Consider the following 55,249-nt stretch of genomic DNA (forward strand, 5'->3'; position numbering starts at 1 on the left):
GCCAGCAGCGCCCGTTCGTTGTCGACATGGGCCGACACCGCCTGATCAATCAATGCCAGGCCGGCGTCGGTGAGCTGCACCAGCGTGCTGCGCGCATCCTCGGGGTTGGGCACCCGCTGCACCCAACCAGACGATTCCAAGCCCTTGAGGCGGTGCGTCATGGTGCCCGAGCTGACCATCATGGCCGAGAACAGCGCCGTGGGCGCCAGGCAGTAAGGCGCACCAGACCGCCGCAAGGTGGCCAGCATGTCGAACTCCCAACCGGCCAGGCCGAACTCGGCAAATTTTTCGTCCAGCCTGCGCCGCAGCAGCACTTCGCAGCGCTTGAGCCGCCCGATCAGGCCCATGGGGCTGACGTCCAGATCGGGACGCTCCCGATGCCACTGGGCCAGGATGGCATCGACGGCATCGGGTGAGCGGCTTTCGAGGGGTGACATGCTGACTCCTGGGGGCATTTATCTTGACATCGAGATTATCTGATACGCTTATTTATCTTGAAATCGAGATAAATATGTCAACCAGCACCGCTCAACATCCGTGGCGCGACGCCCTCCTGACCGCCCTGGCCCCCATGATCTGGGGCACGACCTACCTGGTCACCACCGAAATGCTGCCCCCAGACCGCCCTTTCACCGCGGCGTTGTTGCGAGCCTTGCCGGCAGGCCTGTTGCTGACGGCGTTCTGTCGCCGATGGCCGCGGCCGGGTGACTGGGGCCGTCTTCTGCTGCTGTCGGCCTTGAACATCGGCTTCTTCCAGGCCCTGCTCTTCATCGCGGCCTACCACCTGCCTGGGGGATTGGCCGCGGTGGCCGGGGCCCTCCAGCCTTTGTTGGTGATGGCCCTGGCCTGGTTGCTGGACCGGCAGCGCCCTCTGCCGCTGGCCCTGGGCGCGGCCGGCGTCGGGGTGCTCGGCATGGCCGCCCTGCTGCTGTCGCCCACGGCCAGCTGGAACCCGGTGGGCCTGGCCGCCGCCCTGGCCGGCACCGCCTGCATGGCGGCCGGCACCCTGCTGGCCCGACGCTGGCGCACCGACCTGCCGGTGCTGGCCTTCACGGGTTGGCAATTGCTGCTGGGCGGTCTGATCCTGGCGCCGTTGGCCTGGGTGATCGACCCGCCCCTGCCCTCACTCGGCTGGACGGCCGGGCTCGGCTATGCCTACCTCTCCCTGGTCGGGGCGCTGCTGGCCTATTCGTTGTGGTTTCGCGGCATTGCCCGCCTGCCCTCGGTGGCGGTGTCTTCGCTGGGGCTGCTGAGCCCGCTCACGGCCGTGGTGCTGGGCTGGGTGTGGCTGGGGCAGGCGATGACAGGTTGGTCGCTGCTGGGCCTGGTGCTGGTGTTCGGCAGCATCCTGACGGTGCAATGGGCCAGCGCCCCCAAAAAGTGAGAGCCCTCCACCAGGCGCCTCGCATTGATGTCTGAAAATGATTGAATCCGGTCTTGACCCGAGCGGTCAAGCCGCATGAAACTGGGAAGAATCAAGGCTCCAAACCACCTTGATGGAGTCTGAAAATGAACACCGCCCTGATCGTGATCGATGTGCAGGAATCCTTCCGCCACCGCCCCTTCTTCACTGAAAAAGACCTGCCGGCCTATCTGGCGGCCCAGAACGCGCTGATCGAAGGCGCAGTGGCCCTGGGCCTGCCGGTGATCCGCGTGCTGCACAGCGACGGGCCCGAAGTGGTCGACAACCCTTTCGCACAGGCCTCCGGGCAGGTGCGGGCCCTGGAGGGTCTGACGCCCTTCGAGCCCGCTGCCACCTTCATCAAGCATCGGCACAGCGCGCTGGTCGGCACCGGCCTCGATGTCTGGCTGACCCGCCACGGCGTGGGGCGACTGATCATCAGCGGCATCCGCACCGAGCAATGCTGCGAAACCACCACCCGCCACGCCTCCGACCTGGGCTGGACGGTCGACTACGTGACCGAGGCCACGCTGACCTGGGACATGACCCAGCCCGACGGCAGCACCCTGAGCGCCGCCGACATCAAGCTGCGCACCGGCACGGTGCTGCAGGGCCGCTTCTGCACCCTGTGCAGCGTGGAGCAAGCCCTGCATCGGGCCAAGGAGGCCGTGTGAGCGAGACCGACTTGCAGATCGGCATCCTCGGTTTCGACGAGGTCGAGGTGCTGGACCTGGCCGGCCCCTACGAGGTGTTCACCACCGCGGCCCGCATGGCCGCCCGCATGAATGCCGAGGACAGCGGTGAAGACCTGCTGAGCGCCAGCCGTTGGCAGGTGCATTGCATCAGCCGTCAAGGCCAGGCCATACGGGCCCGTGCCGGCCTGGGGATCGAGGCCTCGCGCAGCTTCGCCACATGCCCCCATCCCGATGTGCTGGTGGTGCCGGGTGGTGTCGTCGAACAGGCAGCCCGCTGCCCGGCCACGCTGGCCTGGGTGGCCGAAGCCGCCCGCCATGCCCAGCTGACGGCCTCGGTGTGCACAGGGGTGTTCATCCTGGCCAGCGCCGGGGTGCTGCGTGACGAGCCGGTGACCACCCACTGGGAAGATCTGGACGATCTGCGCCGTCAGCACCCTGGCCTTCAGGTGCTCGAGGGACTGCGCTGGGTGGAGCACGGCCGCCTGATCACTTCGGCCGGCATCAGTGCCGGCATCGACATGAGCCTGCACCTGGTGGCCCGGCTGGCCGGGCAGGCACTTGCAGAACGCACGGCAAGACAGATGGACTACCGATGGCTGCAACAGGCGGATTGACGCCGAACACCCGACGGCCTGGTCGGGTGCTCGTGCATTTCGTGTTGCTGGACGACAGCCTGATCCTTGATTGGGCCGGGCCGGCCGAGGCCTTGCGCATCGCCAATCAGGTGCTGCAGGCCCAGGGGCAGGAGTCGGTGTTCGAGCTGCATTTCGTGGGCCCCAGCACGAGCACGCGCAGCTCGGTCGGCGCCTTCATCAGCCAGATCGAGCCGCTGCCCGCGCTGGGGACAGAACACAAGTCCAAGGCTGACACCTGCGATTGGGTGGTGCTGGTGGGGCAACCCGGGCGCCGCGTGGACCTGTCGCACCCCGGAGGCCGCGCCGTGCTGCACTGGCTGCGCGGCCTGCGCCTGCAAGCCGGCCGGCTTGAACTGCTGTGCGTCTGCGCCGGGGCGGTGATCGCGGCCCATGCCGGTTTGCTGGCCCGGCATCGGGCCACCACCCACCATCAACATCTGGACGAATTGCGCGAAGTCGAGCCCCTTTGTGAGGTGGTGCAGAACCGGGTCTTCGTGCTGGATCCCCCCTTGAGCAGCAGCGCCGGCGTGACCACGGGCATCGACCTGATGCTGCACCGCGTGGCCGGTGTCTGCGGTCCGGCCGTGACCGCCCAGGTGGCCCAGACCCTGGTGGTGGCGTTGCGCCGCGGCCCGCAAGACCCGGAGCTGTCGCCCTTTCTGAACCACCGCAACCACCTGCACCCGGCCCTGCACCGGGTGCAGGATGCCGTCAGCCAGGCGCCCCAATTGGATTGGACCGTGCCCCGCATGGCCGATGTGGCCCACACCTCGGCGCGCCACCTGGGCCGGCTGTTTGCCGAGCACGCGGGCATCGCGCCCCTGGCCTACCTGCGCCAGCTCAGGCTGGCCGTGGCCCAGGCCGCGCTGCAATCGGGCCACAACGTGACCCAGGCGGCGGCGATGGCGGGCTTCAGCTCGGACACCCAGCTGCGCCGCACCTGGCATGACCTGGGCATGGCCGGCCTGCCGTCGGAGCAGGCCGGCGCAGGCTGAATGCGGCGGCCTGGGTGGGTTCAGGCGCCCGAAGAGCGCAGGCTGGCCAGGCGATCCGCCACTTCGGCCACGTCGACCGCGTCCAGGGCATGGCGCAGGTAGGTCTGCAGGTCTTCGCGGGCCAGCGCGTCCTGGCCTTGCTCGGCCAGCGCCAGCCCGCGGTCGCGGTACTCGACCCAGGCATCGGGCAGCAGGATCACCAGGCGGTTCTGCACCGCCACCAGGCGCTCCCAGTCTTTCTGGGCCCGGTGGATCTCTTTCAGGTTGCGCAACATGCGCGCCACCACGTCGCGTGGCCGCGCGGCCTGCAGGTACAGGCCCAGCGGGGCCTCGAAATCGTCGCCCAGGCCGCTGCGGTGGCGGAAAGGCTCAAGCCGCTCGGACAGGGCTTCACGGCCAAGGGACTGGCCATTGAAGGGGTCGATCACCACCTGCCCCTCGGCCAGATTCACCTTGACCAGGAAATGCCCCGGAAAGCCCACCCCCTGCGCCTGCAGCCCCAGCCCCTGGGCCAACTCCAGCCACAGCACCGCCAGCGAGATGGGGATGCCCTGGCGCGTGCGCAGCACGGCGTGCAGGTAGCTGTTGTCGGGGTCGTAGTAGTTGTTGAGGTTGCCGCCAAAGCCCAGGTCGGCAAAAAAGAACTGGTTCAGCACCTGCAGCTTCTGCATGGCCGCGGCGTCGGTGGCGATGCGCCGCCGCAACCTGGCCTGCAACTGGTCCACATCGCCCAGCACCTGCTGTACATCCAGCTCGGGGTACTCGTCATGGCCCAGGCTGGCCACGGCTTCGAGCAGCGGGAATTGGTCGTCGCTCTGCACCAGCGTGCGGAAGTACGCCAAGGGGGTGGGAGCGGAAAAGCGCAGTTCCATGGTCAGGTTTTAAATGGGGTGAACACGACCGTCAAGCCCGTGATGCCTACCGGCCAGAGCGCCTGCCGCCAGCGCCAGGGGCCGGGTCAACGCCGCAGCAGATGGCGCAGTTTGAGGCCGGCGGCCCACAAGGCGCCGAAATAAATCAACATGGCCCCCAGCATCACCCCACCCAGCAGAGCCACCCGCACGAAAGGGGTGTCGCGAAGGGTCAGCCAGGCATAGTTGTTGGCGGCCCAGATCAGGAAGATGGCCAGCACCGCGCTGCCCGCCACCACCTGCAGCATGAACAGACCCCAGCCGGGCAGCGGGCGGTAAGAGCCGCGGCGCATCAGCCCCACCAGCAGCCAGCCCGCATTGACCAGGGCCCCCAGTCCGATCGACAGGGTGAGCGCCGCGTGCTGCAGATAAGGCACGAGCAGGTAGTTGAAGACCTGGGTCAGCACCAGCACCCCGATGGCGATGCGCACCGGGGTGCGCGTGTCCTGGTTGGCGAAGTAGCCCGGCGCCAGCACCTTGATCGCCACCACGCCCACCAGGCCCACACCCCAGCCCATCAGGGCGGTGGTGGTCTGCAGCACGTCGCGGTCGCTGAAGTGGCCGTAGTGGTACAGCGTGGCGACCAGGGGTTTGGCAAAGGTCAGCAAGGCCACGGCGCTGGGCACCGACATCAGCATGACCAGGCGCAGACCCCAATCGAGCAGGTCGGAATAGCCTGCGGTGTCCTTGCGCGAGCGCGCGGCCGCCAGCTGGGGCATCAGCACCACCCCCAGCGCCACGCCCAGCATGGCCGTGGGAAACTCCATCAGCCGGTCGGCATAGGTGATCCAGCTGACGCTGCCCGGGGCCAGGTGCGAGGCGATCTGGGTGTTGATCATCATCGAGATCTGGGCCACGCCCACCCCGAGCAGAGCCGGCAGCATCAGCCCCACCACCTGCTGCGTGGCCGGGTCTTGCCAGGCCTGGCGCAGCTGGCGCCAGCTCAGGCCGATGCGCGGCAAAAGCCCCAGGCGACGCAGCGCCGGCACCTGCACCAGCAGTTGCAGCACCCCGCCCAGCATCACGCCACCGACCATGGCAAAAATGGGTTCGATGTTCATGCGCGACAGCCACGGCGCGCCCTGCCAGGCGGCCAGGATCATCGACAGGTTCAGCAGCACCGGGGTGGCGGCAGGCACGGCAAAGCGCTTCCAGGTGTTGAGCACCCCGGCCGACAGGGCCACCATCGACATGAAACCGATGTAGGGGAACATCCAGCGGGTCATGAACACCGCCGCGTCATAACCGGCCGGGTCTTGCTGCAGGCCGCTGGCCATGCCCCAGACCATCAAGGGTGCGCCCAGCACGCCCAGCACGCAGGTGAGCACCAGGGCCCAGGCCAGCACCGTGGCCACCTGGCTGATCACGCGCCGGGTGGCCTCCTCGCCGTGCTGCTCCTTGCTGGCCGCCAGCGCCGGGATGAAGGCCTGGCTGAACGCGCCTTCGGCAAAGAAGCGGCGAAACAGGTTGGGAATGCGGAACGCCACGTTGAAGGCGTCGGTCATCGCGCTGGCACCAAAGGCCGAGGCCACCAGCAACTCCCGCACCAGACCGGTGATTCGGGACGCCAGCGTGAGCAGCGAGACGGTAGAGGCGGCTTTGAAAAGGGTCACGCACCGAGTGTATGCGCAGTCCAAGGCGCCAATATTGGACGCTTCATGACAGCTGGGCTACAATCGCGGGCTTTGCTGGCAACATCTCCAAACACACAAGGAATTTAAAAATGGCATCTACCAAGCCCAAGAAAAAGAACCCGCGTCTGGCCTCCGGCCGCAAGCGCGTTCGCCAAGACGTCAAGATCAACGCCGCCAACACCTCGCTGCGCTCCAAGTACCGCACCGCTGTGAAGAACGTCGAAAAGGCCGTCGCCGCCGGCGACAAGACCAAGGCTGCTGAAGCCTTTGCCAAGGCCCAGAGCGTGGTCGACACCGTGTCCGACAAGGGCATCTTCCACAAGAACAAGGCCGCGCGCGACAAGAGCCGCCTGGCCGCCAAGGTGAAGGCCCTGGCCCTCGCCGCCTGAACTTTCAGGTAAAACAGCCCGGACGGGCCGCTTTCCAAGCGTTCTGTCCGCCGTTTGCCACGGGTGCGCTGTCAGCAAAGCAAAAACCGCCTACGGGCGGTTTTTTGTTGCCTGTCGTTTTTGCACCATGCCCGACAGTGGCACAAGGTCATGGCGCCTCGCGCCGCACCATCACCGGCTGTGCCGGCTGCATCATGAAGTGCGGCGACATGATCTGGACCCCGGCCTCGTTGAAACAGTCCTGCAGGTTCTCGTGCAGGTGCGACAGCACCTGGAGCCGCTGCAACGGCCGGTCCAGATGGGCCAGCAGCTCGTATTCGACATAGAAATCGCCCAGCGCCCGTTGCAGCACATAGGGCTTGGGTTCGGAACGCAGACCCGGCGTGCGCGCGGCGGCCTGCAACATCAGGGCATGCACCTGCCGCCATTCGGCGTCGTAGCCGATGCTGATGCGGGTGCTGAACAGCGTGCCCGAACTGCCCGACAGCCTGGAGTAGTTCTTGATGGCATTGCTCATGAGCACCGCATTGGGAATGGTGATCTCCTCGTTGCGCACATTGACCAGCTTGGTGGCCAGGCCACCCACCTGCTGCACCACCCCCTCCACCGCATCGGCGCCCTGCCCGATCACCACGTGGTCGCCCACGCGCAGGGCCCGCGAGTACACCAGCACCAGACCGCTCATGAGCTGGTTCACCACGCCGCTGGAGCCCAGGGTCACCATCGCCCCCAGCAACACCGACAGCCCTTTGAAGGCATCGCTCTGCGAGCCCGGCAGGTAGGGGTAGGCCGCCACCACGGCAAAGGCCCAGATCGCCAGGGCCACCAGGCGCCGGGTGGCGCTGGCGGTTTCCGGGTGGATCACCGACAACTGCAGCTGGCGCCGCGACACGGCCCGGAACAGCGTGTTGGACGCCTGCACCGCCGCCTGGGCCAGGGCCACGATCACCACCACCACGATCAAACCGGGCAACTGCTTGAGCAGGCCCTGCCCCACCGTGCTCAGCGCATCGCCCAGAAAACCGCCCAGCCGATGCCCAACGCCTTCGGTCAGCGGGAACAGCAGCAGCACCGAGCTCAGCCAGGAGAAAAGCAGCGCGGCCGACAGGAAGATGGCCATCAACTCGACAACCCGGGCCAGCAGCGAACGCAAGTAGGGCATCCAGCCGGGCACGCGCACCGGCAGCGCCAGTCGGTCCGGATGGGGTTCGGCGTGGTGATCTGCCAGTTCCTCATCGCACGACCGCGCCACGGAATCATCCAGCCAGTGGCGCAGCCGCCCCGCCAGGCGCCAGATGCCCCACAACAAGGCCAGCAGCAAGCCGGTTTCGAGGGCAGCCAGGCCCCAGGCCAGAATCAGATCGGTCGTCATGCGGCCGATGATAGAAGAGTCGAATGGCCCGCCCGCGTTACAAATGCAAGCGCCTGCGGCCGATCCAGAGCTCGCTCAGCCCGCCTTGGGCTTGGAGGGCGCGTCGGGCACCAGGCAGGCCTCAGCGACCTGCAGGTGGTTGTCACGGGCGAAATTGAGCACGAAATCCCAGGCCATGGGCTCGAAATCGCGCAGGTCCCGATGCACCACCACACACTTGACGCCATTGAGCGTGGTCGGAATGCACCAGGGCGAATAGCTCAGGTGACTGCCCGGGTGGGCCCCGCCAGGGCGGAACTGGCTCATGACACCTGCCAGACGCTCAGCCCAATCGCTGGGCCGGAAGGTCTTGCCATCATGGGTAAGACCCTGGATGAAGACTTCTTTGGCGGAATCAGAAACCATGGGGTGAGGGCTTGTGGGGGTTGGAAGAAGCTCAGACAGGATCGCTGCCCGGTTCAGCATGAGTATTCTATCTTATATAAGACTAAAAACCACCTGACGACATGCATTGCTGTAATGCGAAATGGTCAAAAAAGCTTCGCCAAGCAGCGCCTAGAATTGCGTTTCAGCGGTTTGACCGTCGCTGAGCTACCGGCCAAAAACCGGCCCCGCTGGCACCCAGCCGGGCTTGAAATCCGCCAAGCGAAATGTCCCTTCAGCCCGCCCGGGAATCCATCCCGGCAGGGCCTCCGAGACATCGCAAGACCGATGCCAAGCCCGACCGACACGCCTTTATAGAGCGGGACCTGGTTTTTGGCGACCTTAAGCCCTGTTTTGGAGTACAGCATGACCGCACTGATTGAGGCCTCTTCACCCCACGTGATGAACACCTATGGCCGCCTGCCCATCGCGATGTCGCACGGGCAAGGCGCCTGGGTCTGGGACGTGAATGGGCGAAAGTACCTCGACGGTCTGGCTGGCATTGCCGTCAACACCCTGGGACACAACCACCCCAAACTGGTGCCCGCCCTGCAAGACCAGATCGCCAAGCTGATCCATTGCTGCAACTACTACCACGTGCCCGGCCAGGAAGCCCTGGCGACCAAGCTGGTCGAGTTCTCGGGCATGAGCAATGTGTTCTTCTGCTCCACCGGCCTGGAAGCCAACGAAGCCGCCATCAAGCTGGCCCGCAAGTTCGGCCATGACAAGGGCATCGACCGCCCCGTCATCGTGGTCTATGAGAAGGCCTTCCACGGCCGCTCGATCGCCACGCTGTCGGCCACCGGCAACCAGAAGATCCAGCAAGGCTTCGGCCCCCTGGTCGAAGGCTTTCTGCGTGTGCCGGTGAACGACATCGAAGCGCTCAAGAAGGCCACCGAAGGCAACCCGAACGTGGTGGCGGTGTTCTTCGAGACCATCCAGGGCGAAGGCGGCATCAACCCGATGCAGATCGAGTACCTGCAGCAGTTGCGCGCCCTGTGCACCGAACGCGACTGGCTGATGATGATCGACGAAGTGCAGTGCGGCATGGGCCGCACCGGCAAGTGGTTTGCCCACCAATGGGCCGGCATCGTGCCCGATGTGATGCCCCTGGCCAAGGGCCTGGGCTCGGGCGTGCCGATCGGCGCAGTGGTGGCGGGCCCCAAGGCCGCAGCCATCTTCCAGCCCGGCAACCATGGCACCACCTTCGGCGGCAACCCACTGGCCATGCGCGCCGGGGTTGAAACCATCCGCATCATGGAAGAAGACGGCCTGCTGGACAACGCCGCCCGTGTCGGCGCCCACCTGCGCGCCGCCCTGGTGCGCGAACTGGGCAGCCTGCCCGGGGTGAAGGAGATCCGCGGCCAAGGCCTGATGATCGGTGTCGAGCTCGACCGCCCCTGCGGCGCGCTGACAGGCCAGGCGGCCGAAGCCGGCCTGCTGCTGAGCGTGACGGCCGACAGCGTGATCCGCATCGTGCCGCCGCTGATCCTCAGCACCGACGAAGCCGATCAGATCGTCGCCATCCTGGCACCGCTGGTGAAGGCCTTCCTGGCAGGAGGCGCGCAATGAGCACCACCGCCCTGCGCCACTACCTGCAGTTCAAGGACCTGAGCGCCAATGAATACGCGCACCTGCTGCAGCGCGCCGCCATCATCAAGAAGAAGTTCAAGGCCTACGAAAAATACCACCCGCTGGCCGACCGCACGCTGGCCATGATCTTCGAGAAGGCCAGCACCCGCACCCGGGTGAGCTTTGAGGCCGGCATGTACCAGTTGGGTGGCTCGGTGGTTCACCTGACCACCGGCGACAGCCAGTTGGGCCGGGCCGAACCCATCGAAGACAGCGCCAAGGTGATCAGTCGCATGGTCGATCTGGTGATGATCCGCACCTTCGGCCAGGACAAGATCGAGCGCTTTGCCGAGCACTCGCGCGTGCCCGTCATCAACGGCCTGACCAACGAGTTCCACCCCTGCCAGATCCTGGCCGACATCTTCACCTACATCGAGCACCGCGGCTCGATCCAGGGCAAGACCGTGGCCTGGGTGGGTGATGGCAACAACATGGCCAACACCTGGCTGCAGGCGGCCGAGCTGCTCGACTTCAAGGTGCATGTCAGCACGCCCAACGGCTACGAGGTCAATGAGAGCGTGGCCGGCGTCAGCCGCCGCGACTGCTTCGAAGTGTTCAGTGATCCGCTGGAGGCCTGCCGCAACGCCGATCTGGTGACCACCGATGTCTGGACCAGCATGGGCTATGAGGCCGAGAACGAGGCCCGCCGTGCCGCCTTTGCCGACTGGTGCGTGGACACCGAGATGATGAAGGTGGCCCGACCGGACGCCTTGTTCATGCACTGCCTGCCCGCCCACCGTGGTGAGGAAGTCGAAGCCGACGTGATCGATGGCCCCCAATCCGTCGTCTGGGACGAGGCCGAGAACCGCATGCACGTGCAAAAGGCCTTGATGGAATTCCTGCTGCTGGGGCGCGTCAGCTGAGGTCTGCCATGAGCCATCCCTGCCTGAGCTGTGGCGCCTGCTGCGCCTCCTATCGGGTCGATTTTTCGGTCTATGAGCTGGACGAGGCCGGCGGCAAGGTGCCGTCCGGCCTGACGGTCGAGGTCAACGGCAGCACCTGCCGGATGCGCGGCACCGACCACGTGCCCATCCGCTGCGCAGCCCTCACCGGCAAGGTGGGCGAAAAGGTGGCCTGCGGCATCTACGAATGGCGCCCGGCGCCCTGCCATGAGTTGGAGGCGGGCGACTACGGCTGCGAAAAGGCCCGTGCCCGTCACGGCCTGCCCCCTTATGCCGAGGTGGTGGGCGACCGGATCGTTTGAGAGCGCTCAGCGCCCGGGCTTCATCCACAGCGGCTCGCGGCCGCTGGCGGCGCCTGCCGCCGGTGTCTTGGCCGGGCCGCAGCCCCCGCAGTCGCTGCAGGCTCCGCAGCCGGGCGCCTCGCCCAGCTTCTTCTGCACCCGCCCCAGCGGCTTGCGCCAGGCCGCCGGCATCCAGTACCACAGGGCATACACCCCGGCCAGAACCACCACCAGGCCAACAATCCATTGCTGCCACATGATCAAGCGCCTCCGAGCATCAAGGTGATCCGATAGGTGAGCCAGCTGGCCCCGTAGGCCAGGGCAAACAGGTAGCCGGCCATCAGCGCCACATAGCGCCAGCTGTTGGTTTCGCGGCGCACGGTGACCAGGGTGGAGATGCACTGCGGTGCAAACACATACCAGACCAGCAAGGACAGCGCCGTGGCCAGCGACCAGCTGTGCGCAATCAAAGGGCCCAGTTCGGCCGCCACATCCTCACCGCTGGCCGACAGGGCATACACCGTGCCCAAGGCGCCCACGGCCACCTCGCGCGCGGCCAGGCCGGGCACCAGGGCGATGGCGATCTGCCAGTTGAAGCCGATGGGTGCGAACACCGTTTCCAACAGGCGGCCCAGTTGGCCGGCAAAGCTGTACTGGATGGCGGCACCGGTCGCGCCCTCGGGTGCCCCCGGGTAGGTGGACAGGAACCACAGCACCACCATCAGGGCCAGGATGATGCTGCCCACCCGCTTGACGAAGATCGAGGCGCGCTCGAACAGGCCCTGGGCCAGGTTGCGCAGGCTGGGCCAGCGGTAGGCAGGCAACTCCATGACCAGGGGCGTGGGCCGGGCATTGCCGCGCCACAGCTTGAACACCGCCGCCACCGCCATGGCGCCGACGATGCCCCCCACGTACAAGGCGAACATCACCAGGCCTTGCAGATTGAACACCCCGCCCACCGTGCGCTCAGGGATGAAGGCGCTGATCAGCAGTGCGTACACCGGCAGCCGGGCCGAGCAGGTCATCAGCGGGGCGATCATGATGGTGACCAGGCGATCGCGCCAATGGGTGATGGTGCGGGTGGCCATCACGCCAGGGATGGCGCAGGCAAAGCTCGACAGCAGCGGGATGAAGGAGCGGCCAGACAGGCCCACCGTGCCCATGACCCGGTCCAGCAGAAAGGCCGCCCGGGGCAGGTAACCCGAATCTTCCAGCACCAGGATGAAGAAGAACAGGATCAGGATCTGCGGCAGGAACACCAGCACGCCGCCGGCCCCGGCCAGCACGCCGTCGGCCAGCAGGCTTTGCAGCACACCCGCCGGCACCTGCTCGCGCACCAGTTCGGCCAGGCCGTCCACGCCGCCCTTGATGGCGTCCATGGGCACGGTGGCCCAGCTGAACACGGCCTGGAACATCATGAACAGGGTGAACGCCAGGATCAGCATGCCCCACAGCGGGTGCAGCACCACGCGGTCGATGGCGTCGTCGGTGTGCAGGGTGTCGGCCGGCGTCTGAACCGCCAAGCCCAGGATGCGCCGCACCTCCAGCTGGGTGGCCATCACCTCGTCGAAATGCGGCGCATGCCAGGCCCGGGCCCCTTGGCCGCTGCGTCGGGTGGCCTGCCACTGCTCGAAGAAGGCCAGCAGCTCGTGGGCTCCGTCGTGGCGGATGCCCACGGTCTCCAGCACCGGCATGCCCAGCTCACGCGCCAACACCTCGCGGTCGATGTGGATGCCCTCGCGGCGGGCGGCATCGCTCATGTTCAGGGCCAGCACCATGGGCAGGCCCAGGGAACGAGCCTCCAGCACCAGGCGCAGGTTGAGCTTCAGGTTGGTGGCATCGGCCACACACACCAGCAGATCGGGCACCGGCTCGCCGGCCCGGTGGCCGGTCACGATGTCGCGCGTGACGGCCTCGTCGGCACTCAAGGCGTTCAGGCTGTAGGCGCCCGGCAGGTCCAGCACCACCACGCGCCGCCCACCCGGCGTGGCCACCACCCCCTCCTTGCGCTCGACGGTCACGCCTGCATAGTTGGCCACCTTCTGGCGGCTGCCGGTGAGCAGGTTGAAGAGCGCGGTCTTGCCGCAATTGGGGTTGCCCAGCAAGGCGGCACGTAAAGAGGGAGCGGCCTCGGTCATCAGATTCTCTTTTCGGCTGGGGCGGCCAGGGACACCCGGATCAGCGCCGCCTCATGGCTGCGCAAGGCAAAGGTGGTGTGCCCCACGCGCACGGCAATCGGATCGGCGGCCGGGAAGCCGCGGGCAATCACCCGCACGGGCTCGCCGGGCAGAAAGCCGATCTCGAGCAGACGCAGCAGCAACTCCTGGTCTTCGGGTGAACTGGGCAATTCCAGGCGCACCACCTGCGCATCGACGCGCAGCGGCAATTCATGGACTCCCATCTCCTGGGCGGGGGAGCTGACCACGGGGGGCTTGGACATCGGCACAGTCGCCTTCTGAATGAAAACTATTCTTATTCTAGCCCCTCCAGAAAATGCGCCGCCTGTCTGAAATAAGCGACACCACGAAATTCTGGCGCCAGTAACGTCAGCGCCCATGCAACAGATCTGGGATATCTCCCCCCCCATCCATGCTGACGCCCCGGTGTTTCCGGGCGATGCGCCCTACCAGCAGCACTGGGCCGCCACCCTGGGCCCGGGCTGTCCGGTGAACGTCGCCACCCTCAGCCTGTCGCCCCATGTGGGCGCCCACGCCGATGCGCCGCTGCATTACGACCCGGCCGGCAGCCCGGTCGGGCTGCTGCCGCTGGAGCCCTTTCTGGGCCCTTGCCGGGTGATCCATGCCATCGACCGCGGCCCGCTGCTGCGCTGGTCTGATCTGGCCCACGCCCTGCCCACCGGGCAGGCCATGCCCCCGCGCGTGCTGGTGCGCTGCTACCGCCAGGCCCCCACGCAATGGGACCCTGATCTGCCCGCTTTTGCCCCCGAGACGCTGGAGCAACTGGCCGACCTGGGGGCCTGCCTGATCGGCATCGACAGCGCCAGCATCGACCCGGCCGACAGCAAGACGCTGGACAGCCATCAGGTGATCCGTCGCCGCGGCCTGCGCGTGCTGGAAAACCTGGTGCTCGACGAGGTGCCTGAAGGCGACTACGAATTGATCGCCCTGCCCCTGAAGCTGATCAGCGCCGACGCCTCGCCGGTGCGGGCCGTGCTGAGACGCCTGTCGCAGCCGCGCTGACCGCCCCATCCACGACCTTTGCAACCCCTGCCAACACAAGAAGGACCCCCACCATGTGCCCCTACCACAACACCGCAGCCAAGCCCGACCAGCCGCAGGAGCCGACCCCGGCCCACGCCACCGAGCGCATCGTCGCCGAAGAGCGCGCCCAGCTCGACTTCAGCCAGTCGATGAGCTATGGCGACTACCTGCAATTGGACAGCATCCTGACGGCCCAGCACCCGCGCTCACCCGACCACAATGAGATGCTGTTCATCGTGCAGCACCAGACCAGCGAACTCTGGATGAAGCTGATGCTGCACGAGCTGGGGGCCGCCATCCGCCACATCGCAGCCGACGACCTGCAGACGGCCTTCAAGATGCTGGCCCGGGTCAGCAAGATCATGGAGCAACTGGTGCATGCCTGGGACGTGCTGGCCACCATGACACCGCCCGAATACAGCGCCATCCGCCCCTACCTGGTGAACTCCAGCGGCTTCCAGAGCTACCAGTACCGCTGCATCGAATTCGCGCTGGGCAACAAGAACGCCGCCATGCTCAAGCCCCACGAGCACCGGCCCGAATTGCTGGCCATGGTGCAGGAGCGCTACCAGAGCGCCTCGCTGTACGACGAGGCCCTGCGTCTGCTGGCGCGCCGCGGCCTGGCCGTGCCCGCCAGCCACACCGAGCGCGACTGGACCCAGCCCTACGAGGCCAGCGACGGCGTCGAGCAGGCCTGGCTCACGGTGTACCGCGACCCCAAGGCGCACTGGGACCTGTACCAGCTGGGCGAAGAGCTCACCGACCTCGAAGACGCCTTCCGCCTGTGGCGCTTCCGCCACCTGACCACGGTCGAGCGCGTCATCGGCTTCAAGCGCGGCACCGGCGGCACCGGCGGCGTGAGCTACCTGCGCAAGATGCTCGACGTGGTGCTCTTCCCCGAAATCTGGCGCCTGCGCACCGACCTTTGAACGGCCCGCACAGGGTCTTGGGTGGCCCACTTGGATTTGCTCAAGACCTTGGAGATGTTGCAATGCACAATACCCCCATTGCAACTGCACGGAATCGGTCATGCGACGCGTTGTTTTCAATCAGAAGGGCGGGGTCGGCAAATCGACCATCACCAGCAACCTGGCCGCCATCGGCGCGCACCTGGGCCAACGCACCCTGGTGGTCGACCTCGACCCCCAGGGCAACTCCAGCCGCTACCTGCTGGGGGATGCGGTGGAGCAGGGCCTGAGCGGGGTGGCCGACTTTTTCGACACCACGCTCAAGTTCACCCTGCGTGCGCCCGCCACCAGCGACTTCATCGTCGCCTCCCCCTGGGAGAACCTGCACGTCATGCCGTCCAGCCCGGCACTGGAAGAACTGCATGGCAAGCTGGAGAGCCGCTACAAGATCTACAAGCTGCGCGATGCCCTGCAAGAGCTGGCGGACGACTACGACGCGATCTGGATCGACACGCCACCGGCGCTCAATTTCTACACCCGCTCAGCGCTGATCGCGGCCGAGTCGTGCCTGATCCCGTTTGACTGCGATGACTTCTCGCGCCGGGCGCTCTATGGTCTGCTCGACAGCGTCAAGGAGATCCAGGCCGACCACAACCCCGATCTGCGCGTGGACGGCATTGTGGTGAACCAGTTCCAGCCCCGCGCCGCCCTGCCCCGTCGCACCGTGCAGGAGCTGATCGACGAAGGCCTGCCGGTGTGCCAGCCCTACCTCAGCGCCAGCGTGAAGATCAAGGAGTCGCACGAGCTGGCCCGGCCCATGATCCACCTCGACCCGCGCCACAAGCTGACGCAGGAACTGGTGGCTCTGTACGAGTCCCTGAACACCTGAGCTGAACGCCTGAAAGACAAAACCCCGCCACGGAGGACCGCTGGCGGGGTTTCGGGAGGATGCGCGCTGGCTCAGAACAGCTGCAGGCTCACCCAGTAGGCCACGCCGGCCACAAAGGCCGAGGCCGGAATGGTCAGCACCCAGGCCCAGACGATGTTGCCGGCCACCCCCCAGCGCACGGCGCTGGCGCGCTGCACCGAGCCCACGCCGACGATGGCGCCGGTGATGGTGTGGGTGGTGGACACCGGCACCCCCAGCAAGGTGGCGATGAACAGCGTGATGGCCCCACCGGTTTCGGCGCAGAAGCCGCCCACGGGCTTGAGCTTGGTGATCTTCTGGCCCATGGTCTTCACGATGCGCCAGCCGCCGAACATGGTGCCCAGCCCGATGGCCATGTAGCAGCAGATGATGGTCCAGGTGGGCGGCGCCGATTCCTGGGCCGAGGCGTAACCGGTGGCGATCAGCAGCATCCAGATGATGCCGATGGTCTTTTGCGCATCATTGCCGCCGTGGCCCAGGCTGTAGGCGCCGGCCGAAATCAGTTGCAGGCGCCGGAACCAGCGATCGATCTTGGACGGGCGGGTGCGGCGGCAGATCCAGGCCACGGCCACCATCATCAGCGAGCCAAACAGAAAGCCCAGCAAGGGCGAGATGAAGATGAAGGCCACCGTGCGCAGGATGCCGGCACCGATCAGCGCGCTGGCGCCGGCCTTGGCGATCACGGCACCCACGATGCCGCCGATCAGGGCATGCGAGGAGCTGCTGGGAATGCCGTAATACCAGGTGATCAGGTTCCAGAAAATGGCCCCTGCCAGGGCACCGAACACCACGTGGATGTCGATCACGCCGGCATCGGCAATGCCCTTGCCCACCGTCGCGGCCACGCTGAGGTGGAAGATGAAGATGGCGATGAAATTGAAGAAGGCCGCAAACACCACGGCCTGCCCGGGCTTCAGAACCCCCGTGGACACCACCGTGGCGATCGAGTTGGCGGCATCATGAAACCCGTTCATGAAGTCGAACACCAGGGCCATGGCGACCAGCACCATGACAGCCCACAGTGCTACCGGAACATTGCTCATGTGAGTGCCCCAGATCAGGAGTTCTCGAGGATGATGCCCTCGATCAGGTTGGCCACGTCTTCGCACTTGTCGGTGATGGTTTCCAACAACTCGTAAATGGCCTTGAGCTTGATCACTTCGCGCACATCGGGCTCTTCGCGGAACAGCTTGCTCATGGCAGAGCGCATCACGCGGTCGGCGTCCGACTCCAGGCGGTCGATCTCTTCGCAGGTCTTGAGGGCGGCTTCGGCCACCGGCTGGTCGGCGATCTTGTCGAGCAACTGCACCGCGTCGCGCAGGCGTTCGCAGCACTTCAGGCTCAGGTCGGTCAGGCGGCTGATTTCATCGGTCATGACGCGCACGTCATACAGGGCCATGGTCTCGGCCGAGTCCTGGATCAGGTCGGCCACGTCGTCCATGGTGTTGATCAGCGAGTGGATCTGCTCGCGGTCGATCGGGGTGATGAAGGTCTTGTGGATCAGGCGGTTGACGTCCTGGGTCACGCGGTCGGCGGCGTGCTCGGCAGCGTCGACGTCCTGGTTGTACTTCTCACGCAGATGGGGGTCGCCGTAGTTGGCCACCAACTGGGAGAACGCACGCGCAGCCTCCACGATGTGCTGGGCGTGCTGGTTGAACATCTCGAAAAAATTGCCTTCTCGGGGCAACAGCTTGCCAAACAGCATGGCGACTCCTAGCGGACTGAGGGGGTCACAGATTGTGACGAAAAAATGACAAAGCCTCTGATTCTAACCGGCCGGCCTGGATGGGCGGCCGCTGAGCCCGCCCTCCCCCTCAGGCTGGCGGCTCAGGCGCCGCGGAAGATGAAGTACACCGCCCCCACCATGCACAGCCCGGCCCAGAGGTAATCGAGCTTGAGCGGCTGCTGCATGTAAAGCACCGAAAACGGCACAAACACCGTCAAGGTGATCACTTCCTGCATGATCTTGAGCTGCCCCACATTGAGCTGGGTGAAGCCGATGCGGTTGGCCGGCACCTGCAGCAGGTACTCGAACAGCGCGATGCCCCAGCTGATGAAGGCGGCGGTGTACCAGGGCGTCTGCGCCAGGCTCTTGAGGTGCCCGTACCAGGCAAAGGTCATGAACAGGTTGGACAGCACCAGCAGGGCCGCGGCCTGCAGCGGCACCGGGAAGGATTGGAAAAAGGTCAGCATGGGCACCATTATCCGGAGCCACGCCGCCTGCACCCCCAGATCAGCCAGATGTCCACCGGCTGACCAGGCGTATCCGAAGACCGACCACGAAGCACCAGCCCCATGAAAAAAGCCGGGTCAAAACCCGGCTTTGGCAGCCCAGCGTGCCGTCAGCCGACGGCGCTGGGAGCACAGTGGCTTACTCGCCCAGATAGGCGGCACGCACCTTGGGATCGCTCAGCAGGTCCTTGCCCTTGCCGGTCATGGTGATCAGGCCCGATTCCATCACGTAGCCGCGGCTGGCAATGGCCAGGGCACGGCTGGCGTTCTGCTCGACCAGCACGATGGTCACACCTTGGGCCGACACGTCACGCACCACCTCGAAGATCTTGTCGACCATGATGGGCGACAGGCCCATCGAGGGCTCGTCCAGCAACAACACCTTGGGCTGGCTCATCAGCGCGCGGGCCATGGCCAGCATCTGCTGCTCACCGCCCGACATGGTGCCGGCCAGTTGGTCGCGGCGCTCCTTGAGGCGAGGGAACAGGGCAAACATCTTGTCGATGTCGGCCAGCACGCCAGCCTTGTCGTTGCGGATGAAGGCGCCCATCTGCAGGTTTTCGGTGATGGTCATGCGGGTGAACACACCGCGCCCCTCGGGCACCATCACCAGGCCTTGCTTGACCAGGTCCCAGGCGCCCTGCCCCTTGATGGGCTTGCCCAGGTAGAAGATGTCGCCGGCGTTGGCCGCCAGGCCCCCGGTGATGGCCTTCATGGTGGTGGTCTTGCCCGCACCGTTGGAGCCGATCAGCGAGACCAGCTCGCCCTCGTGAACCTCGAAGTCCACGCCCTTGACCGCCTGGATGCCCCCGTAGGACACCTTCAGGCCAGCCACTTTCAAAAGCGTTTTCGCTGTCATGGGTTTGTCTTTCTCACTCAATGGCCACCGGCGCCGAGGTAAGCCTCGATCACCTTTTCGTTCTTCTGCACGTCGGCGGGCAGGCCTTCGGCAATCTGCTTGCCGTAGTCCAGCACCGTGACGCGGTCGCACAGGCCCATGACCAGCTTCACGTCGTGTTCGATCAGCAAAATGGTGCGGTTGTCGCGGCGGATCTGGTCGATCAGCTCGCGCAATTGCACCTTCTCGGTGGCGTTCATGCCGGCGGCCGGCTCGTCCAGCGCGATCAGCTGCGGGTCGGTGGCCAGGGCGCGGGCGATCTCCAGGCGGCGCTGGTCGCCGTAGGACAGCGTGCGGGCCTTGAAGTCGGCGTACTTGCCGATGCCCACGTAATCGAGCAGCTCTTGAGCGCGCTTGGCGATCGCGGCCTCTTCGGCCTTGAAGCCCGCGGTGCGGAACACCGCCCCCAGCAGGCCCGAGCCGGTGCGGATGTGGCGGCCCACCATCACGTTCTCGAGCGCGGTCATTTCAGAGAACAAGCGGATGTTCTGGAAGGTGCGGGCAATGCCTGCCTTGGCCACTTCGTGCACGGCCGTGGGCTGGTAGGGCTTGCCGGCCAGCTCGAAGTTGCCGGTGTCGGGCGTGTACAGCCCGGTGATGACGTTGAAAAACGTGGTCTTGCCGGCGCCGTTGGGGCCGATCAGGCCATAGACCTGGCCACGTTCGATGGTGATGCCCACATCGCTCAGGGCCTGGAGGCCGCCGAAGCGTTTGGAAATGCCGGACACCTTGAGTACGGTTTCTGCCATGGGTGTCTCTCCTTAACGAACTTGCTGCAGCGACTTGCCGTGTTCGGGCGCGGGCCACAGGCCACGCGGACGCAACAGCATCACGATGATCATGGCCAGCGCGATCAGCAACTGGCGCAGGATGGCCGAGTCCAGACGGCCGTCGGTCATGGCTTGCAAGGGGCCGGCCACGTAGCGCAGCACCTCGGGCAGGGCCGACAGCAACACGGCACCCAGGATCACGCCAGGGATGTGGCCAATGCCACCCAGCACCACCATGGCCACGATCATCACCGACTCCATCAGGCTGAAGGACTCGGGCGACACAAAGCCCTGGAAGGCGCCGAACATGGCACCGGCCACGCCGCCGAAGCTGGCGCCCATGCCGAAAGCCAGCAGCTTCATGTTGCGGGTGTTGATGCCCATGGCCTTGGCGGCGATCTCGTCTTCACGGATGGCCATCCAGGCACGACCGATGCGCGAGTCCTGCAGGCGGTAGCAGATGATCACGGTGAAGATCACCAGCACCAGGAACAGGTAGTAGTACAGCGTGACCGAGTTGATGTCGTAGTCACCGATGGACAGGCGCTTGGCCAGGTCCAGACCGAAGAAGCTGATCGAGTCGATCTGCCCCAGGCCCTTGGGGCCGTTGGTGATGTTGATCGGGTGGTCCAGGTTGTTCATGAAGATCCGCACGATCTCACCGAAACCCAGGGTCACGATCGCCAGGTAGTCGCCACGCAGCTTCAGCGTCGGGGCCCCCAGCAAGGCGCCGAAGAAGGCCGCCAGCACGGCACCCAGCGGGATGATGACCCACCACGGCGTGTGCAGACCGCCCGGGAACATGGCCGCAATGGCGGCAAAGTTGTCGGTCAGCTGGGGCGAAGCCAGCAGGCCGAACATGTAGGCGCCCACGGCATAGAAAGCCACGTAGCCCAGGTCCAGCAGGCCGGCGTAGCCGACCACGATGTTCAGGCCCAGGGCCAGCATCACGTACAGCAGGGCCAGGTCGGCGATGCGCACCCAGGCGTTGCCGAAGAACTGCAGCAGCAAGGGCAGCAGCAGCAGGGCCGCGCCAGCGGCCACGTACTTGAGGGTCTTGTTGTCTTGGTTCATGTTGATTCCCCCGATCAGGCGCGGTCGGCCACACGTTCACCCAGCAAGCCCGAAGGACGCAGGGTCAGCACGATGATGAGCACCACGAAGGCGAAGATGTCGGTGTAGTTGCTGCCCAGCAGGCCGCCGGTGAGGGCGCCGATGTAGCCCGAGCCGATCGACTCGATCAGACCCAGCAGGATGGCACCCACCACGGCGCCGGCCAGGTTGCCGATGCCGCCGAACACCGCGGCCGTGAAGGCCTTGAGGCCGGGCAGGAAGCCCATGGTGTGTTGCACGGTGCCGTAGTTGGCGGCATACATCACGCCGGCAATGGCGGCCAGCACGGCGCCGATGATGAAGGTGGCGGAGATGACCATGTCGGGCTTCACGCCCATCAGGGCGGCCACGCGGGGGTTCTCAGCCGTGGCACGCATGGCACGGCCCAGCTTGGTGTAGTTGACCAGCCACATCAGCACGGCCAGCGAAACGGCCGTCACACCCAGGATCAGGATCTGGGTGGGCGTGATCACCGCGCCACCCACTTCGATCGGTGCCGAGGGCAGCAGCGAGGGATAGGGTTTGTAGTTGGGCTTCCAGATGATCATGGCCAGCGTCTGCAGCAGGATCGACATGCCGATGGCCGTGATCAGCGGAGCCAGCTTGGGGCTGTTGCGCAGCGGCCGGTAAGCCACTTTTTCGATCACGAAGTTCAGCGTTGCCGAGACCACGCAGGCGATGATCACCGCGATCAGCAGGATCAGCCAGCCGGGCGCTGAAGGCATCGCGTCCTTCATGAACCCGATGATGGTCCAACTGGTGAGTGCCCCGACCATCAGCACCTCGCCGTGGGCGAAGTTGATCAGGTTGATGATGCCGTACACCATGGTGTAGCCCAGGGCTACCAAGGCATACATGCTGCCGAGTACCAGACCGTTGATGATCTGCTGCAGCAATATTTCCATAAAGTTTCTCCGTTGAGTCAGATGCCCTGCCGATCCCCGGGCGGATCGCCGGGGCACAACAAAGCCGTCTTCCACCTAGCAAAAAACCCGCCAGATAAATCGGATGCGGGTTGGTGGCCGGGATTGTAGCCAACGGTACAGAATGAAAAAGTTATTGACTGACCGGGGTTTACCCGTGTTTTGACCTGCATCAGCAGGCCTATTTGGGCATCATAAAAACTGATGAAAACCGCGGTTCATTCACGTGACTGCTGACGGACCCAGGCCTGCAAACAGCAGACCGCGCCATCCGCGACCCCACCCATCGTGGCGCAAGATGGCTTGCCGTCATAAATCACCGCTACAAGTTCAATAGCAATGAGGTGTTGGCGCGCTCAAAAATCAGCGTGCGGAAGGCCGAAGCCCATTTCCAACACGAACGCACCAGAGGGGTGCATTCGTGACCGGAAATGCTCATCGCCAGAGCGTCAAAGCTCAGAAATTCGGGATGAAAAAAAACTCAGTCGTGACGTGCGGCGTCATCCAATGCACGCAGATGGGCCAGTTTCTCGGCAATCTTGAGCTCCAACCCTCTTGGCACGGGCTGGTACCAACCGGGCTCCTCCATGCCCTCAGGCAGGTAGGTTTCACCCGCCGCATAGGCGTTGGGCTCGTCATGGGCATACCGGTATTCATGCCCATAGCCCAGTTCCTTCATGAGCTTGGTGGGCGCATTGCGCAGATGCACCGGCACCTCACGGCTCTTGTCCTGCTTCACAAAGGCCTTGGCCTGGTTGTAGGCGTTGTAGCCCGCATTGCTCTTGGCAGCCACCGCCAGGTAGATGACCGCCTGGCCCAGGGCCAGCTCGCCTTCCGGACTGCCCAGGCGTTCATAGGTCAGGGCCGCATCGTTGGCAATCTGCATGGCCCTGGGGTCGGCCAAGCCAATGTCTTCCCAGGCCATGCGAACAATGCGCCGGGCCAGGTAGCGGGCATCGGCACCGCCGTCCAACATGCGGGTCAGCCAGTAAAGGGCCGCATCCGGGTGGGAGCCCCGCACCGACTTGTGCAAGGCTGAAATCTGGTCGTAGAAGTTGTCACCGCCCTTGTCGAAGCGCCGGCTGTTCAAGGTCAGGGCGTTCTGCAAGAAATCAGCCGTGATGGCCGTGATGCCAGACGCCCTGGCCGCCGTGCTCGTCTGTTCGAGCAGGTTCAAGAACCGTCGGGCATCCCCGTCGGCATAGCCGATCAGCGTGTCTCTTGCGGGGTCGTCAAACAGAAGATGGCCGAGGGCCAGCTCTTGGGCGCGCAGCAGCAGCAGCTTGAGCTCGTCGTCCGTCAAGGACTTCAAGACATAGACCTGAGCGCGCGACAACAGCGCCGAGTTCACTTCAAAGGAAGGGTTCTCCGTGGTGGCGCCGATGAAGGTGACCAAGCCGCTTTCCGCGTACGGAAGCAGTGCGTCCTGCTGCGACTTGTTGAACCTGTGAATTTCGTCCACGAACAGGATCGTGTGCTTGCCCATGGCCAGGTTCTGCTGTGCCTGCTCCATGGCGGCCCGGATGTCTTTGACACCGGAGAACACCGCAGACAGGGCAATGAACTCGCACTTGAAGGCGGTGGCGGTGAGGCGCGCCAGCGTCGTTTTGCCGACGCCCGGTGGCCCCCAGAAGATCATGGAATGAGGCTTGCCCGACTGGAAAGCCAGCCGCAGAGGCTTGCCCTCGCCCAGCAAATGCGACTGTCCGACCACCTCGTCCAAGGTCTTGGGGCGAAGTGCTTCGGCCAGCGGTGCCGAAGGCTCCTGCTCGAACAGATCAGCCATGCTTCACCCCCGTTGAGCCCAGCAAAAGCCCAGGGAACTGCACCAGGGCCATTGCGAGATGTTCATGCAAGGATGAGCGGACCGGCGGGTGCGGACGCAGCCGCTCGGCCAGGGGGACAGACAAGGCCGTGTCAGGCTTGGAGGCTGGGCGAGGCGTGTTCATGCCTCGATTGTCCATGCACCAGGGCTCGGTTTTCACGGATGGCAACGACCGCTCCGGCACGCGACACTGGGCCCACCGAACAAAGAGGCGCAACCCATGTCCCCAGCTCGCATCTCCGTGCTTCCCATGCGCTGCATCGCCCTGCTGGGGCTGAGCCTGCTCATGAGCGCCCACACCCTGGCGCAGACCACGCCGACTGGCCGCATCGAGGGCACGGCCTGGCAGCACACCCCGGCCTCGCTGGCCACCAGCGTGGCGCGGGCGGCACTGGTGCTGCCCGAGCGCGCCACCGGCGGCGCCCGGTACACCGGGGCCTTCAGTGCCCGGCCTGCGACACAGGGTCAGGCCGTGCCGGTGGTGCTGTTTCTGCATGGATCGTCCGGCCTGGGCCTGAGCGCCATCGCCACCTGGCAACAGTGGCTGGCCGACCAGGGCATTGCCAGCCTGGCCCCGGACTCGTTTGCCCTGCCCGAGCGGGTGACCTACCAGTCGCCGATCTCAGCCCAGGACTATGAGCGCATCCATGCGCTGCGCAGCTCGGAAATCGCGCCGGCGCTGGCGGCCCTGCAGGCCCAAACCTGGGCCGATGCCCGGCGCATCGTGCTGGCGGGCACCAGCGAAGGCGCGGTGGCGGTGGCCCGTTATGCCGGCGATGGCGTCGCAGCACGCATGGTGTTCTCGTGGAGCTGCGAGGCCAACTACTTTGTGCAGGCCCCGCGCAACGCCTTTGCGCCGGGACAGCCCGTGCTCAACCTGATCAGCAGCACCGACCCGTATTTCTCGCGCAGCAACCCCTGGCTGGGTGCGGCCGAAGCCCAAGGGCATTGCGCCACGGCCCTGAAGGACAACCCCCGGGCCAGCGTGCTGCTGATCCCCAACGCCCCGCACACCTTGCTGAACTGGCCGGCCGCACAGGACGCCGTGGCCGGCTTCCTGAGGCGTGCCCTGGCTGAGCGGTCAGCGCCCTGAAAACGGCAACGCGCGTCCAGGCTCAGACCAAACCGAGATCACGCACGGCCGCGCCCGGAAAGACCCTCTGCAAGGCCTGCGGCCCCAGGCCATACTGCCGCCCCAGCAGGCCGGCCAGCACGCTGCGGTAGTCGTTGAGCACCGGAAAATCCCGGTTCTGGAACAAGGTGGCCGGGCTGACGGCCACCTGCTCGCCCAGCACCCGCCCGCCGCGCAGGCTGCCGCCCAGCACCCACAGCACCGAGCCATGCCCGTGGTCGGTGCCCCGGTTGCCGTTTTCGCGGAAGGTGCGGCCAAACTCGCTGATCACCACCACCGTGGTGCGGCCCCAGGTCTCGCCCATCTCGTCGGCCAGCGCCGCCAGGCCCTGGCCCAATTCGTCGAAACGGCTGGCCAGGGCGCCGCTGGCCCCCCCTTGTGCCACATGGGTGTCCCAGCCGCCCACATCGACAAAGCCGATGTCGTGGCCCGACTTGAGCAAAAAGGCCAGGCGACGCGCCACCTGCTCGAAGCCGCGGGAGCTCATGGCACGCCGGTTGGCGCTTTCCATCTCGGCCTGCAGACTCTGGCGCGCCTCGGCCTGCACCTGAAAGCCCTCACGCACCGGGGTGGCCAGTGGGCCGCCGCCATACATGGCCTCGATGATGCGGGCCTGGCGCTCGTCGACCCCGGCCTTGCCCACCGAGGCCAGGGCCACGTTGGCCACCGGCACCGGGCCACGCAAGGCCATGGGCAGTTGATCGGTGAAGGCGATGCCCAGGCCTTCGGCCCCGCCCAACTCAGCGCACAGGCGGTTCAGGAAGCCCGAGCGGAAGTCGCGCCGCTCGCCCACGCCCTGCCCCAGCTCGATGCTGTCCTGGGTCTCGAAATGGCTGCGCGTGAGATCGTCGGTGCCACAAAAGGGGATGAAGGCCGCCTGCCCGCGCTGGTACAGGGGCAGCACCGTGCTGGCCAGGGCCGGGTGCAGCCCCCACTGGGCGTCCAGCGGCAAGGCCCCTTGCGGGCGACCGGGCCGGGCAATGGCGATGTTGGGGCGCGATTCCTCGTAAAAGGTGTTGGCCGTGGGCACCAGCAGGTTGGCCGCGTCGTAGCCGCCGCGCAGAAACACCAGCAGGAACTTGTTGCGCCCGGCCCCCGGCGCAGCCCAGCTGCGGCTGCCATGCAAGGCCAGTGGTGCCAGGCTGGCGGCGCCCAGGTGCTGAAGAAGGTGTCGGCGTTGCATGAGGACCTCGCTTTCGGGTCAGCGGTTCATGAATTCAGGAGACGACAGCAGGAAGGTGTTCCATTCCTGAGGCGAGCTGGCCTGCTCCAGGGCCTGCCGGGTGCGTGGGCTCAGGCTGGGCGCCAGGCCCTGGTGGTACAGCGCGTTCGACAGCTGGGGGAAGGCCGGCTGCTCGACCGGGGGCGTGGCCTCGGTCTTGAACAGGCCCGCCGGCCCCGAGCCGATGGCCCGGGCCACCTCGAAGCGGGTGCTCATCTGGCCCGCGCTGGACCAGGCCGCCGCCTCCAGCGGGTAGCCGTCGGGTGTGCTGCGGCCGTACAAGGGCTCGCCCAGGCGGTTGATCCAGTTCAGCACCGGGTTGGGGTTGAGGATGACGCGCCCGTCATAGGCCAGGCGCACGGCGGCCAGCACGTAGTGCACCGGGTCCCGGAACAGCGTGCCCAGCGAGGCGGCGAACTCCGGGCTGGAGAACAGCGCATTCAGCGTGGCCGCGATGTCGCCGTCGCTGCGCTGGAAAGCCGCGGCCACCCGGTCCACCAGGCCGGGCGCCGGGGTGTCAGACACCCAGAACAGCACCAGCTTGCGGGCCACGAAGCGCGCGGTGGACGGGTGCCGGGCCAGCCGGTCGAGCGCCGCCTCGACGCGGGCCAGGCCCCGCCCGGGCAGGGGTTGGCCCAGCAGCGACTGCGGACTGTCATCGTGGCGGCGCGGGTTGAACTCGAACAGGCCCCGGCGCACATACTGCCCCTGCAGGGCCGGTGGCAGCTGGGGCGGCGGCGCGTCGGGCGGGTTGACCACGCCCAGGCCGCTCAGCACCCGCGCCAGGGCCTGCACGTCTTGTTGAGAGTAGCCCCCGCCCACGCCCAGGGTGTGCAGCTCCATCAGCTCGCGGGCGTAGTTCTCGTTGAGGCGGCCCGCCGCGTTGTGCTCGTTGTCCAAGTAGCGCAGCATGGCGGGGTGGTAGACCGTGGCCCCCAGCAGATCGCGAAACCGGCCCAGGGCGTGGGGGCGAACGGCCTGATCCTCGAAATCCGGGATCAGCGCCCGCAGATTGCCCTTGTAGAGGTGCAGGCTGAAATGGTTCATCCAGAACCAGACCATCTGCTCCTGCACCTGCTGGGGTGAATACAGGGCACGCAGCACGAAGCGCTGGGCCGATTCGCGCCCCTGGCGGTTCAACTCCTGCTGGTAGGCCTGCTGGGCGGCCTTCTTGGCCTCATCGTCCTTCAAGGCATCGGCGGCACGCCGCTGCGCCTCCAGGGCCACCACGCGGGCCACCAAGGGCTCGCGGGTGATGGTCATGGCCTCGATCTGGGCCTGGGCCTCGGGCGGCAAAGGCACGCCCGGCTGCGCCTTGAGCTGCTGCGCCAGCCAGCGCGACAAGCCCTGAGCGGCCAGTTGTCGCGCCGCCTCGGGCGTGGCGCCCCAAGTCAGCCGATTGAGCCAGCGGACTTGCGCCGCTGCGGTATCGGCCTGGCCATCGTGGGGGCCGCCTTCAGCGCCCGGCAGGCCGGCACAGCCCGCCAGGCCCAGGCAGGCGCCGGCGGCGGAGCCAGCGAGCAGGTGTCGACGCATCAGATCCATGATGGGTTTCCCGGTTGAGCGCCAGGCGCACGTGCCAGCCAAGAGGCCAGCCCGTCACCCGCGGTGAACTCGCAACGACCCGCGGCAGGCTGGCGTTGACAAACGGATGGTAAAGACCGCCAGCGCCCACCCACTCTTACTGCTGCACCACATCCGCCCCCTTGGGCGGCTTGAACTGAAAGGTGTCGGCCGGCAGGCTGGGGTTGGCCTGAAAACCGGTGAAGCTCAGCACCGAGCGCTGGCCGAAACTGTCCAGGATGTCGAGGGTGGCGAGCTGCTCGCCCTTGAAACCGATCTTCACGCTCTGGATCTGACCATCGCGCGACTTGGGCAGGGCCTGCACCCACTGCTGGCCGTCCTGCTCGGGCAAGGCACTGAGCTTGAACTCGGCCTCCAGCGACTTGAGGTCGGGCGCCGAGGCCAGCAGGGCGGCCGGGGTGGAGCCCAGCACCTGCGACTGCTTGCGCGCGGTGACCTGGTTCAGGTCCACGTCGTACAGCCAAACGGTCTGGCCATCGGCGACCAGTTGCTGCTCGAAAGGCTTGCGGTAGTCGAAACGGAAGCGCGAGGGGCGCAGAAATTCGAACACGCCGCTGGAGCTCTTGCTGCGCGCCACCTGCCCTTCGCGTGCCGGCGCCGTCACCACCTGGGTGAACTCGGCCTTGCCGCCGCGCGTGCCTTTGACAAAGGTCTCCAGGGCGTCCAGGCCGGTGGCCAGGGCGGGCCCGGCCAGGCTCAAACCCAGCCCCAGGGCCAGCAGGTGTTGTCGGATCTTCATGGGCTCACTCTCATTCGTTGCGCGCGGGCACCAGCACCTCGCGCTGGCCACTGGCGGTGAGGGCACTCACCAGGCCGGCTTTTTCCATGTCTTCGAGCAGGCGGGCCGAGCGGTTGTAACCGATGCGCAGCTTGCGCTGCACGTAAGAGATGCTGGCCTTGCGGTCTTTCAGCACCACCTCGACGGCCTGGTCGTACATCGGGTCTTTTTCGCCGCCCTCGCCGCCGCCCTCACCGCCCGGGCCGTCGTCCCCGTCCACGGTACCGCCTTCGAGCACGCCTTCGATGTAATCGGGCTCGCCCTGGCTTTTCAGGTAGCTGACCACGCGGTGCACCTCTTCATCGCTGACGAAGGCGCCGTGCACCCGCACCGGGAAGCCGGTGCCGCTGGGCATGTAAAGCATGTCGCCCATGCCCAGCAGGGCCTCGGCCCCCATCTGGTCGAGGATGGTGCGGCTGTCGATCTTGCTGCTCACCTGGAAGGCGATGCGGGTCGGGATGTTGGCCTTGATCAGGCCGGTGATCACGTCCACGCTGGGGCGCTGGGTGGCCAGGATCAGGTGGATGCCGGCGGCACGGGCCTTCTGGGCCAGGCGGGCGATCAGCTCTTCGATCTTCTTGCCCACCACCATCATCAGGTCGGCCAGTTCGTCGATCACCACCACGATGTGGGGCAGGCGCTGCAGAGGCTCCGGGCTTTCTGGGGTCAGGCTGAAGGGGTTGTAGATGAACTCTTCGCGCGCCTTGGCCTCGTCGATCTTGGTGTTGTAGCCCGCCAGGTTGCGCACGCCCAGCTTGCTCATCAGCTTGTAGCGGCGCTCCATCTCGGCCACGCACCAGGTCAGGCCGTTGGCCGCCTGTTTCATGTCGGTGACCACCGGGGCCAACAGGTGCGGAATGCCTTCGTAGACCGACATTTCCAGCATCTTGGGGTCGATCATCAGCAGGCGCACATCCCGCGCCTCGGCCTTGTACAGCAGCGACAGGATCATCGCGTTGATCCCCACCGACTTGCCCGAACCCGTGGTGCCGGCCACCAACACGTGGGGCATCTTGGCCAGATCGGCCACCACCGGGTTGCCGATGATGTCCTTGCCCAGGCCCATGGTCAGCAGTGACTTGGCCTCGTGGTAGATCTGCGAGCCCAGGATTTCACTGAGCTTGATGGTCTGGCGCTTGGCGTTGGGCAGCTCCAGCGCCATGAAGTTCTTGCCCGGGATGGTCTCGATCACCCGGATCGACACCAGGCTCAGCGAGCGCGCCAGGTCCTTGGCCAGGTTCACCACCTGCGAACCCTTGACCCCGGTGGCGGGTTCGATCTCGTAACGGGTGATGACCGGGCCTGGCGAGGCCAGCACCACGCGCACCTCGACGCCGAAATCCTTGAGCTTCTTCTCGATCAGGCGGCTGGTCATCTCCAGGGTCTCTGGGGCCACGGTCTCCTGGCGCAGCAAGGCCCCGTCGAGCAGGTCAACCTGGGGCAGCTTGCTGTCGGGCATTTCGGTAAACAACGGCTTTTGCCGCTCCTTGACCACACGCTCGCTCTTGGGCACGTCGATCATCACCGGCTCGATGATCTGCACCGGCTGCGGGTGGTGTTCGCGGATCTCGATACGCTCTTCGTGCACCACCTCCTCGCGTTCACGCGCCGCACGCTTGCCCACCGCCAGGTCTTCGGCAATCTCGCTCTTCTTGCGCCGCGACTGCACCAGCGAGTCCAGCGCTGCGCCCAGGCGCTCGGCCGCATGGCCCCAAGAGAAACGGAACACCAATGCACTGCCGACCAGGCCGACGGTCAGGGTCAGCAGGGCCGATCCGGTGAAACCCAGCCACTTCATCAGCAAAGGGCCCGTGAGGTAGCCCAGCACGCCCCCGGCGTGGCCCGGCAGATGCCCCTCGAAGCGGTACAGCCGCGTCCATTCGAGCGCCGTGCTGGCCAGCACCAGCAGCACCAGGCCCAGCCAGAACGGCCAACGCGCGCCAGGTTGGCCGGCCTCGTCGGCGCGCATCCAGCGCGCCAGGCTGGCCAACCAGGCACGAACGGCCGCAGCCACCCCCCACCAGACGGAAAAACCCAGCATGAAGTAGCTGACATCGGCCAGCCAAGCGCCCAGGCGCCCGCTCCAGTTCAGGACCTTCAGGCTGCCCCCCGTGGTCGACCAGGCCGGGTCTTGCGCGTGGTAGGTCAGCAGGGCCAACAGCCACAGCACCAGCAGGGCCGCCCAGACGATCAGGCCGATCTCGTGGGTGAAACGGCTGACCCCGTAGCGCACCGGGGCATCGCGGTCACGGGCCGGGGCGGAGGAATTCAGGGTGTGAAGGGAATAGGTCATAGGCAGTCAAGGACGCCAAGCTTAGCGCAGCGCAGGGCCGCTGCGGCGCTGGGGCCGGCGGTGTTCAGGTCAGCTGCAGCAGCCGGTCCTTGACCGTCATGCAGCCGGCCTCGTCGGTCTGCACAAAACCGCGCTCCTCCAGGTCTTTCATGACCCGGCTGACCATTTCGCGCGAGGCGCCCACCATCTTGGCAATGTCCTGGCGTGAAAGCTTGTCGCGGATCACCAGCGCCCCATCGGGGCCTTCGCTGGCGTGCTCCATCAGGGCCCGGGCAACCCGGCCATACACATCCATCAGCGCCAGCGATTCGATCTTCTGATCCGCCTGACGCAGACGCTGCACCAGGCGCTTCATCACGGCATAAGCCACACTGCTGTTGTCCTGCAGGCAACGCAGGAATTCGACCCGGCCCAGGGTCAGCACATCGGTCTGGATCTCGGCCCGCACGGTGGCCGAATGGGTCTGGTTGTCGATCAGGCTCATCTCGCCCAGGTGATCCCCCGTGCGCAAGGTGGCCAGAATGACTTCACGGCCCCGCTTGTCGGTGGTCAGGACGCGGACACGGCCATTGAGCAAGATGAAAAGCGCATCTGATTTGCTGTCCTGCTCCACCAAGGCCTCGCCGCGCTTGAAGCGCCGCTTCACCACCACCCGCGAAATCAGCTCTGCCTGGGCCGCCGTCAGCAAGGCAAACAATGGCACGCGCCGCAGCAGTTCAAGGTTGGACACCATGGTCGTCATGTCGTGAAATCTCCTTGGCACACCCGGCGTCATCACCGGAGGTTGAGGTTAAAAGGGGCTTGCAGACCCCTCCGGGGCCTGGATCCCGATTAGGTTCTTACAATCGCGATCATTGAAAACACAGGGTCGCCGATCAGGTGACACCGGTTGATACTTCTGCAGCACCCCCCAATTCAGGGGACCAACGGTCGCTATTTCATCAGGCTTTTACCATGTCTAACACCAAACACGCCAAAGTTCTCATCCTCGGCTCCGGCCCTGCCGGCTACACCGCCGCAGTCTATGCAGCGCGCGCCAACCTGAACCCGGTGCTGGTCACCGGCATGGCCCAGGGCGGTCAGCTGATGACCACCACCGAGGTCGACAACTGGCCTGCCGACGTGAACGGCGTGCAAGGCCCCGAGCTGATGCAGCGTTTTCTGGAGCATGCCGAGCGCTTCAAGACCGAGATCGTCTTTGACCACATCAACTCGGTGGACCTGTCCAAGCGCCCCTTCACCCTGAGCGGCGACAGCGGCCAGTACACCTGCGATGCCCTGATCATCGCCACCGGCGCCTCGGCCAAGTACTTGGGCCTGCCCTCGGAGCAAAGCTTCATGGGCCGCGGCGTGTCGGGTTGCGCCACCTGCGACGGTTTCTTCTACCGCGACCAGGACGTGTGCGTGGTGGGCGGCGGCAACACCGCTGTCGAAGAAGCCCTGTACCTGTCGAACATCGCCCGCAAGGTGACCCTGATCCACCGCCGCGACAAATTCAAGGCCGAGCCCATCCTGGTGGACAAGGTGGCCGAGAAGGTGGCCGCCGGCAAGATCGAGCTCAAGCTGTTCCGCACCCTGGAAGAAGTACTGGGCGACGCCTCGGGCGTGACCGGCGTGCGCCTGAAGAGCACCGAAGACGGCAGCACCGAAGACATCGCGCTGACCGGCTGCTTCATCGCCATCGGCCACCAGCCCAACACCGAGATCTTCCAGGGCCAGATCGACACCAAGGACGGCTACATCGTCACCCGCTCGGGCCTGCAGGGCTTTGCCACCATGACCAGCGTGCCCGGCGTGTTTGCGGCCGGCGACGTACAAGACCACATCTACCGCCAGGCCATCACCAGCGCCGGCACGGGCTGCATGGCGGCACTCGACGCACAGCGCTTCCTGGAGCAAGACGGCCAGGCCTGAGGCTGCGCCGCTGGCCACAGCTGATCGACCGCTTGTAGGCCGATCAGCTCGCAGGCTATAATCTTTAGCTTTGCTGAAAAGGCGCAGTCTTTGGCTGCACCCAATTTGCAAATTACCTCCACCGCCACCCTGCCGGGTGCCTCGGGCCTGCCCCGAAACACCACGGCAAGCGCCTTGACCGGCCCGGGTGGCGAGGTGCGGCTTCGGCCGTTAACAGTCTTAGGAGTGTCCACATGGCACGCAAATGTGAAGTCACGGGCAAGGGCCCGATGGTCGGGAACAACGTTTCCCACGCCAACAACAAAACCAAGCGCCGGTTCCTGCCGAACCTGCAATACCGCCGTTTCTGGGTTGAAACTGAAAACCGTTGGGTTCGCCTGCGTGTTTCCAGCGCCGCTCTGCGTCTGATCGACAAGAACGGTATCGACTCTGTGCTCGCAGATCTGCGCGCACGTGGCCAGGCTTAAGGAGAATCACCATGGCAGCCAAAGGCGGACGCGAAAAGATCAAGCTGGAATCCACTGCGGGTACCGGCCACTTCTACACCACCACCAAGAACAAGAAGACCACGCCCGAGAAGATGCTGATCAAGAAATTTGATCCGAAAGCTCGCAAGCACGTCGACTACAAGGAAATCAAGCTGAAGTAATTCAGCCCTTTCCCGTCAAGCCACCCGGCCCCGGCCCGGTGGCTTTTTTCTTGTCTGCGCCTCCGACAACCCTCAGGCGGCCGACAGGCCCAGCGGGTCTTGCGCGATCATGGCCTTGGCCAACTGACCCAACGTGACGTAAGCCGCCTCGACCTCGGGCGTGAAGGGCAGGCCACAGCTCAGGCGCATGAAGCGCTCATAGCGGCCGGTGTTGGAGAACATCGGCCCCGGCGCCACCCGGATGCCACAGTCCAGGGCGCGCTCGAACAGCAGCGACGAAGACACCCCCAAAGGCAGCTCGATCCACAGGCTCAGGCCACCCGGCGGCACGCTGAGGCGCGTGCCCACCGGAAAATGCCGCGCCACCGCCTGCACACTGCGCTCGCGCTGCCGGGCCAGGTGGCCGCGCAGCCGGCTCAGATGGCGCGAGAAGGCGGCCGAATCCACGCAGCGCGCCGCCAGCAACTGCGCCCAGACCTGCATGTTGCGGGTCTTGGCGAACTTGAGCATCTGCACCCGGGTGTGCCAGCGCCCCCCATTCATCCAGCCCTGGCGCAAGCCCGGCGCCAAGGTTTTGTTGAAGGACACGCAGTAGATCACCTGGCCGCTGCGATCCCAGGCCTTGAGCGGGCGCGAAACGCCAGGGGTGTCCACCAGTTCACGGTAGATGTCGTCCTCGATCAGCGCCAGGTTGTGCTGCTCGCAAAAGGCAACCAGACGGGCCTTGTGCGCATCGGGCATCACCGCGCCGTGGGGCATCTGCAGATGCGGCACCACCACCACGGCCTTGAGCCGGGGCTCCTGCTGCACGGCCAGCTCCAGCGCCTCCAGCGACAGACCGGTGCGGGCGCTGCTGGGAATCTCGATGGCCCGCAGGTTCTGCGCCTCCACGGCCTGGAGCAGGCCGTAGAAAGTGGGTGACTCCATGGCAATCACATCCCCCTGCTCGGCCACCGCGCTGAGCGCCAGATTCACCGCCTCGGAGTTGCCCAGCGTCGACATCACTTCGTGCGGCGCCACATGCACACCCGACTCCAGGGCGCGCCGAGCCATCGCCGCCTGGAAGATCGGATGGGTGCCGGGCCGCGAATGCCCCTGCACCAGGATCTCTGGATGCTCCCGCAACAGCGCCGCACCGATGCGATTCAAGGCCGCGCCGTCAAACAACTCGGCCGCCGGCATGGCCGAGCCCAGGTCGATGCGCACCTGCGCCAGGCGGCTTTTTTCGAGCCACAGCGAAATGCGTTCATTGATGCCTGCGAACTCCGCCCCATCCAGGCGATGCAAAGGCAGCCGCAGATCGGGCTCGGAGCACTCGCCCAGCAAGGACTGCGGGCTGTCGCAGACAAAATACCCCACCCGGGGCCGGGCCTGCACACAGCCCAGGGACTCCAGCGTGCGCAGGGCCTGCAAGGCGGTGCTCAGGCTCACGCCATGGCGCTGCATCAGCTCGCGCACCGAGGGCATGCGGGTGCCGGCGCCCAAAACCCCTTGCCGGATCGCCTGGTGGTAGTGCTCGGCCACCTGCCGGTAAAGCGGAGAAGGCTCGGCGAGCGGGCGGGTCTGTAGATCGGACATGAGGCAAGCATGATGCCCCAAGGCAACGCACCGCAACAGATACAGAAGCCCGCCCGTGATACCGAAACAGCGGTGTTTTTTCGGCTCTGATGCGTCCCAGACCCCGCCTGGCTGTGCCTGTTGCCCAGAGCCCCGGCGCCCTACGCTGAAGGCATGAAAAACGCCAGCACCACCCTCCTCGCTCCCCCCCTCGCCACCCCGGGCGCTGCCCCACCACCGGCACCCCGGTCTCAGCGCATCCTGTCGCTCGAACCCTCAGGCCAGCGCCTGCTATGGGTGACTGAGGGCAGCGAGTTGCAGGGCCTGAGCGGCCCGCTGCAAATCCGCCTCTACCCGGGCCAGCCCGACACGCGCCTGCCGTATCGACTGCAAGCCGGGCAAGGCTGGCGCAGCCCGGGCACAGGCTGGGTCTGCCTGCACAACCCAGGGGCCACAGCTTGCCGCGGACAATGGCGGATGGCACCTGAAACGGAGCCACACCGTCCGCCCCCGAGCGCCACGACCCAGCCACAAAAAAGCCGCCCCGGCCTGACGACCTGGGGGCGGCTGATGGGGGCCTGGCTGACGGCGATCAGGCCTGGGCGGCGCGCAACCTGATCGAGAAGTCGCGCAGGGCGGCAATGCCGCTCTCTTCGGCACGGCGGCACCAGGCCTGCAGATCACGCGTGAGCTGCTCACGCGACTGCGAGGTGTTGAGCCACAACTGGCGCAGCTCTTCGCGCATCACCACCATCTTGTCGAGCGCCGGGTAGGCCGCACGGGCCTGGGCCAGTTCGGGCTGGGCGGCGGCAGGCACTTTTTCGGCATCGCGGTGCAACCAGCGGCGGGCGGCATCCAGCAGAGGAGCATCACCTTGCTTGGCCTTGAGCGCAGCCAGTTCTTGGCGCACGCCACGGGCATAGCCGGCCATCACTTCGTAGCGGTTGGCGATCAGGGCTTCCAGCGTCTTTTCGTCGGCCACGGGGCGGATGTCCCCCAGTTGCAGCTTGGGCGGCGTCTTCTTGACCTTGGCCCAGCCGATCTTGGACATCAGGCTGATATAGACCCAGCCGATGTCGAATTCGTAGGGCTTGACCGCGAACTTGGCCGAGGTCGGGTAGGTGTGGTGGTTGTTGTGCAGTTCTTCGCCACCAATGATGATGCCGATCGGCGAGATGTTGGTGCTGGCGTCCGGCGCCTCGAAGTTGCGATAACCCCAGTAGTGGCCGATGCCGTTGATGATGCCGGCCGCGGTGATCGGGATCCACAGCATCTGAACCGCCCACACGGTGGCGCCCAACGCGCCGAACAGGGCCAGGTTCAGGATCAGCATCAGGCCCACGCCCTGCCAGCTGAAACGCGAATACAGGTTGCGCTCGATCCAGTCGTCCGGGGTGCCATGGCCGAAACGGGCGATGGTCTCGGTGTTCTTGGCTTCGGCACGGTACAGCTCGGCACCTTGCCAGAACACCGTCTCGATGCCGCGGGTCTGCGGGCTGTGCGGGTCTTCAGCGGTTTCGCACTTGGCGTGGTGCTTGCGGTGGATGGCCACCCACTGCTTGGTCACCATGCCGGTGCCGATCCACAGCCAGAAGCGGAAGAAATGCTGGGGGATGGGGTGCAGATCCAGCGCCCGGTGGGCCTGCGAACGGTGCAGGAAGATGGTCACGCCACAGATGGTCAGGTGGGTGGTCACCAGTGTGTACAGCACGACCTGCCACCAGGTCAGATCCCAAAGGCCGTGACCCAGCCAGTCGATGGCCGCATTCAGCACAGCCCAGTCCGGTAAAAACATGTATGAACCTTGTCCTCGATGAAGGAATTCATGGGGACTGCTCCCCAAAAAACAAAGCTGCAGGACGCAGCTAGCACGAATTTTAATCGCTCAAAGCCTATACACGGTTTTTTTAACCTTATGGATTGCCCTGCTATCCAGGCTTGACGGGGCGCCCCCGGCTCAGTCACCCGCTCAGGGCTTGCGCGTCCAGGCGGCGGCAAAGAAGCCGTCGGTGGCGTGCAGGTGCGGCCACAGGCGCAGGTAACGCCCGCCTTCACCGGTGCACAGGCCCTCGGCTTGCGGCACTTTGAGCTGGGTCAGCGTGGGCGCGGCATCCAGGGGCAGGAAGTCGGGGTTGGCGGCCGAGAAGGCCTCGGCAATCGCCTCGTTCTCCTGCGGCAGGATGCTGCAGGTGGCATACACCAGACGCCCGCCCGGCTTCAGCAGGCGCGCTGCGCTTTGCAGGATCGCGGTCTGCTTGGCCACCAGTTCCTCGATCGCCTTGGGGCTTTGACGCCACTTCAGATCGGGGTTGCGGCGCAGGGTGCCCAGGCCGGAGCAAGGGGCATCCACCAACACGCGGTCGATCTTGCCGGCCAGGCGCTTGATGCGGTCGTCGCGCTCGTGGGCGATGGCGGCAGGGTGCACGTTCGACAGGCCGCTGCGGGCCAGGCGCGGCTTGAGCGCGTCCAGGCGGTGGCCCGAGGTGTCAAAGGCGTACAGGCGCCCGGTGTTGCGCATGCTGGCGCCGATGGCCAGGGTCTTGCCCCCGGCACCGGCACAGAAATCGACCACCATCTCGCCGCGATGCGCATCCAGCAACAGGGCCAGCAACTGGCTGCCCTCGTCTTGCACTTCGATGGCCCCGCGGGTGAAGGCGTCGAGCTTGGTCAGGGCCGGCTTGCCGTCCACGCGCAGACCCCAGGGCGAATAGGGCGTGGGTTCGGCCTTGATGCCGGCGGTCTTGAGTTCCTTCTGCACCGCCTCGCGCTTGTCGGCCAGGGCGTTCACCCGCAGATCCAGGGGCGCGCCCTGGTTCATGCTGGCGGCCAGGGCCCAGAAGCCCTCGCCCACCTGGGCCTTGAGCGGCGCGGCCAGCCACTCGGGCAGGTTGTGGCGATGCGGTTCCAGCAGATCGGTGTCGGTCACGGCATCGCAGGCGTCCAGCCAGTTGCGCTCCTGATCGGTCAGGGCGCTCTTGACGAAGTCGCGCGGGCCATGAAAACCCAGGATGGCCAGGCGACGTTCCTTCGGGCCCGAGCCCGAACGGGCCAGGTATTCGAAGCGCAGCTTCTGGCGCAGCACGTTGTAGGTGGTCTCGGCCAGCGTGGCGCGCTCGCGGGGCCCGAGGTTGCGGTGATCACGGAAAAAACGGGACACCACCGAGTCAGCGGGGTGGTCGAAAAGAAGGGAGAGCCTGACCAGTTCGGCACAGGCATCCAACAGGGCTTTAGGGTGCATGGGCCGCATTTTCCCATGCTTGTCAGGACGCCCGGCTGTTGCGGCATACTGCGCGGCCCCATCACCCCCACGGCCACCCACCGCCAAACCATGCCTGACGACTCCGATCTGCCCGAACTCAGCCCGCGCGTGCCCCCCGGCCTGTACCGCCATTACCGCGGCGGCCTGTACCGCGTGATCGACACCGTGCGCCACAGCGAAACCCTGGAACCCCTCACGCTGTACCAGGCCCTTTACGGCCAGCAGGGGCTGTGGGTGCGGCCAGCCGCCATGTTCCTGGAAGCGCTCGAGATCGAAGGCCGGCGCGTGCAGCGCTTCACCCCTGTAGCCGACGCGGAGCGGCCCGGCGCCTGAAACTCAGGCCGCCGCCGGCAGGCGCGGCAGCACCACGATGGCCAGCAGCCCACCGCCCGAGGCGTTGCGCAACTGCAGCCGGCCTTGATGCCGGGCCACGATGTCGCGCGCGATCGACAGCCCCAAGCCGACCCCGCCATGGTGCCGGTTGCGCGAGCCCTCAACGCGGTAGAACGGGGCCATCACACGCTCCAGTTCGGCCTCGGGCAGGCCGGGGCCGTGGTCGCGCACCTCGATGCCGACCTCGTCCCCGGTGTCCCACAGAAACACCTCGGTCTGCCCACCGTAACGGATCGCATTGCCGATCAGATTGCCCACGCAGCGGCGCAGGGCGCCGGCCTGGGCCGGCAACAGGCCAGCGCGCCCGTGCACCGGCACCCAGTGGCCGCAGGCCTGCTGGTCGTCGGCCAGGCTGTCGACCAGGGCCTTCACATCGAGCTGCACCATGGGCTCAGGGTCGGCCACCCCGCGCAGGTGGTCCAGGGTGGCGGTGATCATCTCGTCCATCTCGACGATGTCGCGGCCGAACTGGCGCCTGTCCTCGCTGCTTTCCAGGGTTTCGGCCCGCAGGCGCAGGCGGGTCAGCGGGGTGCGCAGGTCGTGCGACACCGCCGCCACGAAGCGGTCACGCTCCTCCAGTTGCTGCCGGATCCGGGCTTGCATCTGGTTGAACACCTGGATCGCCTCCTTGCATTCGGCCGGCCCATCTTCGGACAGGGGTGGCCGGTCGATGTTCTTGCCCAGCTCGCGGGCCGCCAGTGCCAGGCGGTCGATGGGCTTGGACAACCAGCGCGCGCCCACCCAGGCGGCCACCATCAAGGCCGACAGGCGCACGCCGATGTCCAGCAGCAAGCCCGCATCCCAGATGCTGGGCGGGCCATGCGGCGGCTGCGGTCCAGGTTCGCCCGGAGGCCCTGGCGGACGATGCGCCCCAGCCTGCGCAAGCCTCTCTCCGGCCGCCCCATCGGCCGCCTCCTGGCGCACCTGTGGTGGAGGTGGCGGGCCATGCCCTATCAGGTCGTGCAGGTTGAACATCAGCGTGAGCGCCAGCACATGGCTGGCCAGCACCGCCACAAACAAGAGCAAGGCCAGACGGCCGAACAGGGTGCGCGGCACGCAGCGGTTCAGCCAGCGCCGCCAGAGGGGCACGGACGGTGCAGCCTGCGGCACGCCGGCACCCTGGCCGAGCGGGTCCTGGTTGGGGCTTGCCGACCTCAGCGCTGCCATCCGACGTGGCCCTGAACCGAACGCACGTTGAAGAGGTAGCCCGCACCGCGCACGGTCTTGATCAGACGTGGCTCACGGGGATCATCCGACAGCTTCTGGCGCAGCCGGGACACCAGCAGATCGATGCTGCGTTCAAAAGCGTCCATGGCCCGACCGCGCGCCTGCTCCATGAGTTGGTCGCGGCTGAAGATGCGCCGGGGCATGCCCAGGAAGGTGCACAGCAAGCGGAACTCGGCGTTCGACAAGGGAATGACCACGCCCTCGGGCGAGACCAGGTGGCGCTCCATGCGGTAGAGCGACCAGCCATCGAAATGCACCACTTCAGCCTCTGCCGCCTGGGGTGCCGCCGCAGCCCCAGCGACGGCGCGCCGCAACACGGTCTGGATGCGCGCCACCAGTTCACGCGGCTCGAAGGGCTTGCTCATGTAATCGTCGGCCCCCATCTCCAGGCCCAGCACGCGGTCGTAGGCATTGCCTCGGGCCGTGAGCATGATGATGGGCAGGCGCGAAGACCGGGCGCGCAGTTCGCGCGTCAGCGCCAGCCCGTCCGCCCCGGGCAGCATCAGGTCCAGCACGACCAGGTCGATGGGGTGGCTGTTGAGCCGGGCGCGCATGGACTCACCATCGGAGGCCGTGTGCACCGTGAATCCAAAACGACCCAGGTACTGGGCCAGCAAGGTGGTGATGTCTGCGTCATCGTCCACCACCAAAATATGTTGCATGGGTAGTCGAAAGAAGCAATGAAGAGGCCATGAAAGAGGCGCTTTGTGGCCGCAGTGTAAGCAGCCCGTTAGCCGTTGGAAACGCTTGTCCAACTTCTTTACCCCCGCTTTTCAAAGCTTTGAAAAGCCTTTCGTATCAAGCCCGTTACACCACCGACAAACAGGATTTACCCAGGCCCCGAAAAATCGATCCCAGCCCATGAACGCGGCTGCGAATCGACCGCCCGACGCCTGCATGGGACCCGCTTCAGCCCGATCTGAAAGGAAGCACCATGTCCAGTCTCAGCACCGTCACCAGCGCCAGCCATGGCTGGGCCAGCGCCATGCCGCCCAGGCCACCCGGCGGGGGAAAAGCAGCAGAGCGCCTGTTCAGCCAATTCGACACCGACAGCAGCGGCAGTGTGGACAGCACCGAGCTGCAGAACCTGCTGTCCGATGTCTCGCAAAAGACCGGCATCAGCCTCGGCGGCAGCACCGCCTCCGACCTGCTGTCGACCAGCGACAGCAACGGGGACGGCAGCCTGAGCGCCAGCGAACTGGGCGAGGCGCTGAAATCCGTGCTGCCGCCGCCGACGACGATGGATTTTGTCCAATCGCGAAGTAGCAACAGCACTTCCAGCACCACGGCCACCGGCCAGGCCGGTGACGACCTGTTCAGCCAGCTCGACACCAATGGCGACAGCAGCGTGAGCCAGGACGAACTGCAAAGCCTGCTCGACCAGATGGCCTCCGACCAGGGCAACAGCAGCTCGGCCCTCAGTGCCTCGGATGTGATCAGCCAGCTCGACACGAATGGCGATGGCAGCCTGAGTGCCAGCGAGCTCGACGCCGCGCGCCCACAAGGCCAGGATGGGCCCCCACAGGGTGGCATGCCGCCCCCACCCCCACCCTTGACCGACAGCAGCCTGAACAGCAGCAGCCTGGTCACCGGCGCCAGCAACGCCAGCAGCACCGAGGACCCGCTGCAGGCCTTGTTCAACACCATCGACAGCGATCAGAGTGGCGACATCAGCAGCAGCGAGGCACAGACTTTTCTGAGCCAGCTGGCCAGCCAGCTCGACGGCACGACGGGCTCGACCGGCACGGGCAGCAGCTCCGGCAATTCCAGCAGCGATTCAAGCAACAGTTCCAGCAGCCAAAGCGACAGCAGCAGCACAGCCACCCAGGATCTGGTTCAGCTGGTCCAGGCCGCCCGACGCGAATACCAGGCCCACATGCACGGCTGGAACAGCGTCGGCAGTCAGCTCAGCGCATCGGCCTGAGCCTGGCGCGCCAGCAGCCGGGCCACCACGGCCGGGTAGAGCTGGTGCTCCTGGCTCAGCACCCGGGCCGCCAACTGTTCGGGGCGATCTCCCGGCAGCACAGGCACCACGGCCTGGCCGAGGATTTCGCCGTGATCAAGCTCCGCCGTCACCCGGTGCACCGTGGCACCGGCAAAGGCGCAGCCCGCCTCGATGGCGCGCTGATGGGTGTTCAAGCCGGTGAAAGCGGGCAGCAAAGAGGGGTGGATGTTGATCAGCCGGCCCTCGTAGCGGGCCACGAAACCCGGTGTGAGGATGCGCATGAAGCCCGCCAGCAACACCAGCGCCGGCTCATGCAGGTCGATCAATTGCGCCAGTTGCGCATCAAAAGCTTCGCGGCTGGCAAAGTCGCGGTGACTCAAGACGGCCGTGGCCAGGCCCTGCGCCTGGGCCCAGGCCAGGCCGGCCGAATCGGCCTTGTTGCTGATCACCGCCACGATGCGTGCGCCATGGCGTTGCGCCCAGTTCTCGCGCTGGGCGGCACCGACCAGCGCCTTCATGTTGGAGCCGCCGCCGGAGATCAGGATCACGATGTTTTTCATGGATGGGACAGGCCCGCAGCATGCCGGAGCCCTCTTGGAACAACCCGCGATTATCCCAGAGCGCACCGGACGACGGCCGTTCGGCCCGGGCCCCACCCACTGCAGGCAAAATCCGGCCTGCCGCCAGCGGGCCCTGCCCTGCTGCCGCGGCCGCCGCACCGATCTCTGCCCCAGGAATCCCACCATGCCTCTTCGCCCCTTGAGCCCCACCGAAGCCCGTGTCCTTGGCACCCTGATGGAAAAGGCCCGCACCGTGCCCGACAGCTACCCGCTGACCCTCAACGCCGTGGTCTCGGGCTGCAACCAGAAGACCAGCCGCGAACCCCTGATGCAGCTCAGCGATGCCGAGGCCCAGGAGGCGCTCGACGAACTCAAGCACCTGTCCCTGGTGTTCGAGACCAGTGGCGGGCGGGCCTCGCGTTACGAACACAACTTCAAACGCGTGCTCGAAGTGCCCGACCAGTCGGCGGTGCTGCTGGGCCTGCTGATGCTGCGCGGCCCCCAGACCGCCGGCGAGTTGCGCATCAACAGCGAGCGCTGGCACCGGTTTGCCGACATCTCCTCGGTCGAGGCCTTTCTCGACGAACTGCAGGAACGCCCCAGCGAAAAGGGTGGGCCGCTGGTGATCAAGCTGCCCCGGGCACCGGGCGCGCGCGAGGCCCGCTGGGCCCACCTGCTGTGCGGGCCGGTGGACGAGGCCCTGCTGAGTGCCCCCGCCGCCGGCACGCCCGCGCCCGCCAGCCCGGCCCTGCAGGCCCGGGTCGAGGCGCTGGAGGCCGAAGTGGCCACGCTGCGCGCCACCCTGGAACAACTCTGCGAGCAACTGGGCTTGTCACGCCCCGGACAGGAGTGAGCGAACGACCGTGCTAAAAATCGCGAGTTGCCTTCCGACGCCTCGGTCGGACGACAAAAGCTTCATTCGGAGACAACCCCATGGATTTGGCATTCACCCCTGAAGAACAGAAGTTCCGCGAAGAGATTCGCGCCTGGGTCAAGGAAAACCTGCCCGCCGACCTGTCGCACAAGGTGCACAACGCGCTGCGCCTGACCCGTGACGACATGCAACGCTGGGCCAAGATCCTTGGCAAGAAAGGCTGGCTGGGCCACGCCTGGCCCAAAGAGTTCGGCGGCCCCGGCTGGAATGCCGTGCAAAAGCACCTTTTCGAAGAAGAATGCGCCCTGGCCGGCGCCCCGCGCGTGGTGCCTTTCGGCCCCGTGATGGTGGCCCCGGTGATCATGGCCTTCGGCAACGCCGAACAGCAGCAGCGCTTCCTGCCCGGCATCGCCAGCGGCGAAGTGTGGTGGAGCCAGGGCTACAGCGAACCGGGCTCGGGCTCGGACCTGGCCTCGGTCAAGACCCGCGCCGAGCGCCGAGGCGACAAGTTCATCGTCAACGGCCAGAAGACCTGGACCACCCTGGGCCAGTACGGCGAATGGATCTTCTGCCTGGTGCGCACCAGCAATGAGGGCAAGCCGCAGACCGGCATCAGTTTCCTGCTGATCGACATGAAGTCGCCCGGCGTGACCGTGCGCCCCATCAAGCTGCTCGATGGTGACCATGAGGTCAACGAGGTCTGGTTCGACAACGTCGAGGTGCCGGCCGAGAACCTGATCGGCGAAGAAAACAAGGGCTGGACCTACGCCAAGCACCTGCTGAGCCACGAACGCACCAACATCGCCGACGTGAACCGTGCCAAGCGCGAGCTCGAACGCCTCAAGCGCATCGCCAAGGCCGAAGGCGTGTACGACGACAGCCGCTTCCGCGACGAGATCGCCAAGCTCGAAGTCGATGTCGTGGCCCTCGAAATGCTGGTGCTGCGCGTGTTGTCGGCCGAGAAATCGGGCAAGAACTCGCTCGACATCGCCGGCCTGCTGAAGATCCGCGGCAGCGAGATCCAGCAGCGCTACTCCGAACTCATGATGCTGGCCGCCGGCCCCTACAGCCTGCCCTACATCCATGAAGCCATGGACGCCGGCTGGCAAGGCGACCACGTGGGCGCCGCCTACTGCGCGCCCCTGGCATCCACCTACTTCAACATGCGCAAGACCACCATCTACGGCGGCTCGAACGAAGTGCAACGCAACATCGTCGCCCAGACGGTGCTGGGCTGAGAGGAGACACACATGGATTTCGATTTCACCGACGACCAGGAACAACTCCGCGACGCCGTGCGCAAATGGGTTGACAAGGGCTACGACTTCGAGCGCCGCCGCGGCATCGCCAACAGCGGCGGTTTCTCGCGCGAGGCCTACGGCGAACTGGCCGAGCTGGGCCTGACCGGTCTGTACATCCCCGAGGCCGATGGCGGTCTGGGCATGGGCCCGATCGAAGGCATGGTGGTGCTCGAAGAGCTGGGCCGCGGCATCGTGGCCGAGCCCTTTGCCCACGCCCTGATCTCGGGCGCCGTGCTGGCCCACTATGCCGGCGCCGACCTGAAGGCCGCCTGGCTGCCCCGCATTGCCTCGGGCGAAGCCCTGGTGGTGCTGGCCCACCAAGAACGCAAGGCCCGTTACCGCCTGGACGCCACCGAAGCCACCGCCGCCGCAGCCGGCGCTGGCCACACCGTCAGCGGTCACAAGAGCGTGGTGCCCGCAGGCGACCAGGCCGACGCCTTCGTGGTGCCGGCCCAGCTCAACGGCCAAACCGCGCTGTTCCTGGTCGAGCGCCAGGCCGCCGGCGTGAGTGCCCGGGGCTACAACACCCAGGACGGCGGCCGCGCCGCCGAGCTGAGCTTCAACAATGCCCCGGCCACCCTGATCACCGCCGACGGCCAGACCGCGCTCGAACATGCGGTGGACATCGGCATCGCCGCCGCCTGCGCCGAAGCCGTGGGCGTGATGGACAAGACCCTGGCCGTGACGGTCGAGTACATGAACACGCGCAAGCAGTTCAACGTGGTGATCTCCAGCTTCCAGGCCCTGCGTCACCGCGTGGCCGACATGAAGATGCAGCTCGAACTGGCCCGCTCGATGAGCTACTACGCCTCGCTCAAGCTCAACGCCCCGACCGCCGAGCGCCGCGCCGCCATGGCCCGCGCCAAGTACCAGTTGGGCCAGTCGATGCGCTTTGTGGGCCAGCAGGCCGTGCAACTGCATGGCGGCATCGGCGTGACCGACGAGTACATCGTGAGCCATTACTTCAAGAAGCTCACCCAGCTCGAGATGACCTTCGGCGACAGCCTGCACCAATTGGGTGAGGTGTCCAGCCGCATGCAGGACACCGCGGGCGTCTTTGCCTGAGCCTGCCCGGTTCTTGCCACAGCGCCGTCAAATCACGGCATCACCATGGCCCGTTGCCCCTCGCAGCGGGCCATTTTTTTTCACAGGAACCTCACCATGCCCAGCACCTCTCCGATTCGAGCCCGTTTGTCACGCCGCGGCTTCCTGGGCCTGTCCGGCAGCGCGCTGGCCCTGGGCGCCCTGTCGGGCTGCGCCAGCCTGGCCCCGGCACCCAAGCCTCACCCGCCGATTGTGTTCGTGCACGGCAATGGCGACACGGCCGCGCTGTGGATCACCACCGCCTGGCGCTTCGAGACCGAGGGCTGGCCGGCAGACCGCCTGTTCGCCATCGACCTGCCCTACCCCCTGGCCCGCGACGACGACGCCCAAGCCCAGCCTGGGCGCAGCTCCAGCGCCGAACACATGGCCTTTCTGAAGGCCGAGGTCGAGCGGGTGATGCAAGCCACCGGCAGCGCCCAGGTGGTGCTGATCGGCAACTCGCGCGGCGGCAACGCCATCCGCAACTACATCCGCCACGGCGGTGGTCAGCGCACCGTGAGCCACGCCATCCTGGGGGGCACGCCCAACCACGGCGTGTGGGCGATTCCCGGCTTTCGCGAGGGCAATGAGTTCTCGGGCACGGGCCCCTTCCTGAGCGGGTTGAACCGCCCCCGCAACGCGGCCGGCGACGAGGTGGACGGCCCCACGCGCTGGCTGACCATCCGGTCCGACCACAACGACAAGTTCGCCTCGCCCGATGGGGTGTGGATCGGCCGCCCCGGCCAGCCCACCTTCGTGACGGCCGCCGGCCCCGAACTCAAGGGCGCCGAGAACGTGGTCATCGCCGGCCTGGACCACCGTGAAACCGCCTACTCGCGCCCTGCCTTCGAAGCCATGTGGCGCTTTCTGACCGGCGAGGCACCGCGCCGCCAGGGCATCGCCATGCAAGCCCACCCGGTGCTGCAAGGCAAGATCACCGGGCTGGGCATGAACCCGCGGGCCCCCGCCAGCGGCAACTACACCAACAACCTGCCCCTGCCCGGGGCCCAGTTGGAGATCTACGCCGTGGGCGCCGACACCGGCCTGCGCCAGGGCGCCCCGGTGCACCAGAAGACCGTGGGCGACGATGGCCTGTGGGGTCCCTTCACGGCGGAGTCCGGGCAGGCCTACGAGTTCGTGATCAGCGCACCGGGCTACGCCACCACCCACCTCTACCGCAGCCCTTTTGCCCGCTCCAGCGACTGGGTGCACCTGCGCGCCGAGCGCCTGGCCGAGGCCGAAGCGCGTCAGCCTGGCAGCGTGCTGGTGTTCACCCGCCCCCGCGGGTATTTCGACCCCCGCCGCGACAGCCTGAGCCTGGATGGGCAGGCCACCCTGCCCGGCGTGCCGACCAGTGGCACCGCCGGCGCTTCTTCGGCGCGTCTTCACCTGCCCGCCCAGGCGCAGCGTGCCGTGGTGGGACAGTTCAATGGGGAAACCGTGGCCGGGCGCAACTGGCCGGCAGAGGCAGGACACCTCACGGTGCTGGAGCTCACCTACTGAGGCCTAGAGCGGCCTGGAATCGGTTCAGGGGCCAGGCCCCTGGCCTCGGCATCTGCGACTCAGGACAATGTCAATGCGCACTCAGGCGCGACGATTTGGGCACATGCGCCATCAGGAACTCCATCTGATCCGTCAGGATGCGCCGGTTGCGCAGGATGAAGTCTTCCCACAGGCTGGGCACGTAGGGGGTGTAGAGCAGAGGCATGCGGGCCTGCTCGGGGGTGCGGTGGCTTTTGCGGTGGTTGCAGGCTTTGCAGGCCGTGACCACGTTCATCCAGGTGTCCACCCCGTTCTGGGCAAAGGGCACGATGTGCTCGCGGGTCAGCTCGGTTTCGTGGAAGTGCTCGCCGCAGTAGGCGCACACATTGCGGTCGCGTGCAAACAGCTTGCTGTTGGTCAGGCCCGGGCGCAGCTCGAAGGGGTTGATGTTGGGCACGCCCTTGGTGCCGATGATGCTGTTGACCACGATCTGCGACTGCTCGCCGGTGATCGCATTGTGACCACCGCGGAACACCGCGATCTGGGCGCCAGACTCCCAACGGACCTCGCCGGCCGCGTAATGAATCACGGCCTGCTCAAGGGTGATCCAGGACTGGGGCAAGCCCTGGGCGGACAGCTTCAAGACCTTCAAGTGACACTCCTACAAGGGTTGAAAACCACTGACATGGAACGCAGATCTCGGGGGCAGCCGCAGCGATTTGCATCGAAGCCGCGCCTGCTACCGCACAATATAACCTGTTTTCATGACAATTTGGCTTCAGGCGCTTGACTGACGGGCGCCCCTTGCTATCAAAAAGATAACATCCCAATGAAGATATTCCGCGGCTTCCAGCACCCGGGCATTGCCCCTGCCTGCGCACTCACCATCGGCAACTTCGACGGCGTGCACCGCGGCCACCAGGCCATGCTGGCCTTGTTGCGCAGCGAGGCCCAGCACCGCGGTGTGCCCAGCTGCGTGCTGACCTTCGAGCCCCACCCGCGCGACTATTTCGCGGCCGCCACCGGCCGGGCCGAGCTGGCACCGGCGCGCATCGGCACGCTGCGCGACAAGCTCGAAGAGCTGGCCCGCTGCGGGATCGACCAGACGGTGGTGCTGCCCTTTGACGCCCGGCTGGCCAGCCAGCCGCCCGAGGGCTTCATCGACGACGTGCTGATCCGGGGCCTGGGCGTGCGCTATGTGCTGGTGGGGGACGACTTCCGCTTCGGCGCCAAGCGCGCCGGTGACTACGCCCTGCTGGACGCCAGCGGCTCGGCGCGCGGCTTTGACGTGGCCCGCATGAACAGCTACGAGGTGCGCGGCCTGCGCGTGTCCAGCTCGGCCGTGCGCGAGGCCCTGGGCCGGGGCGACCTGGAGGCCGTGGGCCGCCTGCTGGGCCGCACCTACGCCATCAGCGGCCATGTGGTGCACGGCCGCAAGCTGGGGCGCGAGCTGGGTTTTCGCACCCTGAACCTGCGCTTTTCACACTGGAAACCCGCCGCCAGCGGCATCTTCGTGGTGCGCGTGCATGGCCTGACCGAACGCCCTGTGGAGGGCGTGGCCAACCTGGGCGTGCGCCCCTCACTGGACCCGAATGACGTCAATGGCGGACGCGTGCTGCTCGAGACACATTGCTTCGATTGGCCCGCCTCGCTGGGTGCCGACGGGGGCTACGGTAAAATTGTCCGCGTGGAACTGCTGCACAAACTGCATGATGAGCTCAAGTACGACGGTCTGGACGCCCTGATGAAGGGCATCAACCAGGACTGCGATGACGCTCGCCGGTTTCTGGCGTCCATGCACGCCGAGACCCATCGCCAGACCACGCGCGACCGAATTTAACGCCGGCACACCGTGCTGCGCGCCCCTTGGAACAGGCTCAGGGCAAACGGCTGACTTCTCCCCGCACCGGGCCGCGCCCGGGTTTGAGCCTGTCAATGCCCCATCCAACACAAAGCCATGGCTGAACAAACCCCTGATTTCCGCAGCACCCTGAACCTGCCCGACACCCCTTTCCCGATGCGGGGCGACCTGCCCAAGCGTGAGCCGGGTTGGGTGCAGGACTGGGAGGACAAGGGCATCTACAAGAAGCTGCGTGACGCCCGCTGCGGCGCGCCCAAGTTCATCCTGCACGACGGCCCGCCCTACGCCAACGGCCAGATCCACATGGGTCACGCGGTCAACAAGATCCTGAAGGACATGATCGTCAAGGCGCGCCAGCTCAAGGGCATGGACGCCATGTACGTGCCGGGATGGGACTGCCACGGCCTGCCGATCGAGAACGCGATCGAGAAGAAGTTCGGCCGCAACCTCAGCCGCGACGACATGCAGGCCAAGAGCCGCGCCTTCGCCAATGAGCAGATCGGCATCCAGATGGCCGGCTTCAAGCGTCTGGGCGTGCTGGGCGAATGGGACAACCCCTACAAGACCATGAACTACGCCAACGAGGCCGGCGAGTTGCGCGTCTTGAAGCGCGTGATGGAGCGTGGCTTCGTCTACCGCGGCCTGAAGCCCGTTTACTGGTGCTTCGACTGCGGCAGCTCGCTGGCCGAATTCGAGATCGAATACGCCGACAAGAAGAGCACCACCCTGGACGTGGCCTTCGAATGCGCCGAGCCGGCCAAGCTGGCCGCAGCCTTCGGCCTGCCGGCCCTGGACCAGCCCGCCTTTGCCGTGATCTGGACCACCACCGCCTGGACCATCCCCGCCAACCAGGCCCTGAACCTGAACCCCGAGCTCGACTACGCCCTGGTCAAGACCGAGCGTGGCCTGCTGGTGCTGGCCGCCTCGCTGGTCGAAAAGTGCATGGAGCGCTACGCCCTGAGCGGCGAGGTGCTGGCCACCACCCTGGGCAAGAACCTGGGCCTGATCAACTTCAAGCACCCGCTGTACGACGTGGACCCGGGCTATGCCCGCTTCAGCCCGGTGTACCTGGCCGACTACGCCACGGCCGACGACGGCACCGGCCTGGTGCACTCCTCGCCCGCCTATGGTGTGGACGACTTCAACAGCTGCGTCGCCCATGGCATGGCCTATGACGACATCCTGAACCCGGTGCAGGGCAACGGCACCTACGCGGCCGATTTCCCCCTGTTCGGCGGCCAGCACATCTGGAAGGCCGTGCCGGTGGTCATCGAGGCCCTGCGCAACGCCGGCCGCCTGTTCGCCACCCACGACATCGTGCACAGCTACCCGCACTGCTGGCGCCACAAGACCCCGGTGATCTACCGCGCTGCCGCGCAGTGGTTTGTGCGCATGGACGAGGGCGAGGGCGTGTTCACCACCGACAAGGCCCCGCAGACCCTGCGCCAGATCGCCCTGGCCGCGGTCGAGCAGACCAGCTTCTACCCCGAGAACGGCAAGGCCCGCCTGCACGACATGATTGCCGGCCGGCCCGACTGGTGCATCAGCCGCCAGCGCAGCTGGGGCGTGCCCCTGCCCTTCTTCCTGCACAAGGACAGCGGCGAGCTGCACCCCGACACCATGGCCATCATCGACCGCGCCATCGCGCTGATCGAGCAAGGCGGCATCGAGGCCTGGAGCCGCGTCACGGTGGAAGACATCCTGAGCGCCGAAGACGCACCGCACTACACCAAGAGCAGCGACATCCTCGAGGTGTGGTTCGACTCGGGCTCGACCTTCTCGCATGTGCTGCGCGGCACCCACCCGGCCGCCCACCACGAAAGCGGCCCCGAAGCCGACCTGTACCTGGAAGGCCATGACCAGCACCGCGGCTGGTTCCACTCGTCCCTGCTGCTGGCCTCGGCCGTCGAGGGCCGGGCCCCCTACCGCGGCCTGCTGACGCACGGCTTCACCGTGGACAGCCAGGGCCGCAAGATGAGCAAGTCGCTGGGCAACGGCATCGAGCCCGATGAGGTCAGCAAGAAGCTGGGCGCCGAGATCATCCGCCTGTGGGTGGCGGCCAGCGATTACTCGGGCGACATCGCCGGTGACGACAAGGTGCTGGCCCGCGTGGTCGACAGCTACCGCCGCATCCGCAACACCCTGCGCTTCCTGCTGGCCAACACCAGCGACTTCAACCCCGCCACCGACAGCGTGCCGGCCGACCAGCTGCTGGAGATCGACCGCTACGCCCTGGCCCGCGCGGCCCAGCTGCAGGACACCATCCTGGCGCACTACGAGAAGTACGAGTTCCACCCCGTGGTGGCCAAGCTGCAGGTCTACTGCTCGGAAGACCTGGGCGCCTTCTACCTCGACGTGCTGAAGGACCGCCTCTACACCACCGCGCCCAAGAGCCTGGCCCGCCGCAGCGCCCAGACCGCGCTCTACCAGATCACCCAGGCCATGCTGCGCTGGATGGCCCCGTTCCTGAGCTTCACCGCCGAAGAGGCCTGGAAGCTGGTGGGCAACTCCGAGTCCATCTTCATCGACACCTACTGGAACTTCGGCGCCACCGAAGCCGCCCTGCTCGACAAGTGGGACCGCATCCGCGCCGCCCGTGAAGGGGTCAACAAAGAGATCGAAGCCCTGCGCTCGGCCGGCCAGGTGGGCGCCTCGCTGCAGGCCAACGTGAGCCTGAACGTGGCCCAGGACAGCGCGTTGCTGGCCGCCCTGCAAAGCCTGGGCGACGACCTGAAGTTCGTCCTGATCACCTCGGCCGCCACGCTCAACGCAGGCGCCGCCGGCAGCGAGACCCAGGTCGTCGTGACCCCCTCGACCGCCGCCAAGTGCGAGCGCTGCTGGCACTACCGTGACGACGTGGGCAGCAACCCCGCCCACCCGACCCTGTGCGGCCGCTGTGACAGCAACCTGCATGGGGCCGGCGAAAGCCGCAGCTTCGCCTGATGGCGGCGCCCCGTGGCAAGGGCGGCGCGGGTGCTGCCCCCAAGGTCAAACTGGTCAAGGGGGGCGGCGGCCCCCTGAGCGCTCTGCTGCCCTGGCTGGCCTGGGCACTGATCGTGCTGATCGCGGACCAGTTCACCAAGGTGCTGATCCTGGGCTACTACCAGTTGCACGACAGCACCACGGTGCTGAGCTTCTTCAACATCGTGCGGGCCCACAACACCGGGGCGGCGTTCTCGTTCCTGGCCACGGCGGCGGGCTGGCAGCGCTGGCTGTTCACCGGCATCGGCCTCACGGCCGCCGGCTTCATCCTGTGGCAGCTGCGCCAGCACAGCGGCCAGCGCCTGTTCTCGTTCGCCCTGTCCAGCATCCTGGGCGGCGCCATCGGCAACGTGGTGGACCGGCTGATGCACGGCTACGTGGTCGACTTTCTGCAGTTCCACTGGGACTTTCTGGCCCCCATGTTCCCGGGCGGCTACTTTCCGGCCTTCAACATCGCCGACAGTGCCATCACCCTGGGCGCCATCTGCCTGGTGCTCGATGAGCTGCTGCGCGTGAAGCGCGGGCGCTGAGCGCCCCGGGCCCGATCCGCCTGCCGGGTCGGGCTCCCCTCCTCCCTCACCACCGCGGCCTGCCGGCCTCACGGGGCCTTCCCGTCATCACCCTGTCACACGCTGACGGTCCAATGTAAACGTTTACATTGAATCCCCAGCGCCCCATGAGCATCCAGGAAGTGGCTCGCCGGGCCGGGGTTTCGGTGGCCACGGTGTCGCGGGTGTTCAACCTGCCCGACAAGGTGGCCCCCGAGACCCGGGCCCTGGTCGAGCAAGCCGCCCAAGACACGGGCTATCTGCCCAACGCCAGTGCCCGCACCCTGCGCACCCAGCGCAGCCGCGCCCTGGGCGTGGTGTTGCCCACCCTGGTGAACCCGGTGTTTGCCGAGTGCCTGCAGGGCATTGCCAGCGCGGCCAGCGCCGCGGGCTACGCCATCGTGCCCCTGACCACCGACTACCGCCTGGCCCACGAGGAGCAGGCCGTGGCCAGACTGCTGGCCGGCAATGTGGACGGCATGATCCTGGTGGTGAGCGACCCGGCCGAGTCGAGCGCCCTGCAGCGGCTGCAGGCCCTGGGCCACCCCTATGTGCTGTGCTACAACCGCCACCCGGCCCACCCCTGCGTGTCGGTGGACAGCGAGCAGGCGGTGGCGGCCCTGGTGGGCCGACTGGTGCAGCAAGGGCACCGGCACATCACCATGGTCAGCGGCCAGCGCGCCGCCTCCGACCGCGCCCAGCAGCGCTGCCGCGGCTATGCCGCCGGCATGCGGGCCGCCGGCCTGAGCCCGGCCCCGGTGCTGGAGGTGCCCTTCCTGGAGCCCAGCCAGCACACCCTGATCGAACACCTGCGCGGTCCGCACCGGCCCACCGCCCTGATCGGCTCGAACGATCTGCTGGCCCTGCGCTGCCTGCGCGCCGCCCGCCTGGCCGGCCTGTCGGTGCCCGGCCAGCTCAGCGTGGTGGGCTTTGACGGCATCACCCTGGGCGAAGACCTGAGCCTGCGCCTGAGCACCATCACCCAGCCCAATGCCGAACTGGGGCGCCAAAGCGTCGAGTGGCTGCTGCAGGCCCTGCAAGAGGGCCTGGCCCCGCCCCCCAGCGGCAGCCGCAGCCTGGCCCACGGCTTCCGGGTGGGCGAGACCTGTGCACCGCCAGACACCCCCTTGCCCGGCACACCGATGCCCGACACCCCGATGTCCGACACCCTTTTTGTCAGTTGAACCCTGTCCCTTCCACCACCCTGGAGTGAACCGATGCGAAACCTCATCACCCCCCTGCTGCGTGCCAGCGTGCTGGCCGCCGGCCTGGCGGCCAGCAGCCTGGCCCTGGCCCAGAACGCCATCTGCTACAACTGCCCCACCGAATGGGCCGACTGGGGCGGCCAGATCAAGGCCATCAAGGCCAAGACCGGCATCACCGTGCCACCCGACAACAAGAATTCGGGCCAGTCGCTGGCCCAACTGGTGGCTGAAAAAGCCAGCCCGGTGGCCGATGTGACCTACCTCGGCGTCACCTTTGCCATCCAGGCCCAGAAGGACGGCGTGGTGGCGGCCTACAAGCCCGCCGCCTGGGCCGACATCCCCGACGGCCTGAAAGACCCGCAAGGCCACTGGTTCACCATCCACTCGGGCACCCTGGGCTTCATGGTCAATGTGGACGCCCTCAAGGGCAAGCCCGTGCCCAAATCGTGGGCCGACCTGCTCAAGCCCGACTACAAGGGCCTGATCGGCTACCTCGACCCGGCCTCGGCCTTTGTGGGCTACGTGGGCGCCGTGGCCATCAACCAGGCCCGTGGCGGCTCGCTGGACAACTTCGGCCCGGCCATCGATTACTTCAAGGCCCTGCAGAAGAACGAGCCCATCGTGCCCAAGCAGACCTCGTACGCCCGCGTGCTGTCGGGTGAGATCGCCATCCTGCTCGACTACGACTTCAATGCCTACCGCGCCAAGTACAAGGACCAGGCCAATGTGCAGTTCGTGATCCCGGCCGAAGGCACGCTGGTGGTGCCCTACGTGATGAGCCTGGTGGCCAACGCCCCGCATGCCGACAACGGCCGCAAGGTGCTCGATTTCGTGCTGTCGGACGAGGGCCAGGCCCTGTGGGCCAACGCCTACCTGCGCCCGGTGCGCGCCGGCGCCATGAGCAAGGAAGTGCAGTCGCGCTTCCTGCCCGCCAGCGAGTACGCCCGCGCCAAGACGGTGGACTACGCCAAGATGGCCGCCGTGCAGAAGGCCTTCTCCGAGCGCTACCTCAAAGAAGCCCAGTAAGCCGCCACGGCAGCCACCCCCTCGCACATCATGCCCACACTGTCTCCCCAGGCCCAGAGGCTGGCCTGCGCCGCCCCGGCGCTGGCCTTCTTCGCCGCCTTCTGGTTGCTGCCCGTGCTGCAACTCGTGGCCCTGCCCGCCCAAAAGGGCTGGGCCACCTACTTTGCCGTGCTGACCGAGGCCCGCTACCTGAAAAGCCTGCTGCAGACCCTGGGCCTGTCGCTGGTCGTGACCGCGGCCACCCTGGTGCTGGGGGCCGGCGTGGGCGTAACCCTGGCGCGCCAG

General features: G+C 66.4%; 55 protein-coding genes (1 of these 55 cut by a window edge). 27 read left to right on the forward strand and 28 right to left on the reverse strand.

Annotated features, from left to right (window positions below):
- Positions 1–437: MarR family winged helix-turn-helix transcriptional regulator (locus L880_RS0125605; RefSeq protein ID WP_027478020.1), on the reverse strand; the 437-nt coding region annotated here is incomplete at its 3' end.
- Positions 438–511: 74 nt separating this feature from the next.
- On the opposite strand from L880_RS0125605, the gene L880_RS0125610 reads away from it, so the two are divergent.
- From L880_RS0125610 to L880_RS0125625, 4 genes are all read left to right on the forward strand, one after another.
- Complete coding sequence (locus L880_RS0125610) at positions 512–1,384, forward strand: EamA family transporter (RefSeq protein WP_027478021.1); 873 nt, start codon at positions 512–514, stop codon at positions 1,382–1,384.
- Between the two features lie 125 nt (positions 1,385–1,509).
- A complete protein-coding gene (locus L880_RS0125615; protein ID WP_027478022.1) occupies positions 1,510–2,076 on the forward strand; it encodes an isochorismatase family protein in 567 nt (188 codons plus the stop codon).
- Positions 2,073–2,711: a DJ-1/PfpI family protein gene (locus tag L880_RS0125620; RefSeq protein WP_027478023.1), complete on the forward strand. Its 639-nt coding sequence runs from the start codon at positions 2,073–2,075 to the stop codon at positions 2,709–2,711. The genes L880_RS0125615 and L880_RS0125620 overlap by 4 nt, the downstream gene beginning before the upstream one ends.
- On the forward strand, positions 2,690–3,727 hold the full coding sequence (locus L880_RS0125625; RefSeq protein ID WP_051443606.1) for a GlxA family transcriptional regulator: 1,038 nt from the start codon (positions 2,690–2,692) through the stop codon (positions 3,725–3,727). The genes L880_RS0125620 and L880_RS0125625 overlap by 22 nt, the downstream gene beginning before the upstream one ends.
- Before the next feature lie 20 nt (positions 3,728–3,747).
- Here the strand turns inward: L880_RS0125625 and L880_RS0125630 are convergent, their stop codons facing one another.
- Positions 3,748–4,599, reverse strand: coding sequence for a SirB1 family protein (locus tag L880_RS0125630; RefSeq protein ID WP_019574628.1), 852 nt, complete (start codon positions 4,597–4,599; stop codon positions 3,748–3,750).
- Positions 4,600–4,685: 86 nt separating this feature from the next.
- Complete coding sequence (gene murJ / locus L880_RS0125635) at positions 4,686–6,251, reverse strand: murein biosynthesis integral membrane protein MurJ (protein WP_027478025.1); 1,566 nt, start codon at positions 6,249–6,251, stop codon at positions 4,686–4,688.
- 110 nt (positions 6,252–6,361) lie between these two features.
- On the opposite strand from murJ, the gene rpsT reads away from it, so the two are divergent.
- Entirely contained in the window at positions 6,362–6,661 is a 300-nt protein-coding gene (gene rpsT / locus L880_RS0125640) for a 30S ribosomal protein S20 (protein WP_027478026.1), read from the forward strand.
- Between the two features lie 148 nt (positions 6,662–6,809).
- Here rpsT and L880_RS33655 read toward each other — a convergent pair whose 3' ends face one another.
- On the reverse strand, positions 6,810–8,033 hold the full coding sequence (locus L880_RS33655) for a mechanosensitive ion channel family protein (protein WP_051443607.1): 1,224 nt from the start codon (positions 8,031–8,033) through the stop codon (positions 6,810–6,812).
- Between the two features lie 75 nt (positions 8,034–8,108).
- Entirely contained in the window at positions 8,109–8,438 is a 330-nt protein-coding gene (locus L880_RS0125650; RefSeq protein WP_027478027.1) for a DUF3579 domain-containing protein, read from the reverse strand.
- Between the two features lie 384 nt (positions 8,439–8,822).
- Here L880_RS0125650 and L880_RS0125655 point away from each other — a divergent pair, with 384 nt between their 5' ends.
- The 3 genes from L880_RS0125655 to L880_RS33660 are packed head-to-tail and all read left to right on the forward strand — an operon-like array spanning position 8,823 to position 11,292.
- Complete coding sequence (locus L880_RS0125655) at positions 8,823–10,028, forward strand: aspartate aminotransferase family protein (protein WP_027478028.1); 1,206 nt, start codon at positions 8,823–8,825, stop codon at positions 10,026–10,028.
- Positions 10,025–10,951 (forward strand): ornithine carbamoyltransferase, encoded by a 927-nt coding sequence (argF, locus tag L880_RS0125660; protein WP_027478029.1) that lies wholly within the window; start codon positions 10,025–10,027, stop codon positions 10,949–10,951. Before L880_RS0125655 ends, argF begins: the two co-directional genes overlap by 4 nt.
- An 8-nt stretch (positions 10,952–10,959) precedes the next feature.
- Positions 10,960–11,292 carry a YkgJ family cysteine cluster protein gene (locus tag L880_RS33660; RefSeq protein ID WP_043330751.1) on the forward strand — a complete coding sequence of 111 codons (333 nt, stop codon included), beginning with the start codon at positions 10,960–10,962 and terminating at the stop codon, positions 11,290–11,292.
- A 6-nt stretch (positions 11,293–11,298) separates the two neighbouring features.
- On the opposite strand, the gene L880_RS33665 is transcribed toward L880_RS33660, so the two are convergent.
- Genes L880_RS33665 through L880_RS0125680 form a run of 3 tightly spaced genes read right to left on the reverse strand, consistent with a single transcriptional unit; the run spans position 11,299 to position 13,711 of the window.
- Positions 11,299–11,529: a hypothetical protein gene (locus tag L880_RS33665; protein ID WP_043330753.1), complete on the reverse strand. Its 231-nt coding sequence runs from the start codon at positions 11,527–11,529 to the stop codon at positions 11,299–11,301.
- Positions 11,530–11,531: 2 nt separating this feature from the next.
- Complete coding sequence (feoB, locus tag L880_RS0125675) at positions 11,532–13,409, reverse strand: ferrous iron transporter B (RefSeq protein WP_027478030.1); 1,878 nt, start codon at positions 13,407–13,409, stop codon at positions 11,532–11,534.
- Positions 13,409–13,711 carry a FeoA family protein gene (locus L880_RS0125680; RefSeq protein ID WP_051443608.1) on the reverse strand — a complete coding sequence of 101 codons (303 nt, stop codon included), beginning with the start codon at positions 13,709–13,711 and terminating at the stop codon, positions 13,409–13,411. The genes feoB and L880_RS0125680 overlap by 1 nt, the downstream gene beginning before the upstream one ends.
- A gap of 115 nt (positions 13,712–13,826) precedes the next feature.
- Here L880_RS0125680 and kynB point away from each other — a divergent pair, with 115 nt between their 5' ends.
- The 3 genes from kynB to L880_RS0125695 all read left to right on the forward strand — a co-directional run bounded on the left by kynB (position 13,827) and on the right by L880_RS0125695 (position 16,289).
- On the forward strand, positions 13,827–14,471 hold the full coding sequence (kynB, locus tag L880_RS0125685; RefSeq protein ID WP_027478032.1) for an arylformamidase: 645 nt from the start codon (positions 13,827–13,829) through the stop codon (positions 14,469–14,471).
- 53 nt (positions 14,472–14,524) lie between these two features.
- On the forward strand, positions 14,525–15,421 hold the full coding sequence (kynA, locus tag L880_RS0125690) for a tryptophan 2,3-dioxygenase (RefSeq protein WP_027478033.1): 897 nt from the start codon (positions 14,525–14,527) through the stop codon (positions 15,419–15,421).
- A gap of 100 nt (positions 15,422–15,521) precedes the next feature.
- Positions 15,522–16,289, forward strand: a complete 768-nt coding sequence (locus L880_RS0125695; RefSeq protein ID WP_027478034.1) for a ParA family protein — start codon at positions 15,522–15,524, stop codon at positions 16,287–16,289.
- Positions 16,290–16,360: 71 nt separating this feature from the next.
- On the opposite strand, the gene L880_RS0125700 is transcribed toward L880_RS0125695, so the two are convergent.
- From L880_RS0125700 to L880_RS0125735, 8 genes are all read right to left on the reverse strand, one after another.
- Entirely contained in the window at positions 16,361–17,371 is a 1,011-nt protein-coding gene (locus L880_RS0125700) for an inorganic phosphate transporter (RefSeq protein ID WP_027478035.1), read from the reverse strand.
- Between the two features lie 14 nt (positions 17,372–17,385).
- On the reverse strand, positions 17,386–18,033 hold the full coding sequence (locus tag L880_RS0125705) for a DUF47 domain-containing protein (protein WP_019574643.1): 648 nt from the start codon (positions 18,031–18,033) through the stop codon (positions 17,386–17,388).
- Positions 18,034–18,155: 122 nt separating this feature from the next.
- Positions 18,156–18,530: a DMT family protein gene (locus tag L880_RS0125710; RefSeq protein ID WP_211245361.1), complete on the reverse strand. Its 375-nt coding sequence runs from the start codon at positions 18,528–18,530 to the stop codon at positions 18,156–18,158.
- Positions 18,531–18,699: 169 nt separating this feature from the next.
- Complete coding sequence (locus L880_RS0125715; RefSeq protein WP_157443456.1) at positions 18,700–19,419, reverse strand: ABC transporter ATP-binding protein; 720 nt, start codon at positions 19,417–19,419, stop codon at positions 18,700–18,702.
- Between the two features lie 17 nt (positions 19,420–19,436).
- On the reverse strand, positions 19,437–20,207 hold the full coding sequence (locus L880_RS0125720) for an ABC transporter ATP-binding protein (RefSeq protein ID WP_027478038.1): 771 nt from the start codon (positions 20,205–20,207) through the stop codon (positions 19,437–19,439).
- A gap of 12 nt (positions 20,208–20,219) precedes the next feature.
- Complete coding sequence (locus tag L880_RS0125725; RefSeq protein WP_043330755.1) at positions 20,220–21,302, reverse strand: ABC transporter permease subunit; 1,083 nt, start codon at positions 21,300–21,302, stop codon at positions 20,220–20,222.
- A 14-nt stretch (positions 21,303–21,316) separates the two neighbouring features.
- On the reverse strand, positions 21,317–22,246 hold the full coding sequence (locus L880_RS0125730) for a branched-chain amino acid ABC transporter permease (protein WP_027478040.1): 930 nt from the start codon (positions 22,244–22,246) through the stop codon (positions 21,317–21,319).
- A 499-nt stretch (positions 22,247–22,745) separates the two neighbouring features.
- Positions 22,746–24,050, reverse strand: a complete 1,305-nt coding sequence (locus tag L880_RS0125735; RefSeq protein ID WP_027478041.1) for a replication-associated recombination protein A — start codon at positions 24,048–24,050, stop codon at positions 22,746–22,748.
- Between the two features lie 259 nt (positions 24,051–24,309).
- Between L880_RS0125735 and L880_RS0125740 the strand changes: the two genes are divergently transcribed.
- On the forward strand, positions 24,310–25,182 hold the full coding sequence (locus L880_RS0125740; RefSeq protein ID WP_027478042.1) for a dienelactone hydrolase family protein: 873 nt from the start codon (positions 24,310–24,312) through the stop codon (positions 25,180–25,182).
- Positions 25,183–25,204: 22 nt separating this feature from the next.
- Here the strand turns inward: L880_RS0125740 and L880_RS0125745 are convergent, their stop codons facing one another.
- The 5 genes from L880_RS0125745 to L880_RS0125765 form a co-directional block, all read right to left on the reverse strand.
- Positions 25,205–26,404 carry a DUF1501 domain-containing protein gene (locus tag L880_RS0125745; protein WP_027478043.1) on the reverse strand — a complete coding sequence of 400 codons (1,200 nt, stop codon included), beginning with the start codon at positions 26,402–26,404 and terminating at the stop codon, positions 25,205–25,207.
- An 18-nt stretch (positions 26,405–26,422) separates the two neighbouring features.
- The gene (locus L880_RS0125750; RefSeq protein ID WP_043330759.1) at positions 26,423–27,988 is read right to left on the reverse strand and encodes a DUF1800 domain-containing protein; all 1,566 of its coding nucleotides are present in this window, start codon (positions 27,986–27,988) and stop codon (positions 26,423–26,425) included.
- Positions 27,989–28,124: 136 nt separating this feature from the next.
- Entirely contained in the window at positions 28,125–28,766 is a 642-nt protein-coding gene (gene lolA / locus L880_RS0125755) for an outer membrane lipoprotein periplasmic chaperone LolA (protein ID WP_027478045.1), read from the reverse strand.
- Between the two features lie 10 nt (positions 28,767–28,776).
- A complete protein-coding gene (locus L880_RS0125760) occupies positions 28,777–31,098 on the reverse strand; it encodes a DNA translocase FtsK (RefSeq protein WP_027478046.1) in 2,322 nt (773 codons plus the stop codon).
- Positions 31,099–31,162: 64 nt separating this feature from the next.
- Complete coding sequence (locus L880_RS0125765; RefSeq protein WP_027478047.1) at positions 31,163–31,840, reverse strand: Crp/Fnr family transcriptional regulator; 678 nt, start codon at positions 31,838–31,840, stop codon at positions 31,163–31,165.
- Between the two features lie 212 nt (positions 31,841–32,052).
- Between L880_RS0125765 and trxB the strand changes: the two genes are divergently transcribed.
- The 3 genes from trxB to rpmG all read left to right on the forward strand — a co-directional run bounded on the left by trxB (position 32,053) and on the right by rpmG (position 33,661).
- A complete protein-coding gene (gene trxB / locus L880_RS0125770; protein WP_027478048.1) occupies positions 32,053–33,012 on the forward strand; it encodes a thioredoxin-disulfide reductase in 960 nt (319 codons plus the stop codon).
- Between the two features lie 233 nt (positions 33,013–33,245).
- Complete coding sequence (rpmB, locus tag L880_RS0125775; RefSeq protein WP_019574657.1) at positions 33,246–33,479, forward strand: 50S ribosomal protein L28; 234 nt, start codon at positions 33,246–33,248, stop codon at positions 33,477–33,479.
- 11 nt (positions 33,480–33,490) lie between these two features.
- Positions 33,491–33,661 carry a 50S ribosomal protein L33 gene (rpmG, locus tag L880_RS0125780; RefSeq protein ID WP_019574658.1) on the forward strand — a complete coding sequence of 57 codons (171 nt, stop codon included), beginning with the start codon at positions 33,491–33,493 and terminating at the stop codon, positions 33,659–33,661.
- A gap of 72 nt (positions 33,662–33,733) precedes the next feature.
- Here the strand turns inward: rpmG and L880_RS0125785 are convergent, their stop codons facing one another.
- The 3 genes from L880_RS0125785 to L880_RS0125795 all read right to left on the reverse strand — a co-directional run bounded on the left by L880_RS0125785 (position 33,734) and on the right by L880_RS0125795 (position 38,456).
- Positions 33,734–35,239 (reverse strand): aminotransferase-like domain-containing protein, encoded by a 1,506-nt coding sequence (locus tag L880_RS0125785; protein WP_027478049.1) that lies wholly within the window; start codon positions 35,237–35,239, stop codon positions 33,734–33,736.
- Positions 35,240–35,810: 571 nt separating this feature from the next.
- Complete coding sequence (locus tag L880_RS0125790) at positions 35,811–37,013, reverse strand: DesA family fatty acid desaturase (RefSeq protein ID WP_027478050.1); 1,203 nt, start codon at positions 37,011–37,013, stop codon at positions 35,811–35,813.
- Positions 37,014–37,187: 174 nt separating this feature from the next.
- A complete protein-coding gene (locus tag L880_RS0125795; protein ID WP_027478051.1) occupies positions 37,188–38,456 on the reverse strand; it encodes an RsmB/NOP family class I SAM-dependent RNA methyltransferase in 1,269 nt (422 codons plus the stop codon).
- Between the two features lie 90 nt (positions 38,457–38,546).
- Here L880_RS0125795 and L880_RS0125800 point away from each other — a divergent pair, with 90 nt between their 5' ends.
- On the forward strand, positions 38,547–38,810 hold the full coding sequence (locus L880_RS0125800) for a DUF1653 domain-containing protein (protein WP_027478052.1): 264 nt from the start codon (positions 38,547–38,549) through the stop codon (positions 38,808–38,810).
- A gap of 3 nt (positions 38,811–38,813) precedes the next feature.
- Here L880_RS0125800 and L880_RS0125805 read toward each other — a convergent pair whose 3' ends face one another.
- On the reverse strand, positions 38,814–40,037 hold the full coding sequence (locus L880_RS0125805; RefSeq protein ID WP_027478053.1) for an ATP-binding protein: 1,224 nt from the start codon (positions 40,035–40,037) through the stop codon (positions 38,814–38,816).
- Positions 40,025–40,759: a response regulator gene (locus L880_RS0125810; RefSeq protein ID WP_027478054.1), complete on the reverse strand. Its 735-nt coding sequence runs from the start codon at positions 40,757–40,759 to the stop codon at positions 40,025–40,027. Before L880_RS0125810 ends, L880_RS0125805 begins: the two co-directional genes overlap by 13 nt.
- A 272-nt stretch (positions 40,760–41,031) precedes the next feature.
- Here L880_RS0125810 and xopAW point away from each other — a divergent pair, with 272 nt between their 5' ends.
- On the forward strand, positions 41,032–42,021 hold the full coding sequence (gene xopAW, locus L880_RS0125815) for an EF-hand domain-containing protein (protein WP_027478055.1): 990 nt from the start codon (positions 41,032–41,034) through the stop codon (positions 42,019–42,021).
- On the opposite strand, the gene purN is transcribed toward xopAW, so the two are convergent.
- Positions 42,000–42,602, reverse strand: a complete 603-nt coding sequence (purN, locus tag L880_RS0125820) for a phosphoribosylglycinamide formyltransferase (protein WP_027478056.1) — start codon at positions 42,600–42,602, stop codon at positions 42,000–42,002. The two genes, xopAW and purN, sit on opposite strands and share 22 nt — an antisense overlap.
- A gap of 184 nt (positions 42,603–42,786) precedes the next feature.
- On the opposite strand from purN, the gene L880_RS0125825 reads away from it, so the two are divergent.
- From L880_RS0125825 to L880_RS0125840, 4 genes are all read left to right on the forward strand, one after another.
- Positions 42,787–43,455, forward strand: a complete 669-nt coding sequence (locus L880_RS0125825; protein ID WP_027478057.1) for a YceH family protein — start codon at positions 42,787–42,789, stop codon at positions 43,453–43,455.
- A gap of 80 nt (positions 43,456–43,535) precedes the next feature.
- The gene (locus L880_RS0125830) at positions 43,536–44,714 is read left to right on the forward strand and encodes an acyl-CoA dehydrogenase family protein (RefSeq protein WP_027478058.1); all 1,179 of its coding nucleotides are present in this window, start codon (positions 43,536–43,538) and stop codon (positions 44,712–44,714) included.
- A gap of 12 nt (positions 44,715–44,726) precedes the next feature.
- Positions 44,727–45,842, forward strand: coding sequence for an acyl-CoA dehydrogenase family protein (locus L880_RS0125835; protein ID WP_027478059.1), 1,116 nt, complete (start codon positions 44,727–44,729; stop codon positions 45,840–45,842).
- A gap of 96 nt (positions 45,843–45,938) precedes the next feature.
- Entirely contained in the window at positions 45,939–47,363 is a 1,425-nt protein-coding gene (locus tag L880_RS0125840) for an alpha/beta fold hydrolase (protein ID WP_027478060.1), read from the forward strand.
- Between the two features lie 70 nt (positions 47,364–47,433).
- Here L880_RS0125840 and L880_RS0125845 read toward each other — a convergent pair whose 3' ends face one another.
- Positions 47,434–47,994 (reverse strand): HNH endonuclease, encoded by a 561-nt coding sequence (locus L880_RS0125845; RefSeq protein ID WP_027478061.1) that lies wholly within the window; start codon positions 47,992–47,994, stop codon positions 47,434–47,436.
- A 177-nt stretch (positions 47,995–48,171) separates the two neighbouring features.
- Here L880_RS0125845 and L880_RS0125850 point away from each other — a divergent pair, with 177 nt between their 5' ends.
- The 6 genes from L880_RS0125850 to L880_RS0125875 form a co-directional block, all read left to right on the forward strand.
- A complete protein-coding gene (locus tag L880_RS0125850; RefSeq protein WP_027478062.1) occupies positions 48,172–49,182 on the forward strand; it encodes a bifunctional riboflavin kinase/FAD synthetase in 1,011 nt (336 codons plus the stop codon).
- Between the two features lie 117 nt (positions 49,183–49,299).
- Complete coding sequence (gene ileS / locus L880_RS0125855; RefSeq protein ID WP_027478063.1) at positions 49,300–52,146, forward strand: isoleucine--tRNA ligase; 2,847 nt, start codon at positions 49,300–49,302, stop codon at positions 52,144–52,146.
- Positions 52,146–52,715, forward strand: a complete 570-nt coding sequence (lspA, locus tag L880_RS0125860) for a signal peptidase II (protein ID WP_245615377.1) — start codon at positions 52,146–52,148, stop codon at positions 52,713–52,715. Before ileS ends, lspA begins: the two co-directional genes overlap by 1 nt.
- Before the next feature lie 146 nt (positions 52,716–52,861).
- Positions 52,862–53,917 (forward strand): LacI family DNA-binding transcriptional regulator, encoded by a 1,056-nt coding sequence (locus tag L880_RS33670; RefSeq protein WP_043330762.1) that lies wholly within the window; start codon positions 52,862–52,864, stop codon positions 53,915–53,917.
- 33 nt (positions 53,918–53,950) lie between these two features.
- Positions 53,951–54,964: an ABC transporter substrate-binding protein gene (locus L880_RS0125870; protein WP_027478065.1), complete on the forward strand. Its 1,014-nt coding sequence runs from the start codon at positions 53,951–53,953 to the stop codon at positions 54,962–54,964.
- Positions 54,965–54,994: 30 nt separating this feature from the next.
- Positions 54,995–55,249: the 5' portion of an ABC transporter permease gene (locus tag L880_RS0125875; protein WP_027478066.1), read on the forward strand. Its footprint extends 582 nt past the window's final position; only the first 255 of its 837 coding nucleotides appear in the window; the start codon lies at positions 54,995–54,997; its stop codon lies off the right edge, out of view.

The organism is Curvibacter gracilis ATCC BAA-807, assembly GCF_000518645.1.
GTDB classification, from domain to species: domain Bacteria; phylum Pseudomonadota; class Gammaproteobacteria; order Burkholderiales; family Burkholderiaceae_C; genus Curvibacter; species Curvibacter gracilis.

Excerpts from the sequence above, each read along its gene's own strand:
- L880_RS0125610 (WP_027478021.1), top strand. The coding sequence starts at position 512 with ATGTCAACCAGCACCGCTCAACATCCGTGGCGCGACGCCCTCCTGACC.
- L880_RS0125615 (WP_027478022.1), top strand. The coding sequence starts at position 1,510 with ATGAACACCGCCCTGATCGTGATCGATGTGCAGGAATCCTTCCGCCAC.
- L880_RS0125625 (WP_051443606.1), top strand. The coding sequence starts at position 2,690 with ATGGCTGCAACAGGCGGATTGACGCCGAACACCCGACGGCCTGGTCGG.
- L880_RS0125630 (WP_019574628.1), bottom strand. The coding sequence starts at position 4,599 with ATGGAACTGCGCTTTTCCGCTCCCACCCCCTTGGCGTACTTCCGCACG.
- rpsT (WP_027478026.1), top strand. The coding sequence starts at position 6,362 with ATGGCATCTACCAAGCCCAAGAAAAAGAACCCGCGTCTGGCCTCCGGC.
- L880_RS33655 (WP_051443607.1), bottom strand. The coding sequence starts at position 8,033 with ATGACGACCGATCTGATTCTGGCCTGGGGCCTGGCTGCCCTCGAAACC.
- L880_RS0125650 (WP_027478027.1), bottom strand. The coding sequence starts at position 8,438 with ATGGTTTCTGATTCCGCCAAAGAAGTCTTCATCCAGGGTCTTACCCAT.
- L880_RS0125655 (WP_027478028.1), top strand. The coding sequence starts at position 8,823 with ATGACCGCACTGATTGAGGCCTCTTCACCCCACGTGATGAACACCTAT.
- argF (WP_027478029.1), top strand. The coding sequence starts at position 10,025 with ATGAGCACCACCGCCCTGCGCCACTACCTGCAGTTCAAGGACCTGAGC.
- L880_RS33660 (WP_043330751.1), top strand. The coding sequence starts at position 10,960 with ATGAGCCATCCCTGCCTGAGCTGTGGCGCCTGCTGCGCCTCCTATCGG.
- L880_RS33665 (WP_043330753.1), bottom strand. The coding sequence starts at position 11,529 with ATGTGGCAGCAATGGATTGTTGGCCTGGTGGTGGTTCTGGCCGGGGTG.
- feoB (WP_027478030.1), bottom strand. The coding sequence starts at position 13,409 with ATGACCGAGGCCGCTCCCTCTTTACGTGCCGCCTTGCTGGGCAACCCC.
- L880_RS0125680 (WP_051443608.1), bottom strand. The coding sequence starts at position 13,711 with ATGTCCAAGCCCCCCGTGGTCAGCTCCCCCGCCCAGGAGATGGGAGTC.
- kynB (WP_027478032.1), top strand. The coding sequence starts at position 13,827 with ATGCAACAGATCTGGGATATCTCCCCCCCCATCCATGCTGACGCCCCG.
- kynA (WP_027478033.1), top strand. The coding sequence starts at position 14,525 with ATGTGCCCCTACCACAACACCGCAGCCAAGCCCGACCAGCCGCAGGAG.
- L880_RS0125695 (WP_027478034.1), top strand. The coding sequence starts at position 15,522 with ATGCGACGCGTTGTTTTCAATCAGAAGGGCGGGGTCGGCAAATCGACC.
- L880_RS0125700 (WP_027478035.1), bottom strand. The coding sequence starts at position 17,371 with ATGAGCAATGTTCCGGTAGCACTGTGGGCTGTCATGGTGCTGGTCGCC.
- L880_RS0125705 (WP_019574643.1), bottom strand. The coding sequence starts at position 18,033 with ATGCTGTTTGGCAAGCTGTTGCCCCGAGAAGGCAATTTTTTCGAGATG.
- L880_RS0125710 (WP_211245361.1), bottom strand. The coding sequence starts at position 18,530 with ATGGTGCCCATGCTGACCTTTTTCCAATCCTTCCCGGTGCCGCTGCAG.
- L880_RS0125715 (WP_157443456.1), bottom strand. The coding sequence starts at position 19,419 with ATGACAGCGAAAACGCTTTTGAAAGTGGCTGGCCTGAAGGTGTCCTAC.
- L880_RS0125720 (WP_027478038.1), bottom strand. The coding sequence starts at position 20,207 with ATGGCAGAAACCGTACTCAAGGTGTCCGGCATTTCCAAACGCTTCGGC.
- L880_RS0125725 (WP_043330755.1), bottom strand. The coding sequence starts at position 21,302 with ATGAACCAAGACAACAAGACCCTCAAGTACGTGGCCGCTGGCGCGGCC.
- L880_RS0125730 (WP_027478040.1), bottom strand. The coding sequence starts at position 22,246 with ATGGAAATATTGCTGCAGCAGATCATCAACGGTCTGGTACTCGGCAGC.
- L880_RS0125735 (WP_027478041.1), bottom strand. The coding sequence starts at position 24,050 with ATGGCTGATCTGTTCGAGCAGGAGCCTTCGGCACCGCTGGCCGAAGCA.
- L880_RS0125740 (WP_027478042.1), top strand. The coding sequence starts at position 24,310 with ATGTCCCCAGCTCGCATCTCCGTGCTTCCCATGCGCTGCATCGCCCTG.
- L880_RS0125745 (WP_027478043.1), bottom strand. The coding sequence starts at position 26,404 with ATGCAACGCCGACACCTTCTTCAGCACCTGGGCGCCGCCAGCCTGGCA.
- L880_RS0125750 (WP_043330759.1), bottom strand. The coding sequence starts at position 27,988 with ATGGATCTGATGCGTCGACACCTGCTCGCTGGCTCCGCCGCCGGCGCC.
- lolA (WP_027478045.1), bottom strand. The coding sequence starts at position 28,766 with ATGAAGATCCGACAACACCTGCTGGCCCTGGGGCTGGGTTTGAGCCTG.
- L880_RS0125760 (WP_027478046.1), bottom strand. The coding sequence starts at position 31,098 with ATGACCTATTCCCTTCACACCCTGAATTCCTCCGCCCCGGCCCGTGAC.
- L880_RS0125765 (WP_027478047.1), bottom strand. The coding sequence starts at position 31,840 with ATGACGACCATGGTGTCCAACCTTGAACTGCTGCGGCGCGTGCCATTG.
- trxB (WP_027478048.1), top strand. The coding sequence starts at position 32,053 with ATGTCTAACACCAAACACGCCAAAGTTCTCATCCTCGGCTCCGGCCCT.
- rpmB (WP_019574657.1), top strand. The coding sequence starts at position 33,246 with ATGGCACGCAAATGTGAAGTCACGGGCAAGGGCCCGATGGTCGGGAAC.
- rpmG (WP_019574658.1), top strand. The coding sequence starts at position 33,491 with ATGGCAGCCAAAGGCGGACGCGAAAAGATCAAGCTGGAATCCACTGCG.
- L880_RS0125785 (WP_027478049.1), bottom strand. The coding sequence starts at position 35,239 with ATGTCCGATCTACAGACCCGCCCGCTCGCCGAGCCTTCTCCGCTTTAC.
- L880_RS0125790 (WP_027478050.1), bottom strand. The coding sequence starts at position 37,013 with ATGTTTTTACCGGACTGGGCTGTGCTGAATGCGGCCATCGACTGGCTG.
- L880_RS0125795 (WP_027478051.1), bottom strand. The coding sequence starts at position 38,456 with ATGCACCCTAAAGCCCTGTTGGATGCCTGTGCCGAACTGGTCAGGCTC.
- L880_RS0125800 (WP_027478052.1), top strand. The coding sequence starts at position 38,547 with ATGCCTGACGACTCCGATCTGCCCGAACTCAGCCCGCGCGTGCCCCCC.
- L880_RS0125805 (WP_027478053.1), bottom strand. The coding sequence starts at position 40,037 with ATGGCAGCGCTGAGGTCGGCAAGCCCCAACCAGGACCCGCTCGGCCAG.
- L880_RS0125810 (WP_027478054.1), bottom strand. The coding sequence starts at position 40,759 with ATGCAACATATTTTGGTGGTGGACGATGACGCAGACATCACCACCTTG.
- xopAW (WP_027478055.1), top strand. The coding sequence starts at position 41,032 with ATGTCCAGTCTCAGCACCGTCACCAGCGCCAGCCATGGCTGGGCCAGC.
- purN (WP_027478056.1), bottom strand. The coding sequence starts at position 42,602 with ATGAAAAACATCGTGATCCTGATCTCCGGCGGCGGCTCCAACATGAAG.
- L880_RS0125825 (WP_027478057.1), top strand. The coding sequence starts at position 42,787 with ATGCCTCTTCGCCCCTTGAGCCCCACCGAAGCCCGTGTCCTTGGCACC.
- L880_RS0125830 (WP_027478058.1), top strand. The coding sequence starts at position 43,536 with ATGGATTTGGCATTCACCCCTGAAGAACAGAAGTTCCGCGAAGAGATT.
- L880_RS0125835 (WP_027478059.1), top strand. The coding sequence starts at position 44,727 with ATGGATTTCGATTTCACCGACGACCAGGAACAACTCCGCGACGCCGTG.
- L880_RS0125840 (WP_027478060.1), top strand. The coding sequence starts at position 45,939 with ATGCCCAGCACCTCTCCGATTCGAGCCCGTTTGTCACGCCGCGGCTTC.
- L880_RS0125850 (WP_027478062.1), top strand. The coding sequence starts at position 48,172 with ATGAAGATATTCCGCGGCTTCCAGCACCCGGGCATTGCCCCTGCCTGC.
- ileS (WP_027478063.1), top strand. The coding sequence starts at position 49,300 with ATGGCTGAACAAACCCCTGATTTCCGCAGCACCCTGAACCTGCCCGAC.
- lspA (WP_245615377.1), top strand. The coding sequence starts at position 52,146 with ATGGCGGCGCCCCGTGGCAAGGGCGGCGCGGGTGCTGCCCCCAAGGTC.
- L880_RS33670 (WP_043330762.1), top strand. The coding sequence starts at position 52,862 with ATGAGCATCCAGGAAGTGGCTCGCCGGGCCGGGGTTTCGGTGGCCACG.
- L880_RS0125870 (WP_027478065.1), top strand. The coding sequence starts at position 53,951 with ATGCGAAACCTCATCACCCCCCTGCTGCGTGCCAGCGTGCTGGCCGCC.